The 45,912-nt window shown below is 39.1% G+C and carries 43 protein-coding genes, 1 tRNA gene and 1 pseudogene; 27 read left to right on the top strand and 18 right to left on the bottom strand.

The genetic code is table 11. The features are described from left to right. Positions 1-296 precede the first annotated feature (296 nt). The 5 genes from I6F53_RS15635 to alr all read left to right on the top strand — a co-directional run bounded on the left by I6F53_RS15635 (position 297) and on the right by alr (position 4,834). The gene (locus tag I6F53_RS15635) at positions 297-845 is read left to right on the top strand and encodes an RNA polymerase sigma factor (protein ID WP_197240193.1); all 549 of its coding nucleotides are present in this window, start codon (positions 297-299) and stop codon (positions 843-845) included. Then, positions 832-1,314, top strand: coding sequence for a hypothetical protein (locus tag I6F53_RS15630; protein WP_197240192.1), 483 nt, complete (start codon positions 832-834; stop codon positions 1,312-1,314). Before I6F53_RS15635 ends, I6F53_RS15630 begins: the two co-directional genes overlap by 14 nt. Positions 1,315-1,323: 9 nt before the next feature. Beyond that, complete coding sequence (locus I6F53_RS15625) at positions 1,324-2,262, top strand: DUF4097 family beta strand repeat-containing protein (RefSeq protein ID WP_197240191.1); 939 nt, start codon at positions 1,324-1,326, stop codon at positions 2,260-2,262. Positions 2,263-2,375: 113 nt separating this feature from the next. After that, entirely contained in the window at positions 2,376-3,755 is a 1,380-nt protein-coding gene (gene dnaB, locus I6F53_RS15620; RefSeq protein WP_007587308.1) for a replicative DNA helicase, read from the top strand. Then, entirely contained in the window at positions 3,755-4,834 is a 1,080-nt protein-coding gene (alr, locus tag I6F53_RS15615) for an alanine racemase (protein WP_197240190.1), read from the top strand. Before dnaB ends, alr begins: the two co-directional genes overlap by 1 nt. Positions 4,835-4,858: 24 nt before the next feature. On the opposite strand, the gene I6F53_RS15610 is transcribed toward alr, so the two are convergent. Further along, positions 4,859-5,098, bottom strand: a complete 240-nt coding sequence (locus I6F53_RS15610) for a DUF2960 domain-containing protein (RefSeq protein WP_077537056.1) — start codon at positions 5,096-5,098, stop codon at positions 4,859-4,861. Positions 5,099-5,205: 107 nt separating this feature from the next. Between I6F53_RS15610 and I6F53_RS15605 the strand changes: the two genes are divergently transcribed. The 3 genes from I6F53_RS15605 (at position 5,206) to I6F53_RS15595 (ending at position 7,086) form a co-directional block, all read left to right on the top strand. Beyond that, positions 5,206-5,457 (top strand): hypothetical protein, encoded by a 252-nt coding sequence (locus I6F53_RS15605; protein WP_197180991.1) that lies wholly within the window; start codon positions 5,206-5,208, stop codon positions 5,455-5,457. Positions 5,458-5,658: 201 nt separating this feature from the next. Beyond that, entirely contained in the window at positions 5,659-6,276 is a 618-nt protein-coding gene (pnuC, locus tag I6F53_RS15600) for a nicotinamide riboside transporter PnuC (RefSeq protein ID WP_197240189.1), read from the top strand. Positions 6,277-6,279: 3 nt separating this feature from the next. After that, the gene (locus I6F53_RS15595) at positions 6,280-7,086 is read left to right on the top strand and encodes a phosphotransferase (RefSeq protein WP_197240188.1); all 807 of its coding nucleotides are present in this window, start codon (positions 6,280-6,282) and stop codon (positions 7,084-7,086) included. Between the two features lie 3 nt (positions 7,087-7,089). Here I6F53_RS15595 and I6F53_RS15590 read toward each other — a convergent pair whose 3' ends face one another. Next, positions 7,090-7,272, bottom strand: a complete 183-nt coding sequence (locus I6F53_RS15590) for a helix-turn-helix domain-containing protein (protein WP_149594005.1) — start codon at positions 7,270-7,272, stop codon at positions 7,090-7,092. 246 nt (positions 7,273-7,518) lie between these two features. Between I6F53_RS15590 and I6F53_RS15585 the strand changes: the two genes are divergently transcribed. The 3 genes from I6F53_RS15585 to I6F53_RS15575 all read left to right on the top strand — a co-directional run bounded on the left by I6F53_RS15585 (position 7,519) and on the right by I6F53_RS15575 (position 9,046). Further along, positions 7,519-7,593: transfer RNA gene (locus I6F53_RS15585), tRNA-Arg, on the top strand. Positions 7,594-7,806: 213 nt separating this feature from the next. Beyond that, positions 7,807-8,340 carry a DinB family protein gene (locus I6F53_RS15580; RefSeq protein WP_197240186.1) on the top strand — a complete coding sequence of 178 codons (534 nt, stop codon included), beginning with the start codon at positions 7,807-7,809 and terminating at the stop codon, positions 8,338-8,340. A 1-nt stretch (position 8,341) separates the two neighbouring features. Further along, positions 8,342-9,046 (top strand): NRDE family protein, encoded by a 705-nt coding sequence (locus I6F53_RS15575; protein ID WP_197240184.1) that lies wholly within the window; start codon positions 8,342-8,344, stop codon positions 9,044-9,046. Between the two features lie 108 nt (positions 9,047-9,154). On the opposite strand, the gene I6F53_RS15570 is transcribed toward I6F53_RS15575, so the two are convergent. Continuing rightward, positions 9,155-10,918 (bottom strand): lysophospholipid acyltransferase family protein, encoded by a 1,764-nt coding sequence (locus tag I6F53_RS15570; protein ID WP_197240181.1) that lies wholly within the window; start codon positions 10,916-10,918, stop codon positions 9,155-9,157. 348 nt (positions 10,919-11,266) lie between these two features. On the opposite strand from I6F53_RS15570, the gene I6F53_RS15565 reads away from it, so the two are divergent. Beyond that, positions 11,267-12,481: an HD-GYP domain-containing protein gene (locus tag I6F53_RS15565; RefSeq protein WP_197180979.1), complete on the top strand. Its 1,215-nt coding sequence runs from the start codon at positions 11,267-11,269 to the stop codon at positions 12,479-12,481. On the opposite strand, the gene I6F53_RS20655 is transcribed toward I6F53_RS15565, so the two are convergent. Further along, positions 12,441-12,764 (bottom strand): hypothetical protein, encoded by a 324-nt coding sequence (locus tag I6F53_RS20655; protein WP_166419289.1) that lies wholly within the window; start codon positions 12,762-12,764, stop codon positions 12,441-12,443. The genes I6F53_RS15565 and I6F53_RS20655 overlap by 41 nt on opposite strands. Before the next feature lie 283 nt (positions 12,765-13,047). On the opposite strand from I6F53_RS20655, the gene I6F53_RS15560 reads away from it, so the two are divergent. Next, a complete protein-coding gene (locus tag I6F53_RS15560) occupies positions 13,048-14,274 on the top strand; it encodes an outer membrane protein transport protein (RefSeq protein WP_166419288.1) in 1,227 nt (408 codons plus the stop codon). Positions 14,275-14,389: 115 nt separating this feature from the next. Here I6F53_RS15560 and I6F53_RS15555 read toward each other — a convergent pair whose 3' ends face one another. The 3 genes from I6F53_RS15555 to pepA form a co-directional block, all read right to left on the bottom strand. Continuing rightward, the gene (locus tag I6F53_RS15555) at positions 14,390-17,245 is read right to left on the bottom strand and encodes a valine--tRNA ligase (protein ID WP_197240179.1); all 2,856 of its coding nucleotides are present in this window, start codon (positions 17,243-17,245) and stop codon (positions 14,390-14,392) included. Between the two features lie 53 nt (positions 17,246-17,298). Further along, a complete protein-coding gene (locus I6F53_RS15550) occupies positions 17,299-17,745 on the bottom strand; it encodes a DNA polymerase III subunit chi (protein WP_002962020.1) in 447 nt (148 codons plus the stop codon). Between the two features lie 158 nt (positions 17,746-17,903). After that, positions 17,904-19,415 (bottom strand): leucyl aminopeptidase, encoded by a 1,512-nt coding sequence (gene pepA, locus I6F53_RS15545; RefSeq protein WP_024604878.1) that lies wholly within the window; start codon positions 19,413-19,415, stop codon positions 17,904-17,906. A gap of 308 nt (positions 19,416-19,723) precedes the next feature. On the opposite strand from pepA, the gene lptF reads away from it, so the two are divergent. Both lptF and lptG read left to right on the top strand, forming a co-directional pair. Continuing rightward, on the top strand, positions 19,724-20,836 hold the full coding sequence (gene lptF, locus I6F53_RS15540) for an LPS export ABC transporter permease LptF (RefSeq protein WP_197240173.1): 1,113 nt from the start codon (positions 19,724-19,726) through the stop codon (positions 20,834-20,836). Continuing rightward, the gene (gene lptG, locus I6F53_RS15535) at positions 20,833-21,900 is read left to right on the top strand and encodes an LPS export ABC transporter permease LptG (RefSeq protein WP_197240171.1); all 1,068 of its coding nucleotides are present in this window, start codon (positions 20,833-20,835) and stop codon (positions 21,898-21,900) included. Before lptF ends, lptG begins: the two co-directional genes overlap by 4 nt. A gap of 113 nt (positions 21,901-22,013) precedes the next feature. Here lptG and I6F53_RS15530 read toward each other — a convergent pair whose 3' ends face one another. The 4 genes from I6F53_RS15530 to I6F53_RS15515 all read right to left on the bottom strand — a co-directional run bounded on the left by I6F53_RS15530 (position 22,014) and on the right by I6F53_RS15515 (position 25,729). Next, positions 22,014-22,514 carry an RDD family protein gene (locus tag I6F53_RS15530; protein ID WP_007587274.1) on the bottom strand — a complete coding sequence of 167 codons (501 nt, stop codon included), beginning with the start codon at positions 22,512-22,514 and terminating at the stop codon, positions 22,014-22,016. A gap of 171 nt (positions 22,515-22,685) precedes the next feature. Then, entirely contained in the window at positions 22,686-23,450 is a 765-nt protein-coding gene (locus I6F53_RS15525; RefSeq protein WP_197240169.1) for a DUF6515 family protein, read from the bottom strand. 495 nt (positions 23,451-23,945) lie between these two features. Next, positions 23,946-24,203: a hypothetical protein gene (locus I6F53_RS15520; protein ID WP_197240168.1), complete on the bottom strand. Its 258-nt coding sequence runs from the start codon at positions 24,201-24,203 to the stop codon at positions 23,946-23,948. Positions 24,204-24,589: 386 nt separating this feature from the next. Further along, complete coding sequence (locus tag I6F53_RS15515; protein WP_197240167.1) at positions 24,590-25,729, bottom strand: alkene reductase; 1,140 nt, start codon at positions 25,727-25,729, stop codon at positions 24,590-24,592. A gap of 80 nt (positions 25,730-25,809) precedes the next feature. Between I6F53_RS15515 and I6F53_RS15510 the strand changes: the two genes are divergently transcribed. The 8 genes and pseudogenes from I6F53_RS15510 (at position 25,810) to I6F53_RS15475 (ending at position 35,909) form a co-directional block, all read left to right on the top strand. Further along, on the top strand, positions 25,810-26,727 hold the full coding sequence (locus I6F53_RS15510; protein ID WP_197152594.1) for a LysR family transcriptional regulator: 918 nt from the start codon (positions 25,810-25,812) through the stop codon (positions 26,725-26,727). A gap of 133 nt (positions 26,728-26,860) precedes the next feature. Beyond that, on the top strand, positions 26,861-28,222 hold the full coding sequence (locus I6F53_RS15505; RefSeq protein WP_197240165.1) for a TolC family protein: 1,362 nt from the start codon (positions 26,861-26,863) through the stop codon (positions 28,220-28,222). After that, positions 28,219-29,364 (top strand): efflux RND transporter periplasmic adaptor subunit, encoded by a 1,146-nt coding sequence (locus I6F53_RS15500; RefSeq protein ID WP_166419280.1) that lies wholly within the window; start codon positions 28,219-28,221, stop codon positions 29,362-29,364. Before I6F53_RS15505 ends, I6F53_RS15500 begins: the two co-directional genes overlap by 4 nt. Then, positions 29,364-32,551 (top strand): annotated as a pseudogene (locus tag I6F53_RS15495) (efflux RND transporter permease subunit). Before I6F53_RS15500 ends, I6F53_RS15495 begins: the two are co-directional and overlap by 1 nt. Beyond that, positions 32,551-33,234 (top strand): response regulator transcription factor, encoded by a 684-nt coding sequence (locus tag I6F53_RS15490; RefSeq protein WP_166419278.1) that lies wholly within the window; start codon positions 32,551-32,553, stop codon positions 33,232-33,234. Before I6F53_RS15495 ends, I6F53_RS15490 begins: the two are co-directional and overlap by 1 nt. Then, positions 33,231-34,523 (top strand): sensor histidine kinase, encoded by a 1,293-nt coding sequence (locus I6F53_RS15485; RefSeq protein WP_197240163.1) that lies wholly within the window; start codon positions 33,231-33,233, stop codon positions 34,521-34,523. The genes I6F53_RS15490 and I6F53_RS15485 overlap by 4 nt, the downstream gene beginning before the upstream one ends. Positions 34,524-34,708: 185 nt before the next feature. Then, positions 34,709-35,452 carry a TIR domain-containing protein gene (locus tag I6F53_RS15480; RefSeq protein ID WP_225305743.1) on the top strand — a complete coding sequence of 248 codons (744 nt, stop codon included), beginning with the start codon at positions 34,709-34,711 and terminating at the stop codon, positions 35,450-35,452. 112 nt (positions 35,453-35,564) lie between these two features. After that, positions 35,565-35,909: a PDZ domain-containing protein gene (locus I6F53_RS15475; protein WP_197240162.1), complete on the top strand. Its 345-nt coding sequence runs from the start codon at positions 35,565-35,567 to the stop codon at positions 35,907-35,909. A 270-nt stretch (positions 35,910-36,179) separates the two neighbouring features. Here I6F53_RS15475 and I6F53_RS15470 read toward each other — a convergent pair whose 3' ends face one another. Beyond that, positions 36,180-37,037, bottom strand: coding sequence for an MBL fold metallo-hydrolase (locus tag I6F53_RS15470; protein WP_166419275.1), 858 nt, complete (start codon positions 37,035-37,037; stop codon positions 36,180-36,182). A gap of 208 nt (positions 37,038-37,245) precedes the next feature. After that, positions 37,246-39,129, bottom strand: a complete 1,884-nt coding sequence (locus I6F53_RS15465) for a propionyl-CoA synthetase (RefSeq protein ID WP_197240157.1) — start codon at positions 39,127-39,129, stop codon at positions 37,246-37,248. Between the two features lie 186 nt (positions 39,130-39,315). Here I6F53_RS15465 and I6F53_RS15460 point away from each other — a divergent pair, with 186 nt between their 5' ends. After that, positions 39,316-39,717 (top strand): nucleotide triphosphate diphosphatase NUDT15, encoded by a 402-nt coding sequence (locus tag I6F53_RS15460; protein WP_197240156.1) that lies wholly within the window; start codon positions 39,316-39,318, stop codon positions 39,715-39,717. 4 nt (positions 39,718-39,721) lie between these two features. On the opposite strand, the gene I6F53_RS15455 is transcribed toward I6F53_RS15460, so the two are convergent. The 3 genes from I6F53_RS15455 to I6F53_RS15445 all read right to left on the bottom strand — a co-directional run bounded on the left by I6F53_RS15455 (position 39,722) and on the right by I6F53_RS15445 (position 43,058). Then, a complete protein-coding gene (locus tag I6F53_RS15455; RefSeq protein ID WP_197240155.1) occupies positions 39,722-40,819 on the bottom strand; it encodes a polysaccharide lyase family 7 protein in 1,098 nt (365 codons plus the stop codon). 359 nt (positions 40,820-41,178) lie between these two features. Next, a complete protein-coding gene (locus I6F53_RS15450) occupies positions 41,179-41,952 on the bottom strand; it encodes a substrate-binding periplasmic protein (protein WP_197240154.1) in 774 nt (257 codons plus the stop codon). A 92-nt stretch (positions 41,953-42,044) separates the two neighbouring features. Then, the gene (locus I6F53_RS15445) at positions 42,045-43,058 is read right to left on the bottom strand and encodes an AraC family transcriptional regulator (protein ID WP_197180943.1); all 1,014 of its coding nucleotides are present in this window, start codon (positions 43,056-43,058) and stop codon (positions 42,045-42,047) included. Positions 43,059-43,155: 97 nt separating this feature from the next. Here I6F53_RS15445 and I6F53_RS15440 point away from each other — a divergent pair, with 97 nt between their 5' ends. Both I6F53_RS15440 and I6F53_RS15435 read left to right on the top strand, forming a co-directional pair. Then, positions 43,156-43,602, top strand: a complete 447-nt coding sequence (locus I6F53_RS15440; protein WP_121955073.1) for an SRPBCC family protein — start codon at positions 43,156-43,158, stop codon at positions 43,600-43,602. After that, positions 43,599-44,420, top strand: coding sequence for a sterol desaturase family protein (locus I6F53_RS15435; protein ID WP_197240153.1), 822 nt, complete (start codon positions 43,599-43,601; stop codon positions 44,418-44,420). Before I6F53_RS15440 ends, I6F53_RS15435 begins: the two co-directional genes overlap by 4 nt. Position 44,421: 1 nt before the next feature. On the opposite strand, the gene I6F53_RS15430 is transcribed toward I6F53_RS15435, so the two are convergent. Beyond that, positions 44,422-44,802, bottom strand: a complete 381-nt coding sequence (locus tag I6F53_RS15430; protein WP_166419267.1) for a hypothetical protein — start codon at positions 44,800-44,802, stop codon at positions 44,422-44,424. Then, positions 44,799-45,104, bottom strand: coding sequence for a hypothetical protein (locus I6F53_RS15425; RefSeq protein WP_002962854.1), 306 nt, complete (start codon positions 45,102-45,104; stop codon positions 44,799-44,801). The genes I6F53_RS15430 and I6F53_RS15425 overlap by 4 nt, the downstream gene beginning before the upstream one ends. 273 nt (positions 45,105-45,377) lie before the next feature. Between I6F53_RS15425 and I6F53_RS15420 the strand changes: the two genes are divergently transcribed. Beyond that, positions 45,378-45,797 carry a VOC family protein gene (locus tag I6F53_RS15420; protein WP_002962853.1) on the top strand — a complete coding sequence of 140 codons (420 nt, stop codon included), beginning with the start codon at positions 45,378-45,380 and terminating at the stop codon, positions 45,795-45,797. Positions 45,798-45,912 lie beyond the last annotated feature (115 nt).

Here is a 45,912-nt window from a genome sequence, read left to right as displayed (position 1 = left end):
CAAAAGATGATAAGGGTATTGTGAAGCAACCAAAAGATCGGTCAACCGATCAAAAATACCTTAACTGATCGGTGTTAGTGCTATTAGCGCGGCTTTTTTGTGTCTGTAATTTGACTAATTTATTTATTCGTCGCTATTACTTGGGAACACAGTTAATTAAGCCCCCTTAAGATCATTTCGTTTTTCTTCAATTATTTTTTCATTTCGTTTAAACCTTTTCGAACTGTTATTACGTCTAACTTATCAATACACTTAAATAGCAATTTACTAATAATAATTAAAAGGCGACATCACGGATGTTAAACGTTAAACCCGAACAAACGCCTTTATGCGAAACTACACTCATTGAGCGTGTTCAATCGGGTGATCAAACTGCTTACGGCAAGCTTTATGAGCTGCATATAAAACGGGTATACGGCTTATGTTTACGTTTATTAGCGGACCAAGCACACGCCGAAGATGCAGCCCAAGAAGTGTTTGTACAGGTATGGCATAAAATAGCGCAATTTGACGGTCGCTCACAGTTTTCTACTTGGCTTTACAGCGTTGCCAGTAATGTGGCGATTAACTACTTACGTAAGCAAAAAAATTGGCTGCAAAAAGTGGTGAGCATTGAACACAGCGGTATGGATGAGCAATCAGCTAACGACTGTGATGGTTTAAATGGCCTTGATAAATTAATAGTAAGGCTTCCTGAACGCGCACGTATGGTATTTGTGTTGTTTGCAATTGAAGGTTACAGGCACGAGGAAATAGCCGAGCAATTAGGTATGGCTGTGGGGTCGAGTAAATCGCAATATCATCGTGCTAGGCAGTTATTACAAGAGTGGTATGAAAATGAGTAAACCAAATTTTGACGACTACTTAAACGAGTCATTAAATACACTAAATAAAGAGATACCACCAAAAAAAGGCTTGTGGACAGGGGTTGAGCGAGCGATTACTAATAACAAACCTGCATCAAAGAATGCTGTAATTTGGCCAAAGCTAACGGCAATAGCAGCATGCACAGTGGCTGGTTTAATCGCTATAAACACATTTGTTATAACGCCTGAACCACAGCCAGTAGTGGCAATAAGTGACTATTTTTCGGCCAAAAAAAACAGTTTGTTAGTTGAATATAAAAATGAAGAAGCACTGACTACTAACTGGCAAATGCAGTTGCAAGAACTTGAAGAAGCTGAACAAGCGATAAAGCAAGTTCTTGAAAATGAGCCACAAAACCAAGCGCTGCTGACAATGCTAGCGCAAATATATCAACAGCAACTCGATTTAATTAACAAGGTGCATGCGCCACGTTGGCAGCACATTTAGGAGTACGACATGAAAGCTATTTTATTAGGACTGAGCTTATTTCCATTAGCGGTATTTGCGGGGGAAAAAATAGATAAGCAAATAGACGTACCAAATGGCGGCACTATTTTTATTGAAAACCAGCGCGGTGATATACACATTGAAGGTTGGGATAAGAACGAATTTAAAGTATCTGGCGAGCTTGACGACAAAGCAGAAGGTTATGAGCTTAAAACGAATGGCGATAAAACACAGTTTATTGTAAAAATGCCACGTAAATCAAATTGGGGTAATAATGGCGATGGCTCAAGCCTAACTATATTTATGCCAAAAAGCAGTAGCTTAGAGTTTGCTGGTGTAAACGTATCGGTAACAGCAAAAGAGCTTAAAAACGGCGCTGAAGTTGACGTGGTTAACGGCGAAATTACGGTAGATGATATTACTGGCAACATTAAGCTTACCACCGTAAATGGTGATGTGAACGCTGAGAACTTAAACGGTAATATTCAGTTTGAAACCGTAAATGGTGAAATTAACGATAGAGAGTCAAGTGGTGAGCTGCGTTTTAGTGCTGTAAATGGCGATATTAAATCAACTTCAAGTGCTAATGATGTGCGCCTTGAAAACGTAAATGGCGATATAGATTTTACGTTATCGGCTATTAAAAACCTACGTATTAACACGGTAAATGGCGAAGCCGAAGTACACATTAAAGAGCTTTTAAAAGGCGGTGATGTGCGCTTTGAATCGGTAAGTGGCGATGCTGATTTTTACTTCCCACAAAGTGTATCAGCAAAGTTTGAAATTAAAGCCCACGCTAATGGCAAAATCATTAATAAAGTGACTAGCGATAAAGTCAGTAAAGCTAAATACGGCCCAGCCAGTGATTTAAAATTTAGCATTAATGGCGGTAATGCTAATGTTGAAATGGATACGATTAGCGGTCGCATAGAGCTTCGTACTAAATAAGGCTCATTCACCTTCACGATTACAAAAAGCAGGAAAAGATTTCCTGCTTTTCTATTTGCACAGCCCCTGCAAGTCGATAGAATAGAGCCATTCAATTTTAGTACTGTGAAGTTATGGCCAAACCAGATAAGCAAGTCGATACTCTTAAAGTTCCTCCCCATTCAATAGAAGCTGAACAATCTGTTTTAGGTGGCTTAATGCTTGATAATCAAGCTTTTGACCGCGTAGCTGAACTTGTTGTATCACAGGATTTTTATACCCGCACGCACAAGTTAATTTTTGAGGCGATGACGGCACTTGCTGAGATTGGCGATCCGATAGATTTAATCACTATTTCTGAAAGTTTAGAAAAAAATAATAAACTTGCAGGAATTGGTGGCTTTGCTTATTTAGCCGAAATAGCTAAAAACACGCCAAGTGCTGCTAACATTGACGCTTACGCAAGTATTGTACGCGAACGTGCTGTTGTACGTGAAATGATTGGCGTAGCGAACGAAATTGCAGAAGCGGGTTTTAATACCGAAGGACGTACCAGTCACGACTTACTCGATTTTGCCGAAAGCAAAGTGTTTAAAATAGCTGAGCAACGTACAAAAAATAATGAAGGCCCGCAAAGCATTCATAGCATCCTTGAAAAAACCGTTGATAAAATAGAAGAGCTTTATCAATCGCCACAAGATGGTGTTACGGGTGTAAGTACAGGTTATGCCGATCTTGATAAAATGACGACGGGCTTACAGCCTTCTGACTTAATTATTGTTGCAGCACGTCCTTCAATGGGTAAAACGACCTTTGCGATGAACCTTGCAGAACATGCTGCAATGACTCAAGACAAGCCTGTGCTAATTTACTCGCTAGAGATGCCTTCAGAACAAATTATGATGAGGATGTTAGCGTCTCTTGGTCGTATTAACCAAACTAAGGTACGTACTGGCCAGTTAGATGATGACGATTGGGCACGACTTTCATCAACAATGGGCTTGTTGATGGAAAAAGGTAAAATGTACGTTGATGATGCATCGGGCTTAACACCTACCGATGTGCGTTCACGTGCAAGGCGTATAGCCCGCGACCACGGTGGCATTAGTATGATCATGGTCGATTACTTGCAGTTAATGCGTGTACCAAGTTTAGCTGATAACCGAACGCTCGAAATTGCTGAAATTTCACGTTCACTTAAAGCACTAGCAAAAGAGCTAAAATGTCCGGTTGTTGCGCTTTCGCAGCTTAACCGTACGCTAGAGCAACGTGCCGATAAACGCCCAATTAACTCAGATTTACGTGAGTCAGGGTCGATAGAGCAGGATGCCGATTTAATCATGTTTATTTACCGTGATGAAGTTTATAACGAAGACAGTACCGACAAAGGTATTGCCGAAATTATCATAGGTAAACAACGTAACGGCCCAATTGGTAAAGTGCGTTTAACATTCCAAGGTCAATTTTCTCGCTTTGATAATTACGCGGGACCAGCGGTAGATGACGATTACTAATGCGCTTAGCCACTGCTGAAATTAATTTAGCTGCACTTGCGCATAATTTAGCGCAAGTTAAGTGTTTTGCTCCTAACAGCAAAGTAATGGCGGTGCTAAAAGCAAATGCTTACGGGCATGGCTTAGTAACGATTGCGCAGCATTTGAATGATGCTGACGCATTTGCTGTGGCGCGCATTGATGAAGCTTTAGCGCTTCGCGCAGGGGGCTTAACCAAGCCAATAGTTTTACTCGAAGGCTTTTTTAATAAAGCCGATATACCTATTTTACTTGCTAATAACTTTCAAACTGTTATTCACGATGAATACCAATTAGCCGCGCTTGAAAAAGCAAAGCTCGATGCGCCAATAACCTGCTGGTTAAAAGTAAATACAGGTATGCATCGATTAGGTATTGCGCCAGAGCAGTTTGAAGCGTTTTATAACCGCTTACAAAAAACACCTAATGCTAAAAATACCGTTAATTTAATGACTCATTTTTCGTGTGCTGATGATGTTGGAAATGCTAAAACGGTTCAACAAATTACGTTATTTGATAACTTAGTGAATGGCATAGACCAAGCGCATTGCTTATCAAATTCAGCGGGTATTATCGCGTGGCCAAATGGCCATGGTGATTGGGTACGGCCAGGGCTTATGCTGTATGGCGTATCGCCTATGGCAAATAGCATTGGGCAGCAACACAAATTAAAACCAGTTATGCGCTTAACTACACGTGTAATTGCAGTGCGTAATGTGCCAGCCAATGAAGCGGTCGGGTATGGCGGTCGTTGGAAAAGTGATAAACCAACCAAGTTAGCCGTTGTTGCTATGGGCTATGGTGATGGCTACCCTCGGCACGCTAAAGAGGGGACGCCCGTTATAATAGGCGAGCAGCGTTATGGTATTGTCGGTAGTGTAGCTATGGATATGATTAGCGTTGATATAGGCGCTAACGAGCACAATATTAAAGTAGGCGACAGGGTTACTATGTGGGGCCCTGAACTACCCGTTGAAGAAATAGCACTATGCGCTGATACCATTCCTTACGAGCTGTTGTGTAATATTACACCACGTGTAAGTTATGAATATCAGCGTTAATATAAATTAACTATAAAGCAGCGCTTACTCTTTTATAAAGTAAATGTCGCTAAAGCCCATACGGGCAAATTCTTGATCGCGAAAGTTACGAACAGAAGCAGACCCTTTTGAGGTCATTTCTATTTGCTGTACCATGCTTAAGTAACTCGTTAAATCAATACCTTCGGCAGCAGCAATTGCTTCATACATGTCATGGTATTTATCTTTGGCGAAATTAATCTCGCGTGGTTCGTTTTTAAATTTGTAGGTTATTCTACGTGCCATATTAAGCTCATTTCAATTGAGTGTTGCAGTGATTTTACACTGTATTTAATAACGGCTCTAGCATTGAATGACTTGTTGTAATTGGTAATTAAAATAAAGAGTCAAAAATGAAATTATCTGTAGAGATCAGTAAATATCCACTTCACCAAGATTACATCCCGTTTATTCAGGGCTTTATTGACAGATTAAACGAATACAATGATTTAAAAGTGATTACTAATACGTTATCAACGCAAATATTTGGTGACTACGATTTAGTAATGCAGGTGCTAAGTACCGAAATTAAGCGTTCATATGAAGAATTTGGTAAAGCTATTTTTGTATGTAAGTTTCTCTCTGGCGACTTATCGCCTGAATAACCTATAATACCAACCTGCATAAATCTTTGATCAATTTAACGAATTAAATTGCACTATAACGTCGTTAAAAATTTTTTATTTAGAACAACTAGATACAAAAGTTTTTGCCTAGTTCTAGCGTAATTTTCTTAACGTTAAATAGACCCCGTATATAAGCAGATTGGTATAACAATCGGCACAACTAAACGGTAACTGCATAATATGGACTTTTTAACACAAACCCTAAGTGGTTTTACAGCAATGTCGCATTGGGAATATATTGCGGTAGGGTTGTCGATGGCATATTTATTATTAGCAATAAAAGAAAGCTTATGGTGTTGGCCTGCAGCATTTTTTAGCACCCTTATTTATACAATAATGTATTGGAATGGCGCATTACTTATGGAGTCATTACTTAATTTTTATTATATGTATATGGCTGTATTTGGGTGGGTTGTATGGCGAAAAGGCAAAGCTGCAAATTTAAATATTACGTCGTGGTCGATGAATCGCCATGCTGTTTTAATTAGTTTAACAACCGTAGCGGCAATAGCTATTGGTTACGTTATGAAAAACTATACTCATGCCGATTTTGCTTATCTTGACAGCTTTACAACGTGTTTTGCCGTAGTAACTACTTACTTAGTTGCTAAAAAAGTCCTTGAAAACTGGCTGTACTGGATTGTAATAGATGCAGCTTCTATGTACTTATATTACGAAAAAGGCTATTACCCAACGCTAGCGCTCTTTATATTTTATACCATTATGGCAGCGTGGGGCTTTAAAACCTGGTACGAAGAGTACGAGCAAAGCCAAGCTAAGCCTCTAGCACAGCTTTAATTAATGATTGAGCATACTGAGTTAGTAAAAATATGCAGTGCGTTTGTAGAGCCTACAAGCATTGTTTCAAGCGAACGATTACTTAATGGCTTTAGTAACGATAATTTTTTGATACGTACCGAGCAACAAGGGTATTTATTAAAGTGTTATAAAAGCCATTGGCCAAATGCCGGCCTTGAAGCGCAGCACTTTTTAAGTGACTTTAATATATGCCCAGCGCCTATTTGGCTTGATAAAGAAAACGGTCGTGCAGTATTTAATTATATTGAAGGCAAGAGCGCGCAATCGGATATAACGCTCAGCTTTATTAATAAACTTGCTCAAGTGCATAAGTACGCGGTGCCTACCGCTACAATGGATATAGCTAAAGAGCTGCTATTTTATCAACGTACAGATGTATATATCCAATATAAACCTCAAATAGAGCAGGCTCTCAAAGCAGTTGCAACAATGCAATTTAATGAAGGCTTTTGTCATAACGATTTAGTAAAAGACAATATTATTGTGAATGCTTCAGGCATGTATTTAATTGATTTTGAATACGCACAAACTAACGATGTGTATTTTGATTTAGCGGCGCTTGCAGTGAGCTTTAATCTTAATGAGCACAGTAAAACAGCGTTGTTAAATAGCTATAAAAATAGCGTTGATAAAACAAAAACGTTTAACCTTTCAATGGATAAGCTGAATTACTATAAGCTGTTTTTTTTGGTGTTATGTATTGGTTGGTATGAGGAGCGCAGCATAACTAATGAATCTGTAATGTTACGCGCGCAGCTAACTAAACTCGTTAATAGTACTTTTTTATAAAAGCTAAAGGCCGCCAAAGCGTTCAGCAAGTTCTTTGTATTTTGTTACTTCGGCTGTATCAAATTGTGGTTCGCCATTTTCATCTTCTGATTTAGCAATTAATAAACTTTCTCTAGCTAGGCGTTTTACACGCTCTGCTTTTACACCTAAAAACTCAGCAACTTGCTCAGTAGACATTAAACTCATCATTACTTCCTCGTATTAAATCCATTTCCACAGCGACAATCATAGTTTCAATGTTGCCAAACCGTTACTGTTTCTTATTCAATAAGAATAAATAGCCTGTTTTTAAGACATTGTGAAGTGTTTTATTTAAAAGAGTTTAATTAATAAGCATATAAGCTGATGTTACTGGTATTTATTAAAATATATCTTTATCATTGCCGGTGCTAAAGCACTGATATCGCGAGTTGGTGTGGCGGCAACAAATGTGCTCTCGTGGTGAAATGGATATCACGTGGCCCTCCGGAGGCTGAGTTGTAGGTTCGATCCCTACCGAGAGCGCCATTTGCTTTTACATTTATTAATTATCCCCTTCTACATTATCTAGCTTCTCATTAATTACTTTTGTATTTAAAAATGCACTTACCGCATAAACTTTGAAAGTTAATTTTAAAAACCGCTTTCTAGTTATTTATACACTGCAAAACGAGCGAATTAAAAATTCACTTTGTACTTTTTGCATACGTGATTTAGTAATAAATAAGGAAAACCGATTCAATGTTAAATAGTCAATTAGAGATACTAGCTCAAGGACATGCTTATCTTGAAGGTGTAACTAAAGAGGACTATTCACAAGTCGTTACTCCTAACTTCATTAGCTCTGCAGGAGCCCATATGCGCCATATTATCGATCATTATCAATCGTTAATGCTCGGTCTTAGTTCGCAAGAAATAGATTATGATTGCCGCTTAAGAGGAGGCGATATTGAAAGCTCTCCAAAAGCTGCAATAAACAAAATTGCTGAAATAGCATCCTGGATTGAACAACTCAGTAGTGATGACTTTAATACCCCGTTATTACTTTCAAGCGAAGTGTCGATTAAAAGTAAAAATGTACAAACAGTAACAACCTCACTTGCGCGAGAGCTTATTTTTGTAGGCAGCCATGCTGTACATCATTATGCGATGATTTCGCAAATTAGCTTTGCGCAAAAGTCGCAGCTCGATCAGAGCTTTGGTTTAGCACCAAGTACAGCTACTTTTTTAAGAGAAAATAGCCAACAAGTACAACCAAAGTCGATGCAAAATTAGAATGTGTACGCTAAGTTACTTTTTAACTGATGATGGCTACGAGTTATTTTTTAATCGTGATGAGCAAAAAATACGACAAACGGCAATCGCTCCAAGTAAACACAAAGGTAAAGCAATTTATCCCATTGATCCGCAAGGAGGAGGTACTTGGCTTGGTGTCTCGCATTGGGGGCAAACATTAGCTTTATTAAACGATTACCAAAGTGTATTTGACACAACTGCGGTAAAGCATAGTAGAGGCCTTTTAATACCGCATTTACTGAGTAATAAAACTCCTGTGTTGGCTCAGTTACAAAATATGGATTTATCGGGCTATGCGCCTTTTAAATTGTGTATTTTTCCGGATGAGTTATCGCTAAATAACAATAATGTGTTTTTTGTTCGGTGGGACACAAAACAATTAATCGATTGCCAAGTTGAATCGCTTGCAACGTCATCTGGTGTTGAGCTAGAAACGGTGACACAAAAGCGTAAACAACAGTTTAAGCAACTGATTGATTTAAGACATCCTGCAAGTGAGCAGTTTTTAGCATTTCATTACAGCAAAGCCGAGCAAGGCCAATATGGTGTAAATATGCAAAGAGAAGACGCAATGACGGTCAGCATTAGCCATATTAAGGTAGGCAATACTATTCGCTTTAATTATTTTGATAAGCAGTCTCAGCTCATTAGCAGCATTAGTTGTTTAAAAGTGGCTGCAGCTTAACTAAATATTTTTATAGCTGTTACATAACTAAAAAAGTCGACGCAATTAATTGCGTCGACTTTTTTGTTGCTCTATTTTCATCTGCAGTATTAATACAGCAGATAAAAATTATAAGTGATTTATATAACCATCTTTTTTATCGCCAAGATAGAGCTTAAGTAGCTTTTCAGGCGCACTTGGCAAATGCACACTTAATAGTAGCCCTGGCGTGTGATTAAAATTGCTATCAATCCCCATACAATGAAATTGGGCGCCTAGCTTGTGATATTGTTTTAATAAAATCGGTATGTCTTTTTTATCTTCTTCGATTCCCATAACCAACGCTGATACATGATCTATGTTTAACGTGTGATCACTAATAAAGTCTTCAAACTCTGGATGAATTTTATTATTAAAAGGCGTATTGGCGCTAACACCTTGTTTATTATTAACCATGATATGGTCAATAATTGCGACAGAACGAGGGTCATAAAGCTTACTTAGTGAAACCGTACCATACAAGGTTCTATAACGTGGGTTTTGCGCCATAAACGCACCAATCCCTTTAAATAGCAGTAATAAGCCATGGTAACTGCCTTGATGTTTTTGAACTATAAACGAGCGACCCATTTCTAGGCAGGGTTGTTGCTGATTAATAAACGAGGGTTCAAAGTTAAACATCTGCGACAAATAAAGGGCGTTTACGTCGCTATTTTTTTGTAATAAGTCAGTTTGCCCAATGCGATAAGCCCCAATGAACTCTTCATTTTTATGATCAAAAATAAATAAATGCATATAAGTTGCGTCAAACTTATCGGTATCGCATGGCTCGCCGCTTCCTTCGTTTAGTGTACGAAAGGTTATTTCTCTAAGGCGTGTTATTTCAGCAACGCAATCAGGTATTTGTTCTTGATAACCGTAATAAACGGAGTAACTTTTAAAGTCGAGCAAGTGCTGCTCGCTTGGTAAGCTGGCAAGCTCATTTATCATTTTTGTTTTATCAACGCCTTGCATAATAGCTTTGAGCTGTGTTGATTGGTTATCCTCTTGCCAAGGCACTATAAAGCGCTCATCGTTTAAATAACACTGCAGGCGTGCAATATCGTTAACATCGTCAGTATTTTCAAACTTATTTAATAGTTTGGGTGTAAGTAAATTACCAGCACTTAAGTTAATAGATCTTTTTTGAACTTTTAGTAATTCGCGTATTAGCATTAATAATCTAAATCGGTAGTAAATACGTCCCAAACGGTAAAATATAGAGCTATTTTGACCACTAATAAATACAGGTAATAGAGGTGCTTTTGTTTTTAAAGCTAGTTGAGCTGCTAAGCGATTCCATTCTCCGTCGGTTACACGTTGCTTTTCTGATTGAAAAAATGACACTCTGCCCGCAGGAAAAACCACAAGTAGGCCATCATTTTTAACATGACTAAAACACTGTTTAATTGCGCTGGTATTAATGGCTGCTTTTGGTTTTAGTGGATTAGCAAAAATAAAATAATCTTTAATTTCTTTAAATATTTTTAAGCCAACGTTAGCCATTACTTTTGTATCACTGCGATAGTGAGTGAGTAATTTTGCAATTATTACACCCTCAACCATGCCATAAGGGTGGTTACATACCACTATACAAGGGCCTTGCTTTGGTATTTTGTTAATAACACCTTGTGCACCAAGTACGTTAATACCTAATACATTTAAAAGCTTTTCACTAAATTCTTGTTTATCCAAACCCGATAAATTATTAGATAGATAAATATCACGCAGTTTATTTATGCCCAATAGACTATCGAGCAGTGGAGCAGCTACTTTTAATATATGACTCAAAGGCGAAACGGTGCTTATTGCCGCCACACTTAGGTTTGATACGGGTTGGTTTTGTTTTGTCATATATTAGTACTCTTAAGTATTTAAAGCAGTTGTTATTAAGTGCTGTATATATTGAGACCGAGACAAAACAATATTGTGTTCAATGAAGGTTAACAAAGTTCGCTTTTTTATAATGATTAGATAATCCTGTTAACTAAACCGTCTGCTCTTAGCGATAAATACTCAAGCGTAGCTGAGGTGAAGGTGTTTAATTATTAATAAGCCAAATAACTTAAAGTAACAATTGGCATGGCTGTAAATAATACTTTTAGTTATATATAACTACTTACAACTCAAAAACTAGACTTTTAAGCTTAATTAATGCTATTTAAGGTACATATTCCTTTATTGTAAAAAATCCTACTTTTTATGCTTATTACTTTACCTGTGTCTGAGCTTACTCCTGGTATGTACGTTGATAGCGTTACTAAACAACATGAAGGGATTAACAGCATAAAAATTAAGACCAGTGGCTTGGTACGAGATAACTCTATTATTAAGCGCTTAGTCTCTGAAGGTGTATTAGAGCTACTTATAGATTTTACTAAAGGCGATGCGGCTATTCCTGCTAAATATAAGCCGCAAAGCACACCTAAAACATCTAATAGCCAACAAAAAGTAAAAAAAACACCTATAGCAATTTCAATTGAACAAGAATTTGCTAAAGCGACTGTAAATTACGATCAGCACGGCCGAAAGCTACAATCGTTATATGGCGATTTAACATCTGGTCTGAGTGTTAATATAAAAGTGCTTGATGAAATAGCCTGCGAGATAGTTAGCTCTGTTTTTCGCAACGCTAACGCCATGACTATTCTTACTCGTATAAAAGATAAACACAGCTATAACTGGCGTCATATGATCAACTGCGCCATTTTTGCCGCTGTATTTGCTAAATATTTGGGGTATGAGCAGGCTGTTGTACAAGAGCTTGCTATGGGGGCATTACTTCATGATTTAGGCCAAGCAAAGTTACCTCAAGGTATATTTTCAAAGCCAACCAAGGTTACTAATAATGAGCTGGCTGCGATTAAAAAGCATGTAGCGCAGGGATTAGGTTTAGTTAAAGGTGAAAAGGGCATAACACCGCTCATGCTCGATATGATAGTAAATCATCATGAACGCTTAGATGGCTCGGGTTATCCGCGAGGTCTGCAGGCTGAAAAGTTAAGTCGCCCGGCGCGTATAATGGCAATTGTAGATGTGTACGATGCAATGACTGCCGATAGAATGCATCAAGATGGTGATGAACCTATAAATGCATTGCGTTATTTATTAGCCAATAAACACTTGTTTGATGGTGAGTTAGTGCAGCGGTTTATAAAATGCTTAGGGGTTCATCCGGTAGGAACTATTGTAAAATTAACGAATGAGCGTTTAGCGCTAGTGCTTGAGGGGAATGTACTTAATCCTATTAAACCTAAAATTAAGCTATTTTATAACGCTAAGCATAACCATCATGTTACACCTAAAGACATAGACTTAAGCGATCATACTCAAGAGCTTAAAATACTAGCAAGTGTTAAGCCCTTAGATTATCAGATTAATTTGTCTCGCCTGCTAAAAGAGCATTTGTTGAATTAGTTTTACTACATTGTCTTTTTTTAGTTTGCTTTGCAGAAATAAACGCCCCTAGAAAGCAATTTCCCATCAGTGTTAGCCATAACAAAGTACCTAGCTCTACGTGCAATGCAAAACAACACAGCGCTAAAGAGATCAACGCATTTAACATTGCCCCTAGCCAATAATGGTTTACGGGGTTATCGCATTGTCCTGCTTGAGTACATGCACAGTAATTTGCTTTGTAAAAGCAAAATACACTCGCCCCACAAAATATTAACCCTGTAATAATAAATAAAATGATCACAGTTTTACTTCCTTTGCGATTTTATAATGAGTGTAAGTGGCTACTAACTCCAAGTCAATCTAAATGATAATTAATTACATTTAGAGTGTTTACTCTAATACCACACTTCTCATCCGATGAGTTTTAAATAGTTGTTAAAATGTCGTTAAAAAACATGTTTTTTACCATTTTTTGACGCATTCATAGGGTTTTTTACAAAAAATTAAGGTAGTGTAACCACGCTTTAAATCCTAATAACAACACACATAGTACCCAAACAGTCAGTTTGGTTAAGGACTCAACAATGAAATTTTCTAAAACTCTTATTGCAGCTTCGCTTGCATTTGTTTCGGCTGATAGTTTTGCAGCCGCGTTTCAATTATCAGAGCAAAATGCATCGGGTTTAGGCCGTGCATACGCTGGTGAGGCTTCTATCGCAGACGACGCGTCTGTAGTTGCACGTAACCCAGCACTAATGACTTTATTTAAAGATAAGCAGTTAAGTGTTGCTGCTATTGGCGTAATTCCAGATGTAAGCTTAGAAGGTGAAAGTGCCCCAGCAGGTATTGATGAGTCATCATTAGATGACGATAGCATTGCACCAAGTGCAGTGGTTCCAGCAGCTTACTTTACTATGCCTTACAGCGATAAAATCTCACTTGGTTTTGGTGCATTTTCTAACTTTGGTTTATCAACAGACTTTGATGATGACTATGCAGCAGGACAGATTGCAGGTAAAACAGAAATATTTACTGTTAACCTAAATGCAAGCGTTGCTTATAAAGTTACTGAAAAGTTTAGCTATGGTATTGGCTTGAATGTGGTTTATGCAGAGGCCGAAATTGTTCGACATTTAGGTGAGACTCCATTACCTTACCCGGCCCAAACTGAAGTTGTAAATCTTGAAGGTGATGACACTGGATACGCTTTAAATGTTGGCCTAATGTATCAATTAGACGAAAACAGTCGTTTTGGTTTTAATTATCGTACAGAAACAGATATAACGTTTGAAGGTACTTACTCAAGTACTGCACGTGGTATTGCTGAGCGCTCAGGCTCTGTTGATATAACTTTACCTGCTATGGCTGAGTTTTCTGGCTCACACCAGTTAGATGAAAAGTTAGGTTTACATTACAGCGTAGCATGGACAGGTTGGAGCAGCTTTGACAAATTAGAAGCTGAAGTTGGTTTGACTCCAGAGCAAGGTTTTGAAAAAACAGAAGATTTCTCAGATTCTTTCCGCTATTCAGTAGGCACTGATTACCAATATAGCGAAGACTTATTACTTCGTGCTGGTGTAGCATTTGATCAGTCTCCAGTATCACAAAATCACCTGTCGATCTCTATCCCAGATACAGATCGTTTTTGGTTCTCATTTGGCGGTAACTACGCAATTGACCAGCAATCAAATGTTGATTTAGGTGTAAGTATTATCCGTGGTAAAACTCAGAACTTTGAAGAAGATGGATTTGAGTTTGAGTCAGAAGGTAATGCAGTACTTATTGGCGCTCAATACAACTACAAATTCTAATATTTGTATAAATGCTTAGAGCTTATGCTCTGGGCACAAAAAAGCCGCTCACTTATTAAAGTGAGCGGCTTTTTTAATGCCTATTAAATGATGTTAATAGGCATTTTATGAAAGCTTATAAGCTTTCTATTTTAGTTTTTTGCTCAAGTAACTTAGTTTTAGCATCGCTAAACTCAGCTAGTTTTGCATTTTCTTTAGCAAGTACGGCTTCAGGCGCATTATTAACAAACTTTTCGTTAGCGAGTTTGTTTTGCACTTGTGCTAAGCCTTTTTCAGCTTTTTCGAGTTGCTTATTAATACGTGAAAGCTCAGCTTCTACGTCAATTAAGCCTGCCATTGGGATCATGATCTCAAGGTTTCCAACATAAGACGTTGCACATGCTGGTGCGTCATCTTTGTTTTCAAGCATTGTAAACTCTTCAATTTTTGCAAGTGATGCTAAAAATGATTTATTTTCTTCAATGCGGCGCATGTCGTCGCTCGATGCATTAGCAAGTAACACGCTAAGCGGTTTACTTGGACTAATATCCATTTCGCCACGAATATTACGAATAGCTAAAATGAATTGTTTAACCCACTCTAAATCTTCCATTGCTTTAGCGTCAACGCTTGCCTCGTTGTATACAGGGAACGGCTGAACCATAATACTGGTGTTCTCTGTTTCAAGGCCTGCAAGTGGTGCAACACGTTGCCAAATAGTTTCAGTGATGTATGGCATCATTGGGTGCATTAAACGCAGTAAACTTTCAAGTACCGTTATTAGCGTATGGCGTGTACCACGTTGCTGCGCTTCATTACCTTTAAACAGTACTGGTTTAGTTAGCTCTAAGTACCAATCACAAAATTGGTTCCATGTGAATTCGTAAAGCGTGTTAGCAGCTAAGTCAAAGCGGTAGTTATCTAGGTGTTCTGTGTAGGTTTTAACGGTAGCTTCATATTGACCTAAAATCCAACGGTCAGCTAATGAGAACTCTTTATCAGCACCGCTTGCAAAACCACAATCTAGCTCTTCTGTGTTCATTAGTACGTAACGGCTCGCGTTCCATAATTTATTACAGAAGTTACGGTAACCTTCAAGGCGGTTCATATCCCAGTTTATATCACGACCGGTTGATGCCATTGCAGCAAGGGTAAAGCGAAGGGCGTCGGTGCCGTGTGCTTCAATACCGCCGGCAAATACTTTACGCGTATCTTTTTCGATTTTAGCGGCAAGTTTTGGCTGCATCATATTACCAGTACGTTTTTGTACTAGGTCTTCAAGTTCAATGCCGTCAATCATGTCTAGTGGGTCAAGTACGTTACCTTTTGACTTAGACATTTTATCGCCGTTGTCATCACGTATTAAGCCAGTTACATACACGGTTTTAAACGGAACTTGTGGTTTGCCATTTTCGTCTTTTACAAAGTGCAACGTCATCATAATCATGCGTGCAACCCAGAAGAAAATAATATCAAAACCAGTTACCAGCACGTCAGACGGGTGGAAGGTTTTTAAATCATCAGTATTTTCTGGCCAACCTTGTGTAGAGAACGTCCAAAGCGCTGATGAGAACCATGTATCAAGTACGTCTTCGTCTTGGCTTAGCGTTACGCTGTCTGCAATGTTGTTTTCACGACGTACTTCAGCTTCGTCGCGACCAACAAATACGTTGCCTTCATTGTCGTACCAAGCTGGGATGCGGTGACCCCACCAAAGCTGGCGTGAAATACACCAATCTTGTACATCGTTCATCCACGAGAAGTACATGTTTTCGTATTGCTTAGGTACAAATTGAATGTCGCCGTTTTTAACAGCGTCTTTTGCAGGTTCTGCAAGGGGTGCAACACGTACATACCATTGGTCGGTAAGTAGTGGCTCAATTACCACACCAGAGCGGTCGCCGTAAGGAACGGTTAAACCATGGTCTTCAATTTTTTCAAGTAGGCCTAGTTCTTCAAATTCTGCCACAATTGCTTTACGCGCAGCAAAACGATCAAGCCCGTGTAGGCGCTCAGGAATTGGCGCGTCAAACTCAAGCTCTTTACCGTCAAAGGTGTATGTTTCACCTTGCGTTAAAATAGCGGCGTCTTTATCGAAAATGTTGATCATCGGCATTTGATGACGCTTGCCCACTTCGTTATCGTTAAAGTCGTGCGCTGGGGTTATTTTTACACAGCCCGTGCCTTTATCTTTATCGGCATGTTCGTCAGCAACGATTTTAATACGACGATTAACGATAGGTAATAAAATCTCTTTACCGATTAAATCTATGTAGCGTTCGTCATCAGGGTTTACTGCAACACCTGAGTCGCCAAGCATGGTTTCTGGACGGGTTGTAGCGACTACTATGTAGTCTTTTCCGTCTTGTGTTGTTACGCCATCAGCCAGTGGGTAACGTAAGTTCCACATGTGGCCTTTTTTGTCTTTGTTTTCAACTTCAAGATCAGAAATAGCAGTGTGTAATTTAGGATCCCAGTTTACTAGGCGTTTGCCACGGTAAATTAGGTTTTCTTTATGAAGGCGTACAAACACTTCTTTAACGGCTTCAGATAAACCATCGTCCATTGTGAAACGTTCACGATCCCAATCAACCGATGCGCCAAGGCGACGAAGCTGCTTGGTAATAGTGCCGCCAGATTCTTTTTTCCATTCCCAGATTTTATTAATAAAATCTTCGCGGCCTAAATCGTGGCGTGTTTTGCCTTCTTCGGCATGCAGTTTACGCTCAACCAACATTTGCGTTGCAATACCTGCGTGGTCAGTACCTACTTGCCATAATGTGTTGTTACCTTGCATACGTTTAAAACGCGTTAGGGTATCCATTATTGTATCTTGGAAGGCGTGGCCCATGTGTAAGCTACCAGTGACATTTGGCGGCGGGATCATAATTGAATACGGTACGCCTTGGCCAGATGGCTTAAAGTAGCCTTTTTGTTCCCAGTCTTGATATAGAGACTGTTCAATATCTTGCGGATTGTAGGTTTTATCCATTACACAGAACCTTAAATAAGTACTTAAATTAGTTGGTTAGTTTGCCTGATTGGCTAGCTATTTATATCTTGCGTGGTGAGATTGGCACCGAGTTGGCGTAGCTTTTTAAAGCGCTCGCGGGCTGCTTGTTTAGCAGCAGGTTCTACGGGTACAAAATCAAAAACTTGGTTAAACCGACGAATGTAATCCGGTAACTGAGTAGCCAAGTTAATTAAAACTTTACGATTGCCAACAGGTGGCGTAATGCCAATTTCTACCGGTGCGCCGCCTTTAGGGCCTTCACCTTGTAAATTATGTGGCACAAAACTATCTGGATCGAATGCCCAAATTATTTCATCAATGGCACAGGCTGCTTCGTTATCGTTAACACAAATAAACACACGCTGCCCATTTCGATACTGATCGGCCGCAATTTGAGCAGCCAAAGCAAAATGATCGTCAGCTTTAGCTTTAGACTCATCTTGTTGCTTTAGAACGAAAAATTTAGCGTTCATGTTCATTGTATCGGGGTTTCCCATGACATTGAATGCATACCAAATTGATATACATAAATTAAGAGGCAGATTTTGCCATATAACGGGGTTTGCTTCAATTAATACACAAATAAATAAGGCGCCAAACGGCGCCTTATAAACAGATATTAATTTAAACTAAACGTTTAATCTTGAGCGGCTTCACTTACACCAGCTCTATTTAGTAAATACTGAGTAAGCATAGGAACAGGACGACCCGTTGCGCCTTTTTTAGCGCCACTGCGCCAAGCTGTACCGGCAACATCTAAATGTGCCCAATTATACTTTTTAGTAAATTTAGATAAGAAACATGCTGCAGTAATAGTACCCGCAGAGCGCCCGCCTAAGTTTGTAAAGTCAGCAAATGGACTGTCTAGTTGATCTTGATAGTCATCCCATAATGGTAACTGCCATGCGCGGTCACCACTTTGCTCAGACGCTTTTAATAAATCGTGTGCAAGTGGGTTATGGTTTGATAGTAAACCAGTCGCATGCGCGCCAAGGGCTACAATACACGCGCCAGTCAGTGTTGCTACATCAATCACGGTATCAGGGTTAAAGCGTTCAACGTACGTTAGTGCGTCGCACAATACTAAACGACCTTCAGCGTCGGTGTTTAACACTTCAACTGTTTGCCCCGACATTGTTGTTAAAATATCACCCGGGCGATACGCATTTGAGCCAGGCATGTTTTCACAACCAGCTAAAACACCAATAACGTTAATCGGCAATTGCATTTGTGCAAGTGCACGCATTGCGCCAATAACACCTGCAGCACCGCCCATGTCGTATTTCATTTCGTCCATGCCTTCGCCTGGTTTTAATGAAATACCGCCTGAGTCAAACGTTAAGCCTTTACCAACAAGTACAATAGGGGCTTGGTCGTCAGCGGCGCCTTTGTAGTTAATAATCGACATAATTGATTCGTTATCACTACCTCGGCCAACAGCTAGGTAAGAATTCATACCTAGTTCTGCCATTTGCTTTTCGCCAATAATATCAACAGTGATGTTGTCAAAATTAGTCGCCAACTCTTGTGCTTGCTCGCCTAAGTACACTGGGTTACAAATATTAGGTGGCATATTAGCTACGTCTTTACATAGCTTACTACCTGCAGCAATGGCTAAACCATGCTCAATAGCGCTTTCGCCAATCGTTAGTTCGCGTCGTGTTGGTACGTTAAACACCATTTTACGAAGTGGACGACGAGGGTCTACTTTTTTACTTTTTAATTGGTTAAACGTATATAAGCAATCTTGCGTTGTTTCTACTGCTTGGCGTACTTTCCAGTAGGTGTCGCGACCTTTAACGTGTTGTTCTGTTAAAAAGCAAACAGCTTCCATAGAGCCTGTTTCGTTTAAGGTATTAATAGTTTTAGAAATAATTTGCTTATATTGCTTATCATCAAGTTCGCGCTCTTTACCGCAACCTACAAGTAATATGCGCTCGCTTAATACGTTTGGTACATGATGCAATAATAAAACTTGGCCTGGCTTACCTTCTAAATCGCCACGGCGAAGTAAATTAGAGATATAACCATCGCTAATTTTATCGAGTTGTTCACCAATGGGGGATAACCTACGTGGCTCGTAAACGCCAACAACAATACATGCGCTGCGCTGTTTTTCTGGGCTACCACTTTTTACGTTAAATTCCATTGTCACTCCTGGTTTTGAGTCATTTAAGTTATAAATTGGGGCTAAAAAATTATTTTCTAGTCTAAATTACGTAACTTATGTGCAGATAATTTTAATTTTAGCTGACTTTACTAGACTCTTACTGTGTAATTGAACTTTATATGCTTAAGGGCTACTAATGCAACATTATATCGTGCACTTAGGTAGGATAATTAATTTTGATGGCTTATAATAATAGCCTATTTGCCAGTATTAATTAGGCAAAATAGCTATTTGACTATTCTATTCTCACTATTGTAGTGATATTCCATGTTTAACAGGGGCGAGCATTGCTAATTTTTCGTTATTTGACCGCTGAGGTTTTAAAATCGCAGGTCGCCGTATTTTTAACTTTAATGACGATATTTTTGTCACAAAAGTTAGTTGGTATTTTAGGCGATGCCTCTGAGGGCAGTATTCCTGCTAAATTAGTGCTATCGATGATTGCGCTAAAACTTCCACAACTAGCCTCGCTAATACTTCCACTGAGTATATTTTTAGGCATTATTTTGGCTTACAGCCGTATTTACGCCGACAGCGAAATGACCGTGCTTAAAGCCTGTGGCGTAAGTGAATGGTATGTTGTGCGCGTAACGCTTATATCAAGCGTTGGACTTGCCATATTAGCTGCTGCACTAACTATGTATATAGCGCCGTGGGCAAGCGAGCAAGAATATCAATTAAAAGAACAAGCCAAAGCTGATGCTGGGTTATCGGCACTTCGGGCTGGGCGGTTCCAAGAAACCGGTAACGAAAAAGCCGTGGTGTTTATTCATAATATTGAAAAGGGCGGCAAAGAGCTCAATAAGGTATTTGTTGCGCAGTTACCCGATAGCGAAAAAGGTAACCTAGCGCGCTTGGTATATGCAGAGCAGGGTGTTGTGGTTGAAGCCGTAAATGGTGAACAACAACTAGTGCTTACTGACGGAAAACGCTACGAGACTGACGGCACAACTCCTGCACTTAATTTAACAGAATTTGATGGTTATAGCGTACAAATACGAGAGCAAGAAATAGAGCACCAGCGTCGTAAGTTAGAGGCTGTGCCAACCAATCAATTACTCGCAATTAATACGTCAGAATCTATAGCGCAGTGGCAGTGGCGATTAGCTATCCCGCTTTCTATCCCGTTACTTACTTTATTGGCAGTGCCGCTAAGTGTGGTTAATCCTCGCCAAGGTAAATTTGCAAAACTAGTGCCTGCTATTAGCTTGTACTTAGGCTACTTTATTTTATTAAATGCCGCTAAATTTGCCGTAGAAGATGGCAAAATCCCGCCTTCAATCGGCTTGTGGTGGATTCATCTTAGCGCCTTATTTATTGGTGGGTTATTAATTATAAAAGGGCGACCACTGGGCGCTTGGCTTAAAGCCGTTATAACTAAGCGGGAGTTAGGCGTATGATGAAAACACTTGATTGGTATTTAGGCCGCAGTGTTTTACAAACAACAGGCTTTGCGTTGCTAGTGCTTGTTGGCATTAGCACCTTAATTAAATTTATCGACCAGTTAAAGTCGGTAGGGCGCGGCAGTTACGATTTAATGACTGCAATGCTTTATACGCTTTATACAATTCCTGGCGATTTAGTAGTGTTTTTCCCGATGGCTGCGCTAATAGGTGGCTTAACAGGTTTAGGGGCGCTTGCCTCAAACAGTGAGCTTGTAGTGATGCAAGCCGCTGGTATGTCGCGCTTACAAATAATTGGCTCTGTGATGAAAACGGCCATATTTATGGCTATCTGTATGATGGCATTGGGCGAATGGGGCGCACCTGAAGCACAATTACACGCTAAAGAAATGCGTAACCAAGCAATACATGGCGGCGATGTGTTTAATACACAAAAAGGTGTATGGGCTAAAGACGGCAACAACTTTATTAATATTGAAGACGTTGATGAAAACGGCAGGCTTAACGGGGTGCATATGTACCACTTTGATAAATCGTTAGAGCTTACCCAAATTACTAAAGCAAGGGATGCACTGAGCCGAAAAGATGGCTGGTTACTTCGTGACGTTAACAAAGTTATTATTACTAGCGAAAAAACGACAACAGAGCAACTGCCTGAAGAGTTTTATCCTTCGCAACTCACAGCTGAAAAGTTAGGGGTTGTTTCGGTAAAACCAGAGTCGCTTTCGTTCACTGGGCTTTGGTCGTATTTAAGTTACCTAGAGCAAAACGAGCAAGACACAAGTACCTACGAGCTTGCTCTATGGCGTAAGTTGATGCAGCCTGTATCTGTTGCGGTAATGCTGCTGGTGGCGCTGTCGTTTATATTTGGCCCACTACGTACTGTTACCATGGGCGCACGTATTATTATGGGCGTTGTAACGGGGATTGTGTTTCACTTAACTAATGAAATATTTGGCCCTGTAGTTATGGTTTACCAAATACCTGCCATTATAGGTGCGGTATTGCCCAGTATTATATTTATAGGCTTTGCGACCTATTTGATGAATAAACGGGTATAAATTTACTTATTCGAAGTACGAAAAAGGGTGACCACTGGTCACCCTTTTTGCTTTTTAATTACTTCTTAACTATCGCTTAACTACCGCTTAACTCACGATTTGAAAAGTTAGTATTAATCAAGCTCACTATAAATACGTCTGTTTTCTTCTTTAGTAAGCGCAATAACTTCTGTTTTAGAGATGTAATCTTGTAGTGCTTTTTTGTTTTTAAAATCGACTAACACCACCAAATTACCTAAACCGAGTAATGCGCTAACGCTACGTATAATTGATTGCGGCCAGCTAATTAAATTACCCTCAAGAGTTTGTACTTTTAAACGCCATGCACGCATGCCAATGGTTTGCCCGCTTTTAGTCCAAAAGTAGCCAAAAAATACTAAGGTAACAATAATTAAAAGAGCGGTACGAATACCCGAAAGAAGATTTGAATTTTGAATAAAGGCAGATACATCCTCTGCGCCATTTAAACTAATTACATCGAGAGAAATAAGCCCTTGTACTGCAAATAAATACAGCACTACAGTTAACATCGCAAACGCAATAATGGCTAACGTATCGTAAACTAACGACGCAAAACGGCGCCAAAAACCAGCACGTGGAAACTCACCCGACATAAATACACTCTCACTATTAATATGCGAGCTAGTTTAGCAAAAAAGCTTACAAATACTAAGACATGTTAATGCTTAGAGAGGGAATTGATTTTATTGCTTTAAGTTATTACCTACAGGGGAAATGAAAAAGACCCTGCTATTGGTAGCAAGGCCTTTTAATTTATAGCGGATTTAACCTAGCTTTATAGCAAGGTATTTTATGTCGTCACCACTTATTTGCGGTAAAAAATAAATATCGCCGTATTTAAAATACTGCTGCGAGTTAATTATTACGGCCTGCGCTGCTTGAGGCAATGAATCGTAAGTTTGGCCCAAGCTATAATCATTCACATTCCCCACTTTTATTGCCTGATTAAGACGGGTTGGTGGCTCATCAACCACTGTATAACCGTCATTATTTGCGACGTAATACACGTTTTGATATGTGTAGTAGGTGGTATTGTGATGCTTAAAATGCCTGTAATTTTTTGGTAGCGTATTTATACGCAGGCCTCTAGGTGGCGTAACTACATGGTAGCCTCTTTTAGCTTTACGGTAGTAAAGGCCGTCGTTAAACGTAAACGAAATACCATTAAATCTAATCGATGCGCTATTGCGTGGTAAATGGTTTATAAATCGATTTTGTCTGTAAGCGACTGAATTATTATGGTTTGTTAAGTAGTTATATTTGCGCTGGTTGTAGCGGTATTGTTCACGCTTTTCCTGCTTGTACTTAGCAAGTTTACGTTTTTCTTGCTTACGGTCTTCTCGTTTTTCTTTTTTATGCTCAATACGCTGCTTTTTTTCATGGCGGCGTTCATCGCGTTTATATTCAACACGTTTGTCGTGGTCACGTTTAAAGCTTTTATCATTCTCTCGCTCGTTTTGTGCTCCAAGCGCAGAGCCTGATACTGCGCCAATGGCGAGCAGTGCAGGTAGTAAAAAAGTAAGTTTCATAGTATTGCCTCGTTTATGTTTTTACATAACTGTGCTCAATACTAGCGCCTCAAACTGAATGTTAACTGATATGTGCTAGTTTCAGAGACAGACCTTACAGCTTTTTACATTTTACTGACAGTTATTGACATAGTTAGTTTTTTTTTGCGATTTTAAAGGTTCTATAAGCCGACTTGTTTGAGGCGTGATTTAATAATATTGCTATTAAATTATGTGGTTGTGTTCTTAGTTATATTCTTTAATTTTTGTTTAGTGCGAAGCGTCATCTTAAAGATAGCGTGCATTTAAAACGCAAGCATGAGGTTTACGATATATGTTTATTATTGTACGTATAGCCTAAAATTTAAAACATAATCAGTCTTCTATGATTACTTGGATTTATGTAAGTGTAAACCAGCAGGAAATGCTTTCTGCTGGTTTATAGGTTGTATACTGAGATTAAATTGCTCCTTGATAGAACACACTTTAATTCGTGGGTTCAACTATTTTTGTATTTTATCTCTTAACAAATTTAATAGCTGGCTGATAAGTTACAAGTTTAACTTTAACTAATGGCGTATTTTTTACGCTTTTTTTAACCGCTTTAGCAGGCACATATTTAATTACTTTAACTTGTTTGGCTTTTTTCAGCTTCTGCTTTAACTGAACTTTTTTATATTCTTGCACGACATATACATTAGATGACGCTGCAAATGCTGAACCAGATAAAGTGCCGATAACTAATAGCGCAGGTAGTATAAATTTAAGTTTCATAATATTGCCTCGTTTGTGGTTAACATGTTCGATATTAACGTCTGAAACTGAATGTTAACTGACATATAAAAGCAATAGCGGAAGCTTTACACCCTTTTACTTATCTTTACTATTCTTGACGCTAATACCATTGCGCGGTAACACTTAATCAATTTTAGAGGTTAAATCTAGCGTTAACTCTATTAAAAAGTGACTGCTATACGACTGCATAAATGCAGAAGGTAGAGCAATGCAAGAGCAATTGTTGAGAACAACTAATAACAAAATTTCAGCAGTGTTATCAACACCGTTTTCTTACCTCAAAACAGGTAGCTTAATTAAGCGAATTGGTATAAAAACATATCGGTTCTATACCAATCCCATATATCGTTTAGAGTTTAGGTTGGCTACTTTTGATAAAAAGGATAATCGCTATAACCCACTTCGGTGCCACCATACATGGTCGCTGCATCGGCTTCGTTAAACGTCCAATTATTCGCTATACGCTCTGGTAAATCAGGGTTAGCTATAAATGGGCGACCAAATGCAAATAAGTCACCGTAACCTTCACCTAAAATACGTACCGCTTTTTCTACTGTGTATTTACCAGCATAAATAATAAGGCCAGAAAACTCAGATCGTACTGCTTTATAAAACTCTTGTGGTAGGTCAGGAGCATTTTCCCAATCAGCTTCAGCAATCGATAAGTAAGCAATGCCAGCTTGCTCAAGTACTTTTACCGCTTCTATATAAGTGTGGTGAGGGTTTGATTCAACCAGTCCTAAGTAAACACGGTCTTCGTCTGTACTTTCAAATAAAGGGGCAAAACGTACACCTAAACGGTTTGCACCTACAACGTCACTTACCGCTTCAACAATCTCTTTTAAAAAACGTAGGCGATTACTAAGCGTTCCACCGTATTGATCGTCACGGTTATTAGTATGCTCAGAAATAAACTGATTAACTAAATACCCGTTAGCACAATGAAGCTCTACGCCATCAAAGCCTGCTTCTAAAGCATTGCGTGCAGCTTGCGCATACATGTTTACCAGCTCGCCAACCTCAGTAGTACTTAGTGCACGGGGGGCACTTGGGTCAGCCAATGCGCCTTCACCTGGTGCGGTTTCAATAAATACTTTTACGTTGTCAGCCACAATATCTGAAGGGCCAACTGGTTTACCTGAATTTGGTTGCAGTGTGGTGTGCGATACGCGCCCTACATGCCAAAGCTGAGCAAAAATAACACCGCCTTTGGCGTGTACTGCGTGTGTTACTTTTTTCCAGCCTTCAATTTGTGCTTGCGAGTGAATACCAGGTGTCCAAGCGTAGCCTTGGCCACGAGGTTCTATTTGCGTGCCTTCGGTAACCATAAAGCCAGCCGATGCGCGCTGCGCATAATACTCAGCCATTAATTCATTAGGAATATTGCCAGGCTGAGTGCTGCGAGAGCGAGTAAGAGGTGGCATCACAATACGGTTTTTAAGAGTAAAAGGGCCAAGCTCAATTGATGAGAATAAAGGGGCGGTATTAACTGATTCTGATTTCATTTTAAATTCTATTATAAAGCAAATAAAGGCTTAAATAGTGGTTAAGCAACGTTGGCAGCATAGAGATTTAAAGATACAATTTGAAACAACACTTTTTTGTACAGCATACAATTATGAATGGTATTAGTCGGCTCGATATAAAACAGTTAAGAGTGCTCAGTAGCTTGTTAGAGCTGCAAAATCTGTCGCAAGTAGCTAAAAAAATGGGGTTAACGCAACAAGCCATTAGTGAGCAACTACGAAAGCTACGAGATTTATTTGACGATCGCTTGTTTATTCGCCAAGGCAATAACATGGTTGCTACTCCTAAAGCGCAAGGACTTAAGGCGCCTGTTAATCATATTTTAAAGCAATTAGAATCGTTACTAGAGCCCGAGCTGTTTAGTCCGCAAACCTATAAAGGCGTGTTTACCATAAGCGCAACCGACTACGCCACGCAGGCTTTACTACCGCAATTATTTAATATTACCCGTCGCGAAGCCCCCGGTTTAAAGCTGATAGTGCGCGACTTTGCATCCGATAACGTTAATCAACTTATAACGGCAGGCGAGCTTGATTTATTGATTAGCTTTCCAGAATTTATACCTGACAATCTTTCTTATATTACTTTGTTTGAAGAGCAGCATTTGTGTATTACCGGTATAGGTAACACTACTTACACTGAGCCTTTGAGTTTGGCGCAATTTGCAAAGCATTCACAGCTAGTGGTATCGCCATCGCGCGCTAATTTGCGTGGTTCGCACGATCAATGGTTTGAAAGCCAAGGGCTAAAACGTAATATTGTTATGTCGGTACCGAGTTTTTCAGCCGTGCCCGACATTTTACATACAACCGATATGTTAGCGTTTTACCCATCAAGATTATTACCAAATAGCAAAGTTAAGCAACTAAAAATAGAAGCTCTGCCTCCTACATTTAAAGTAATAGCTGCATGGCATCCACGTACTAACAACAGCCCAATTCATAAGTGGTTGATAGAGCAGCTGCAAAATTTATAACGATGTAAAACATCTAAAGTGATTACTTTTTACTGTTAAATTAGCAACCCAATATTTAGATTAAATCATTTAACCTCTCCTTAACCCTCGACCGAATAAGCTATGTGCAATGGTATGAATTAGGCATAGTTAAATGGTTTATTTTAAAAAGCACTCAACCGGTTTGTTACTTGCACTTAGTTGCACGCTTGCTGCATGCAGTAGTCAGCCAAGCTATCAAGGTAATAGTACTGAGCAGTCGCTAAAGCAACATGCAAACTGGCAGTACACACAAAGTAACGCACAGCAAGTAAATTACATTACCGATTTGGTGGATATTGAAGGGCTTGATTCGCTTATTGAGCAAGCTGTTACTAATAATCCATCATTTAATCAAGTGCATGTTGCATTAAAACTAGCTTATGCGCAGCGTGATGTAACCGCTGCAAGTCAGTGGTTTAGTGTAGATGCAGGATTTGACGCGCAGCGCAGTGAGACCGAAGGCACGCAATATAGCTCATCAGTAGGTATAAGTTGGGAAGCCGATATATGGCAAAAAATTGCTGACAACGTAGCCGCGCAAGATATGACTATTGCCAGTAACCAAGCTACTTATCAAGGTGCTAAAGACACATTAGTAGCGAGTGTTATTCGTACTTATTTAAATATTATTTTGCAGCAAAATTTACTCGATATAGAGCAACAACGTTTAGTTGTTTTACAAAATAATGAGCAAAGTATTGTAGAGCGCTACCAATATGGGTTAGGTGATTTAGAAGCGCTTGATACCGCCCGTACTAGCACGGCATCTACTCGCGCAACCATTGCTAACTATCAAGAACAAATAGCAAAAGCAAAACGTGCTTTAATGCTAATTGTTGGTACAAATAAACTTGAGTATCTGCCAGATACCTTAACACTACCAAACGTTATTGAGCCACTAAGCACCTTACCAGCGCAAGACCTAGCAAGGCGACCTGACTTGCAAAGTGCTTATTACGATATTCAGGCAAAGCATTACTTAGTTGATGTATCGTATAAAGAATTACTGCCTAGCATTTCGCTTTCAGCGTCATTAAGTGATTTAGCAAGCACCCCAAGCCAAGCATTATTAGCCAGCCCAGTGTGGAGTTTATTGGGGAGCTTAAGTGCGCCTTTATTTGAAGGCGGTGCATTACGGGCGCAAGTTGATATAGCAAAACTTAATGCTGAACAAGCATTTTGGCAGTACCAAGACACTCTATTAAATGCGGTAAACGAGGTAGAAAATGCCCTCGGACAGGAGCAGTCATTAACCGAGCAACGACTACAAATAAGCAATGCGCTTGCCAGCGCTAAAAGCAGTTTTAGTAACTATCAAAGTAAATATCAACAAGGCTTGGTTGATATTTTAGATTTGCTAACAGTGCAACAAAAAGTATACGACCTGCAAGCTCAACTTAGTCAAATAAACTACACCCTTTTAACTAACCGCATAGATTTAGGCCTTGCTTTGGGCCTTGGAGTATCGTCATGAGAATTTCGCCAACACCTGTTGTTGTAACCCTTGTTGCAATTATTAGTATAGGGCTTGCTGTTGCGTATAACGCTAAAAAAATGGATGAACAAGCTAATAGCTCAAAATCTGCCACAGTTAGAACTATTGCACCAAATGTATCGGTAATTAATGCTGTTGCGGGTACTTACCAAGCTTATGTGAACGGACATGGTCAAGCAAAGGCGCATTGGACACTGACCTTAAAAGCACAAGTTAAAGGCGAAGTGACTAATATGAGTGAGCAGTTTGCAACCGGAAACTTTGTATCTAAAGGGCAGGTGTTTGCAAAAATAGATAATACTGAATACTTACAAGCCCTCGCAAATGCCAAAGCCACACTCGCTGATGCGAAACTCGCACTGCAAGAAGAGCAAGATCTAGGGGAACAAGCAAAACGTGAATGGGAACGCTCAGGTGTTACGCAAGCGCCAAGCTCACCACTGGTATTTAGAACCTTGCAGCTAGAAGCCGCGCAAGCCACGCTTGATGACGCTCAATATGCACTTAAAACAGCACAGCGTGATGTAAATAATACCCAGCTAAGTGCTCCATTTGATGGCGTTATTTTATCGCGAGATATTGATTTAGGTACTTATGTTGGTATTGGCGATACGCTTGCCACATTAAACAGCACTGACAAAGTAGAAATAACCGTGCCGCTTTCATTGAATCAGTGGCAAAATCTGGCAAATAATAAGTCAAATGAGGTGATTTTAAGTGATGTAGCTACTAATACCAAATGGACTGGCTACATTGAGCGTTTTGAACAACACCTAGACGAAAGCTCTCGCCAGCGCAGCGTTATAGTTGCTCTTGATAAACCGTTTGAGCAAGCGACACCATTATTACCAGGTACATTTTTAGCGGTTGAAATTGCTGGTAAACAATTAAGTAACGTAATTGAACTGCCTGCTTCAGCGGTATCGCAAGATGGCTTAATTTGGTACGTGAATGATAAAAACAACTTAGTAAGCACACAAGCCAATAAAGTATTTGAGCGTGGAGATTACGTATACATTTCACCAATAGAGGGTGTTAGTAATTTAAAAGTAGTTGTGCGTCCACTTGTTAGTTATTTAAACGACATGAGGGTAAATCCAATTGTTGAGGGGGTACAATAATGAGCCCTCATCAACCACCTCAAGTACCTAGCAGTAATAATCCGTGCACGGTATTATTAACTGGTTTGCAAATAACTCTGTTGCCGCTAATTTATTGTTAATAAGCGTGATTGTAATGGGGATTATGTCGCTTTCTACTTTGCGTAAAGAAGCTTTTCCGAGTTTGGAGCCTGATACTGTTTCGGTATCAGTTGTTTATGACAGTGGTGATGCATTACAAGCTGAAGAGGGGATTGCGCTCAAAATAGAAGAAGCTCTTGAAACAGTACAAGGTATAAAGCGCATTACCTCTACATCTGATGCAAGCGGCAGCCATGTTAGCATTGAAAAAGAAACAGATTATTCACTCGATGAGCTACTCTTTGATGTAAAAAATCAAGTTGATGCAATTAACAACTTCCCTGTTGATGCTGAGCAACCTGTTATTGATAAAGCGCGCAGGCAAGATCATGCACTAACACTACAGCTTTTTGGGGATGCAGATCGCCATACATTACAAAACCTAGGTGAAAAACTCAAAGCCGATTTATTAGCGCAATCAGGTATTACTGATGTAACTCAGTCGGGTGTTCTCGATCCGATGATGTCAGTAGAAATCGATGAAGGTAAATTACAAGCCTATGGATTAACCATTAGTGACATAAGTGAGGTGATTAATAACGAGTCATCAAGCCCACTATCAACTAGTTTACGCGATAGCAGTAAAATTATACGTCTGAAAGCGGCTGACCAAGCTTACTGGCAGCGCGACTTTGCCAATATCGTTTTACTCACTACCGCATCTGGCGCGCAAATCAAATTAGGTGATGTTGCTATTGTTAGCGACAGTTTTTCTGAAGATAACAACTCACTAAGTCGTTATAACCAACAAAATGCAGTCGGCGTTGAAATTCTAATGGGTGATACCAGCGACATAATCACCATTGTTGAGCAGGCTAATAATGTAATAAAAACGTGGCACGAAAGTGGTCTATTACCTCAAAATGTAGAGCTAGAAAGCTGGAATGACAAAAGCACCATGATCACCGAACGTTTATCGCTACTGACTAAAAACGCGGTGACCGGTATTATTATGGTGTTTGTAATACTAGCCATATTTTTAAATGTACGTGTGGCTCTATGGGTTGCTGGTGGCTTGCCATTTGTATTTTTTGGCACGCTGTATTTTATGACCGATGGCTACACCGCACTGACCATAAACGAAATGACTACCTTCGGCTTTATTATGGCGCTGGGCATAGTAGTAGACGATGCCGTTGTTGTCGGCGAGAGTATTTACACTACACGTAAAAAACATGGCGATACAATAAACAACACGGTTTTGGGTACAATGAAAGTAGCTGTACCGACAATATTTGGGGTATTGACCACTGTTGCTGCATTTATGGCACTGTCGAATGTATCTGGTAATCTAGGTAAAATTTACTCTCAATTTGCCACTGTAGTGACCATCTGTTTACTGCTTTCGCTTGTTGAATCAAAGCTTATATTACCCTCGCATTTAGCCCATGTAAGTACCAAGCGCCAAATTAAAAAAGGGTTAAGTGGGGTATGGTCCAAAATACAACATGGCGCCGATAGCGGTCTAAATTGGTTTAGCAAAAACATTTATTGTAAGGTTATTGAACTCTCATTGCGCTTTAGATATGCAGTCGTTGCTGGGTTTATTGCTTTTTTTATACTCGTCATAGGTATGCCAATGACAGGCGTAGTAAAAGTAGGTTTTTTCCCAAGCATTCTGGGCGATACCGTATCCGCCAACTTGGTTATGCAAACTGATGCTGCTTATGGTCAAACAAACAAAAACTTACTAATGCTTGAGCAAAGTGCAATACAAGCTGAGCAAAACTTAATGACTAAGTTTAATTCAGATAAAAGTGAAATAACCAGTTTACAAGTAATTAGTAGCAGCGATACAAGTGGTACGGTAAGCGTTGAGCTATTAGATGATGGCGCTTTCACTGCAAGTGAATTTGCTCAAGAATGGCAGCGCTTAGCCGCAAGTCCTGAGGGCAGTAAAAAGCTACAAATATTAGCTACGCGTAAAATGGTTGATAATTTTAAAGTTGAGCTTAAAGCATGGGACGACGAAACCGTAATGGCAGCGGGCGCACTATTTAAAGAGCACTTACAAAATACGGCAGGGGTTAACGGAATAGACGACAATTTAAATCCCGGTCAACCGCAGTTAAAATTTACACTAAGCGCGCAAGGTCGCGCCCTAGGTATGGATACCGCGAGCTTATCAAAGCAAATACTGCAAGCCTTTGGCGGCGCAATTGTACAGCGTTATCAACGTAATAAAGACGAAATAAAAGTACGTGTACGTTATCCAGAGAACGCCCGTCAAACACCTGCCGATATTATGCAATCGCGTATCCGATTGCCTGATGGCACCGTTGTACCGCTTGTAAACGTAGCGACAATTAACAGTGAATACCAACACGATGAAATAACGCGTATTGATGGACTTCGTGCAATTTATTTAAGTGCGCAAGTAGATAAAGATGTGATTGCTCCAAACGAATTAGTGGCTGATTTACAACGCGACTTAATACCAGAATTAACTCAGCAATTTCCTACTTTGAATATTCATTTTGCGGGTGAAGCTGAAGAGCAAGACGAAACAACAGGGTCAATGTACGGCATGTTTGTAGCTGCTTTATTAGTTATATATGTACTGTTGGCTATTCCGCTTAAATCGTATGTTCAACCTATGTTGATCATGGTAGCAATTCCGTTTGGTGTAGTTGGTGCAATACTTGGGCATTGGTGGAACGACTTAACCATTAGCATATTGTCATTAAACGGTATATTGGCGCTCAGTGGTGTGGTGGTAAACGACAGCCTATTACTTGTTTCGCGTTTTAACGAACTAACAAAAGAAGAGGATATGAATACGCATGATGCCATAGTTGAGTCGTGTACGAGTCGTCTGCGTGCTGTTTTACTAACCTCAATTACAACTTACGCAGGCTTGGTGCCGCTTCTTAGTGAAACCTCAATTCAGGCACAATTTTTAATCCCTGCGGCTGCATCACTTGGTTACGGTATTTTGTTTGCCACAGTTATTACCTTAATACTTATACCTGCATTATTGATGATTCAAACCGACGCTAAACGCGGTATTGATGCTGTGCTAAAATCGCTAGGTGCTAAAAATAAAACGCAGGAAACAGCCTCTTAATGATAAACGTACTACTGGTTGAAGACGACATCGACTTGGCAACCACCATTGTTGATTATCTCGAAATTGAGTCAATAGAGTGTGACCATGCAAGTAATGGCGTAATGGGCTTAAATTTAATAGAACGTAATCAATATCAAATGATTATATTAGATGTAAACATGCCAAAAATGGATGGTTTAACCATGTGCAAAACATTACGTGAGCGAGGCATTGATACACCAGTATTAATGCTGACAGCGCGTGATAGCCTCGACAATAAGCTTGAGGGATTTGCAGCCGGTAGTGACGATTATCTCGTAAAACCATTTGCTATGAAAGAGTTGGTAGCGCGCGTTAAAGTATTAGCAAAACGCAAAAGTGGTGAGGTAAAGCGCCTTACACTTGCTAATTTAACGCTTAATTTAACCGCGCATACGGCAACTGTTGCGGCGCACAATTTAAAGTTATCACCCATTACTTTTAAGTTATTAGAATTACTTATTAGGGAGCAACAAAAGCCAGTTACCCGACACGCAATTATGCAAGCCATTTGGGGAGACGAGCAGCCCGACAGTAACAGCCTAAAAGTACATATTTACCATTTACGAAAACAGTTAGAGCAAGCTAATTGCCAAGCGGTACTTGAGACAATTCCCAGTGTAGGGTTTGTATTAAAACTAAAAAATGAGACACATGCATGAAAATAAGACCTAGTTTAAGGTTGTACTTTTTTGTCAGCATGATGCTTTTAAGTTCGTTAATGGCTATTGGTTTTTCGTTTTTAAGTGTTAACTATTTTACCGATGGTTTAGACAAAGGCTTGAATGGCGTAATGCATGTACTTTCGCAATCGGCTGAGGTTAAAAACGGGCAACCGAAAGAAATGATTGGTTTTAAAATAGCGAGTCGTTGGGAGGATGTGCCAAATGAGATTAAGAAACGTTTTATAAAGCCTACAGAGCGAGGTATATTGCAAAAAAGCCAAGAAAAAACAGCGTTTTTTTCTATGCCAAAAGACTTATATTTTGTTGTGTATTTTGAAAACCCTGCTGGTGAAGCTCGTTATGTATCACGTATTATGCTTGAGGAAAACCGCCTTCCAAAAAAAGGAAAACCCGAAAAACCAATACAAAGGTTATTATGGATAGCGTTAACGGGGATAACGGCAATAGCGCTGTTTACCTTCTTTTTGTTTATGGTAATGAAAAAGATAGCAAAACCGGTAGAGTCCCTGCGGGGTTGGGCTAAATCGTTAAATCAAACAAATTTACAACAGGCGCCACCTGACTTTACTTACAATGAGTTAAATACGTTGGCAACCTTAGTGCGCAGCAGTTTACTTTCGGCTCATGATAGCCTTGAGCGAGAGCAGCGCTTTTTAAGTTATGCAAGCCACGAGTTACGTACGCCAATTTCGGTTATTCGCAGCAACGTTGAGTTACTGAACCGCTTAAGCGAAAAAGCCCCTTTAAGCGACAAACAGCAACTTACACTGCAGCGAATAGAGCGAGCCGGTTTAACTATGAGCGATTTAACCGAGACGTTATTGTGGCTTAGCAGAAATGACGACCAGCAAGGTTCACCAGGGCCTGTAAACTTAGCCGAAAAAATAACGACCTTAGGTAACGAACTCGATTATTTACTCAATTCAAAACAAGTTGATGTACTTATAAATACCGACAATCAAAGTGCGACTATTAATACCGAAGCCACTGCATGCCACATTGTGCTTACTAACTTAATTCGTAATGCGTATCAGCATACGCAACAAGGGCAAGTGCGTATTACTCAACAAGGTAGCCGCGTGATTATAGTAAATAGCAGCGCACAAACTGATACGTCACACGTTACTAATAGCGCAAATAAGCCTACCAATATTGGCTACGGTTTAGGATTAGAGTTAAGCGAAAAAATAATAAAACGACATGGTTGGGTATATGAAGTAAACGACATGCCAGGGCGTTATGAAGTGGTGGTCGATTTTAGTTAATACGCTTTTTTTACATTCAAAAATATTTAATTTAACGCTGAGAATATAAAAAACTTAGTGATAGTAATGTGTTAAGTAATTTGCTAAAACTATAAGTAAGAAAATATGTGAGCGTAACGCGAGTAGAAATGCGTGTGGATCGACCACTATCAAATAATTATGTGATTAAAAAGCAAGGAGGCGATATGCCATTTGGTGATTTACTTAAAGATAAAGTTAGAATTATGCGGTCTAGTGGCGAAGAGCATGATGATATTGCTGCTAGCGTGCAGAAAAATAAAATTTTCATTCATAGATCTGATGTATTAATTGAAGCTGGTGATTTTATTGAACGTACTATGTCAAATGGTGGCGTTGAACTTTATGAAGTTGTCGATCCTGGTTTTCATGAAAAAATGGGTGGGCTTCCTTCTGGCTATCAAATAGATGTAAAAAAGATGAATAAAAATTTTTCTCCTAAATCTCATTATCCATCAGTTTCCAATGAAACGAATAAGAAAATATTTATAGTTCATGGGCAAGATGAATTAGCAAAAGTTACCTTAGCAAGGTTCATAGAAAAAATTGGTTTAACACCAATTATTTTGCATGAGCAGGCTAGTTCAAGCCAGACGATTATTGAAAAAATTGAATCTTACGGCGATGTTGGTTATGCAATAGTGCTTTACACTCCATGTGATGTAGGAGCTAAAAGCGGTGACGATTGCAAACCAAGGGCTCGCCAAAATGTAGTTTTTGAACATGGCTATTTTATTGGACGATTGGGACGAAGAAAAGTTACTGCGTTGGTTAAGGGAAATATAGAAACTCCAAATGACATTAGTGGAGTCGTTTATAATGATTTTGATGATCGTGGCGCATGGAAAATGGACGTTATCAAAGAGCTACAGCATTCAGGATATGAAGTTGATTTAGCTCGTGCGTTATAAATCACATAACAAGCATAAAACAGAAAAATGACAGTTGACTATTTCTAATTAGATCAAAATTTTGGTGAATTATTATTCACCATCTATAGACTTACATGGAGTGTTAATTCATATGTTCAAATTCATAATTATTTTAATCTCAATTACTTCTTTCAATGCCTTGGCTGCAGAGAAGGTTAAACTTGGAGTTGTGGGGAACGTTGGCGCTGATGGTTTTTTTAGCCCGACGGTAACATCATTTGTTATTGAAAAAGTAGAGCCTAATTCACCCGCTGAAAAAGCAGGGATTGTTGCTGGGCAGAAAATAATTTCTATAGAAAATTGTAAAATTCCAGGCTGCCCTGCCAGTGAAGCAAAAGAATTAATGCGCAAGGAGTCTGGAGAGATTTTACAATTACTTTTAGAGAATGAAGATGGTAGCAAGGTACCTTTAAAAATCCCTATGAATGCTTGGTAAACCTAAGACGTTTTTAAAATACCTAAATATACCCAGCCTATAAAGCATGTTTATTCCCAAAGCGTGGGTTTGTGTAAATGAACTAGGCGCAGTAAATGTTGGCAATGTTAGCGAGCTTTTGGAGTACTACTTACTCGGTTTATATGTAGGTTACTGCTTAAAGTAATTGGGATAGATTAAAAAGGTTTGATCAGTAATAACCTTATTTAATTAATGAATACATTGGTATTGCGTTAAATACGGCAATACCAATGATTATTAGACTAAAGCTTACAAATCGCTGCGCCAACCCATACCAGACTCTTCCATTAAACGCTCGTACACGCCTTCTATGTTAAGCGGTAACCATGCATCAAACTGCTTAAAGTCACTAAATTGGTCTAACTTTACATTTTGTTTAATTTTGTCAAGTGTATTACCAGCTAAAACGCCTGCGGTTACTTGGCTATATAAAAGCTCTAAGTAACTTAAGTAACGCGCTACATCAGCCTTGCTGCCAATATCGGCATGTCCACCTACAAAAGTATTAAAGTCGTATTTGAGTACCGCTTGGGTTGAGTTAATCATGCCTTGAATATCGTAACTCCACAGTTTTTGCCACGGCATTCTGCCAATAACAATCCAATCAACAACAAACAATGTTTTTTGCTTTTCGAATAATACACTAACCGAACCACGACCATCGTTTGGACCATGATAGTTAAGCTTTACTGTTGAATCACCAAGGGTAAGCAGTAGCTCGTTATCAAAGGTAAGGTTGGGTGTTACGGTTTTCATTTGTGTGTTTTTAATATCTTGCGCAGCGAGTTTATGCGCTACAAAAGTGGTGTGCGGGCTTTTAAATACCTCGGCGCCGTAAATATGATCGCTGTGATTATGGCTATAAATTACATACTTTACCGGTACGTTGTAGCGAGTTTTAATTTGCTCTTTTAACCAGGTGGCGGCTTTTTTATTAAGTGGGTCGGTAACAACTGCGCCCTCAGGAGTGATTAAAAATACGGAGCGGTGTCTGTCGTCTATAAAGCGGTGGAGGCCGTCCCCTAAGTCTTCTATTTCATAGGCTTGTGTGGCAAAGCCTATAAATAATAGGGCTGTAGTTAATAGTTTTTGTAGCAAGCGGGGCATACACCATTCCTTTTAAAATTGATTAAATTAATAACGCTATTAAAAGAAGAAAGCGCAAAGTCGCAAAAAATTTCAGTAATTGGTTTAATTAAAGCTTAAAACTTAAAACTTAAAACTTAAAACTAAACCTAAACTTAAGTAAAAGGATCAAATATAAGGATGAAATAAAAAGCCATTATAAAAATGGCTTTAGATAGGTTGGTTGGGTTTATCTTTGTGTTAGTTGTTGGTTTATTTCTTCAAAGATACTCGCGTCATCTATGGTTGAAGGTATTTGTAGCTCTTCGCCATCAACTAGTTGACGTAAATTTTTACGCAGTATTTTACCCGAGCGTGTTTTGGGCAACCTATCTACACTGACTATATTTTTAAGGCACGCAATAGCGCCAATCTGATTACGAACACTTAAAACAAGCGCTTGTTCTACGTCGGTACTTGAGCCCATAAAATCATTTTTAAGCACGATCATTCCCATAGGAAGCTGCCCTTTTAGAGGATCGTTCACACCAAAAACAGCGCATTCGGCAACAGCAGGGTGCGCGGCTACTATCTCTTCCATTTCGCCGGTAGAAAGCCTATGTCCTGCTACATTTATAACGTCGTCGGTTCTGCCCATAATAAATAGGTAGCCGTCTTCATCAATATAACCGCCATCTCCAGATAAATAATAACCCTCGTATTCATTTAGGTAGCTTGCTTTAAAGCGCGGGGTATCTTGCCAAATTGTTGGTAGGCAACCCGGTGGAAGTGGCAGCTTAATTACCACGGCGCCTTGCTCGTTAGCTGCGCATTCATTGCCATCCATATCTAATATTCGCACGTCAAAACCTGGAGTAGGCACGGTAGAGCTGCCAGGTTTTGTTGCTAAGTACTCAAGCCCTACAGGGTTACAAGCAATAGCCCAGCCAGTTTCGGTTTGCCACCAATGATCGAGCACTGGCAGTTTGGTTTTTTCTTTAAGCCACTCGTAAGTGGGAGGGTCTAACCGCTCGCCGGCTAAAAACAAACGTTTTAAGCTAGAGGTATCGTATTGATTAAAACCATCGGCATTTGGGTCTTCTTTTTTAATTGCTCTAAAGGCGGTGGGGGCACTAAATAATGCATTTACTTTATACTCTTCAACCACGCGCCAAAATGCACTGGCGTCGGGTGTTTTAACCGGTTTACCTTCATATAATACGGTCGCGCAGCGATACATTAGCGGTGCGTAAACTATATAAGAGTGCCCAACTACCCAGCCAATGTCAGACGCTGCCCAAAATACGTCGCCGGGCTTCATACCATAAACGGTTTCCATGCTGTATTGCATTGCCACTGCGTGACCGCCATTTTCGCGCACTACGCCTTTGGGTGTGCCTGTAGTGCCTGAGGTATATAAAATATAAAGCGGATCGTTACCATTTACAGGCACCGGATCTGCGCTTGCAGCCGTTTGCATTGCCTGAGTCCAATCTATGTCTCGCTTAGGCTTAAGAGTGGCGGTGACTTGTGGACGTTGATAAATAACGCAGTGTTCTACTTTGTGCGCAGCTAAGTCTATTGCGTTATCAATAAGTGGTTTGTATTCAATAACGCTGTTTACTTCAACACCGCATGAGGCGCTAAGTATAAGCTTAGGTTTGGCATCATCAATACGTACAGCCAGCTCGTGTGCAGCAAACCCACCAAATACCACCGAATGAATAGCACCAAGGCGAGCGCACGCCAACATTCCAATAACCGCTTGTGGGATCATTGGCATATAAATAACAACGCGGTCGCCTTTTTTAACACCTAACGATTGTATTACGCCTGCAAATTTAGCCACTTCTTGTTGTAGTTGTGAGTAGCTATAAGTTTGTTTTGTATTGGTAACAGGGGAGTCGTAAATTAGTGCCGTTTGCTCGCCAAATCCGGCAATAACATGCTGGTCGAGCGCTAAAAAACTGGTGTTTAATTGCCCGTCGCTAAACCAATGGTAAAGCCCGTCGCCGTCTTGTGTGTATGCTTGCTTTGGTGTTTTATACCATGGAATGTTTTTACTTTTTTTAAGCCAAAACTCGGCTGGATTTTGCTTGAATTCATTATATTGCTGTTGATATTCGCCTGACATGTAAGGCTCCTAAAACTAAATTTGTGTGTGAGAGACCTTACAAAATGTAGGCTTTTTTTAAAGAACAGGCTATTCGACCTTGGTCGGTTAAAAGTTAATCAGTACACTGGTTTTAAAAATACAAAATTGACAATACAAAGCGTGTGGTTCAGCATGGCGGGCAGTGAAAATAAGAGAAAACAATTTATGAGTAACACAGTACGAGTAGGCGTAGCGGTTATTATTATGCGCCAAAACACTATTTTATTAGGTGAGCGTATTGGCGCGCATGGCGCTAATACATGGGCAACACCTGGTGGGCATTTAGAGTTTGGTGAAAGTGTTGAGCAATGTGCAATACGAGAAGTGTTTGAAGAAACAGGTTTAAAGGTAAGTAAAATTACTAAGCTTGATTTTACCAATGATATTTTCACAGCAGAGAACAAACACTATATTACGTTGTATGTAAAAGCTGATTTTGAAGGCGGGGAGCCTGAGCTTAAAGAACCTAATAAATGTTTAAAGTGGCGCTGGTGCGATATTAATAATCTACCAACGCCACTGTTTACATCACTAAAAAATTACTTAGCTGAAGCAGTATTAGGCTAAGGCGTTATTTTGTTGACGGTGTCGCTGGGCTTAACGCTAGTTTACTAAAGCTTACTTGAGCGTAATCGCCATTTAGCTTATCCGTAGCCCAATCACCAGTACCTAAACAACCTGGGTACCAAATACCTTTCGCACTTTTAGTACTACATTGGTTATAAGCACCGGCTTTAAAGTAATGCCAATCTGCTGCGTAGCCATGTGGATGATCTTTTTCGTCCACTTTGCCATAAGCATCTACGTTATTACCTAAGTTAATAGAGTAGTTAACGTCTTCTTTGCCTTCTGCGCTAAATGTAAGGTGCATAACGTTTTTATACACATTTACCGTGTAGCTAAATTCTTCACCTAGTGCAATACCGGCACGGCCTGGTTCGTTAGGGTTTTCCCATGTATTACCCCAAACAGGGTAAGTAATGTCTGTACGGTCAGGATTCGTTTTAGGTAAGTTACGTTCGTAGTTCCAAAAAACTGAGCCCGTTTTATGTCCTGGCCATTTTTTGTAATAAATTTTAAGCGGCTCATTGCCCCAGCCATAACCAAGCTTGGTATCAATAAGTGCCTGATCTTTACCAGCGTGAATTTGCCCTACAACCACTGAGAATGCAGCTTTCTTGCTAGGGTCAGTAGCACGTAGCGCAACGTGATCTACTTTTAATGTTGCTTCCATTTTACCGCCAACAGAACCAAATCGGTCAGATAACGGATGCACAGCTAAAGCGAAGTTATTTTTAGAATGTTTAGTTTTAATTTTAGTATTTGATCCACGGATCATTTGTCTAAGTTCGCTACGGGTATTAGTAGAGTTAGCACTTGTAAGTGCCTTATTTGGAGAGGTAAATACCATGTAGCCTTTATCATCAAGATAAAAAAAATCAGGATGCGAGTAGGTTTGAATTTCTTCAACGTCAATGGTGTCAATTTTACCGTCGTTGTTTAAATCAACGGGTACATTTATTTTCCATTGCGATAAATCAAATTTGCTAGCAGGTACTGGTGCATCGCTTTGCTGGTTATTGCTTTGCGTGCTTGTACAAGCGGTAAAAAGTAAAGGGGTGATAACGGCTAAAGCCATAAGTTTAAATGTGGATGTATTTTTTATCATTATTGTCTCTGTGTGATGAAGTAAAAATTGTGCGGTACAGGCATCGCTTAATCTCAATCTAGCATACCAATTTAACAATTAAAACTTACCAATTAGTAAAATTAAATATTTTTTAAATGATTTTTTGTTATACCAATTTGGTTTGGGTGTTTTTTAACGGCTTTTATGGAAGTGTTTGCGGTATGTATTTTTTATGTGCTTGGCTATTCATTTAGTGATGTATAACGTAGATTTTGGCGCTAAGGCGCAGTCTATTTTTTGGGGGGAGAGGAGATTTTTAACTTTGTAGTTTGCTTTGCAGCGTTTAGCAAATAACTAAATAACCACTGCCAATAACTAATGTCGGGCTTTAACTATAGTTAGTGCTGCATGTTAGTCGTGTTTGGTAATAAAAGTTGCCACTTGTTTAAAATGGCATGATATTCACCATTTTCTTTAATACTATTTAATGCGTCAGAGAGTGCTTTAGCTGTTTTAGGATTAAGTTTATTACTTGCTGCAAAATTAAGTGAAGAGGGTAGATCGCTTAAATGAATTCGTTTTGTTATTAGGCTAGGATCGAGTCCTAAACTTTTTAGCTCGTTATCAATAGTTAGTGTATTAGTCACTACAAAGTCGATTCGGTTTTTATAAAGCATTTGCCAAAGTTGATTATAGTAACTGACCAGTATTAAATTTTTGTTTTCGGTAAAGCCTTTTTGTTTTAAGTAGGCTTCGCTTAGGTAGCCACGAATGGTTGCTACTTTATATTCTTTTGCAAAATTTAAGTGAACGACTTCATCTATATGGCTTTTTAAACTAACTAAATAGGCGTCTGCAACGTACACCTCACCTAACCACGTATATTTATCAATCCGCTTTGGGGTTTTTAACAAAGACAACATTATGGCGTTGGTATTTGTTTGATGCTCCTTAAAAACGCGAGCCATGGGCATTATTTCAAAGTTAGCGGTTAATTTTGTTTGCTTTACAACGGCTTTGGCAATGTCGACTAAAGCGCCAGTTACTTCACCTTGCTGATTTTTAAAGTGATAAGGAGGAAGGTCTTCAGCTATAAAAGTAACCGAATCGGCGTTACACAGGGGGCTATATAAAATAAATACAAAAGCACTTAATAAAACACGCAAAAACATAAAAAATCTTTTAAAGCAATAATACACCTAGTGTAGAGAGTATTAACTAAAACATATATATATTATGTTTATATAACGTAAATAATTTGCACTTACTTGGCTGTTCTTGCTGTTTTGTATTTTATAAATTGTAATGGCGAGCATTTATGCCAGCGTAAAAAAGCTCGATTAAAAGAGCTTTGATCTTTAAATCCTAAAATATTAGATAAATCAGCAAGTGGCATGCTGGCTATTAATGTATCTGCACGTTTTTTACGTTCTTTTTCAAGTAGCTGAGCAAAGGTTAAGTCTTGTTGTTTTAAGCGTCGTTGTAGCGTTCGGGGTGTTAAATTAAGCGCATCAGCTATGCCTATTAGGTTGCAGTTTTGCAAGGTAGTTTTAGCTGTAAGTAACTGATTAACTTTATCGTCAATACACTGCTGGCTTTTAAAGTTAGAGAGTTGCTGCTCTGACAATTGCTTAAAAGTAGAATTAATAATGGCGTTATCGGTTTTAAAGGGCAGCGTTAAATAATGACTCGGAAAGCTAACTTGATTATATTCAGCACTGCTTTTTACAGGGCATTTAAACCATGATTCAAGGGCGCGCCTTTGCGATGGCAACCAATTATAAGTGAAACTAATACTACTTGGCGAAAGCGTTAAATTTATTAACTGGCGAATTACACTTACCCACGCGGTCATGTTTCGTAAAACAACATGCTCATTACAACTTTGGTGAGCAATCCAACGAATAGTTGCTGTATCAGTATTTAGTTCAAACTTGGCTTTACCAATATCAGCCACCAAGCTGTCGTAGCTTAACAATGCTTTAATGGCACTGCTTAAGTTATCGCTTGATTCAATTAAGTAACCTAAAACGCCGTAGTCAGCAGTGCGAATTTGCTGACCTAGGGTAAAACCAAAAAGAGGATCGTTAAGTGTTTTCTTGCCATAAACTAATAAAGCATTGTAACTATTTAAACTAATACGCGGCGCTAATTGATGGGTACGTTGATTACTAAATTCGTCAAAGCTAATAGCGTGCAAAGCCGTTTTAGTACTAATGCCTTGCGCTTGTAAGTAATCAAGAATACTTGAAAAGTAATGATCAGCCAATGTGTGCATTTGTCATCTAAAGCTAAAAAATAGTCGTGTATTAGCAAGTTTGCCACGTTAAATTTTTATATGCTAGTTGAATGCCTAATAACCTCTTGCTGTAAAAATGATACTTATAACAATAAAACAAACGCTTAATGCACAGCCAAAACAAATAATAAGCACACTATTGGATCATCAACAGTTGCATCGATTTTTTAATGCCAAATTTACGCTGCTACAAGCACAAGACGAAGGGCAAATAGAAGGCGGAAAAGGATCTGTTAGGCAAGTGAAAATAGGTAAAATAACTTTTTCAGAGCAAATAATTAGTGCAGATCAAAATCAGATCAGTTACCAAATAGTAGGCGATAAACCAGTAGCTAATCATCGAGGCGACATATACCTCAGTGCAAATAAAGACATCAATACTTTAGTTACCGAACTTAACTATTGCATAAGCTGCTCAGCTCCATGGTGGATGCCAAATGCATTACTTAAATATGTTATTACAAAAGATATAACCCAAGCGTTAAACAATTTAAATAATTATTTTTTGGCGGGTAAAGTATGAACTCAGAAATTATTTTACTCGCTCTGAGCCCGTTATTTTTGATATTTGTTTGCTGTGAGTTTATTAAGTTTAAGTGCTATTACGACATAAAAGATAGCCTAGCAAATACAGTGTTAGCGCTATTACACCAAGGCGCAGATGCTATTGCGTTACTACTATTAATGCCTTTATTTAATTGGTTATATGACTATAGATTGTTTGATATTGAAGTGAGTGTATTAAGTATTGCATTTGCATTTTTACTGCAAGATTTTTTGTATTATTGGTTTCATAAAGCATCGCATCATATTCATTGGTTGTGGGCTGCACATGTGGTGCACCATAGCTCAACTAAAATGAATTTCACCACTGCATTCAGGCAAAGTTTAATGTACCCCATAGCTGGTATGTGGGTGTTTTGGCTACCTATGATTTTAATTGGATTTGAACCGCTTACGGTATTTAGCGTGGTTGCATTAAATTTGGCATATCAATTTTTTGTACATACTGAAATAGTGGGTAAGTTAGGCTGGTTTGAAAAAGTATTTAATACGCCTTCGCATCATCGAGTTCATCACGCAATAAATGCAGGTTACCTTGATAAAAACTTTGCCGGTGTACTTATTATTTGGGATAAGCTATTTGGCACCTTTGTAGAAGAAGATAAATCAAAGCCTTGTAAATACGGCATTATAGGGCAGCTTAATAGTAATAACCCATTCGTTATTACGTTTCATCAGTGGGAGCACTTATTTAAAAGTGTTTATAAGGCATCGGGAATAAAAGCTAAATGTAGAGTACTATTTGGCTACCCTACAACTAGTATTAAACGTAAGTAAGTTATTGTGGCTTTTTGCTTCTAGGCGCACCTAATAAAATGCAAGTATGGCAAATGCATACAGATAAAAATGCACTAATACCTAATGCACCGCCATAGCCGTCAAGCTTTGGTACAAGGTACTCAAATAATATTGAAAACAAGATCGACGAGCTTGCTACGGTATAAATACCAAAGCGATGTGGGGCGCTCATACCTATAAATGTACCGCCAAAAAATACAATTGCGTATAAATCGGGGTTTAAATTTAAGGCGCTAAAAATTAAATAAGCAATAATAGACAGTGAAGATGACGCTCTTACACCATCAAAGCGGCTATGTTTAGCCAAATAAAATGTTAAAAAAGCACCAAGCAGTACCAGTAAAGGGTATTCAATACTCATAATACAATTCCTTTGGCTAATACAAAAAGTGCCACACTAGCAAAGGCAACACTGCCAAGCTTACCGCCAAAGCCAGTAAACATATTCATAGTAAGCACATACAAACTTGAGCCAATAAGCGAAATAATAGCAATTTCCCAGTAACTGGTAATTAAGTGGGTTGAGCACATACCGGCAAAACTGCCAGCATAAATTGCAGCATAAGGATGGTTTTTATAACGCGCAGGAAAAGGAATAAACGAGCCAATAAGCCCCGTTAGCGCAGCAGAAATCACTAAAGGCAAGGCAAAAGTAGTGTGCATTGCAAAGCAAGCTACAAAGCCTAAAAAGAAAGTGATAAATTTTAAAAGTAGGAATTTAATCATAGCGGCGCATTTTAAACTAATCCTTTAGCGCTTTCTAATACTCTCTAACAAATAAATGTTATAAGTAATTACAAACCTAAAAAGAGTGTTTTTCAAACAAATTTTAGGTATTAAATATGCTTAATAGTATCGTTGTTAATGTTCTATAAATCACAAGTTATGTATAATAGCGATAATTTAATGTATTAAAGAGTTAACCAAGGGTAATTTATGTCTAACTGTTTGCATCTGGCTATTCCAGCTGGCGATTTAAAAGTGGCTAAAGCGTTTTATTGTGACGTACTTGGCTGTAAAACGGGTAACAGTGAAGAAGGTCGCTGGGTAGATATAGATTTTTGGGGTAATGAACTTACCTTGCACCAAAGCGTTGAGCGCTTACCGACAGTTCGCCACGACGTAGATATGGGCGCAGTAGCAGTACCTCACTTTGGGATTCACTTATCTGAAGATGAATTTAATGGATTAAAAAAACGTATTGAAGATGCGGGTATTGAATACCTAGATAAACCATACCGTCGTTTTATTGGTGATGAGTTTGAGCAAGAAACGTTTTTTATTGAAGATCCAAATGGCAATGTGCTTGAAATGAAAACCATGGTAAACCCAGAGGTTTTATTTAAAAAAGTATAAATGCAGTTGTATTAGTAAAGCTTATAGCCACTTTAATTAGCTGTCTCTTGATCACAAGTCTGGCTCAAGAGATTTTGCTAAATCGTAGCCTTCCAGGATGGCTTGTAACTTAAGC

The sequence above is a fragment of the Pseudoalteromonas sp. SWN29 genome (genome assembly GCF_015864465.1).
Taxonomy (GTDB): domain Bacteria; phylum Pseudomonadota; class Gammaproteobacteria; order Enterobacterales; family Alteromonadaceae; genus Pseudoalteromonas.
This window is presented reverse-complemented; position numbering and strand designations above follow the sequence as displayed.

What these genes read in the sequence shown, in the direction of transcription:
- I6F53_RS15575 (WP_197240184.1), top strand. Translation starts at nt 8,342, where the DNA reads ATGTGTACGCTAAGTTACTTTTTAACTGATGATGGCTACGAGTTATTT.
- I6F53_RS15520 (WP_197240168.1), bottom strand. Translation starts at nt 24,203, where the DNA reads ATGAAACTTAAATTTATACTACCTGCGCTATTAGTTATCGGCACTTTA.
- I6F53_RS15530 (WP_007587274.1), bottom strand. Translation starts at nt 22,514, where the DNA reads ATGTCGGGTGAGTTTCCACGTGCTGGTTTTTGGCGCCGTTTTGCGTCG.
- I6F53_RS15630 (WP_197240192.1), top strand. Translation starts at nt 832, where the DNA reads ATGAAAATGAGTAAACCAAATTTTGACGACTACTTAAACGAGTCATTA.
- I6F53_RS15610 (WP_077537056.1), bottom strand. Translation starts at nt 5,098, where the DNA reads ATGGCACGTAGAATAACCTACAAATTTAAAAACGAACCACGCGAGATT.
- I6F53_RS15470 (WP_166419275.1), bottom strand. Translation starts at nt 37,037, where the DNA reads ATGCCCCGCTTGCTACAAAAACTATTAACTACAGCCCTATTATTTATA.
- pnuC (WP_197240189.1), top strand. Translation starts at nt 5,659, where the DNA reads ATGGACTTTTTAACACAAACCCTAAGTGGTTTTACAGCAATGTCGCAT.
- I6F53_RS15435 (WP_197240153.1), top strand. Translation starts at nt 43,599, where the DNA reads ATGAACTCAGAAATTATTTTACTCGCTCTGAGCCCGTTATTTTTGATA.
- I6F53_RS15550 (WP_002962020.1), bottom strand. Translation starts at nt 17,745, where the DNA reads ATGAACATGAACGCTAAATTTTTCGTTCTAAAGCAACAAGATGAGTCT.
- I6F53_RS15500 (WP_166419280.1), top strand. Translation starts at nt 28,219, where the DNA reads ATGAGAATTTCGCCAACACCTGTTGTTGTAACCCTTGTTGCAATTATT.
- alr (WP_197240190.1), top strand. Translation starts at nt 3,755, where the DNA reads ATGCGCTTAGCCACTGCTGAAATTAATTTAGCTGCACTTGCGCATAAT.
- I6F53_RS15465 (WP_197240157.1), bottom strand. Translation starts at nt 39,129, where the DNA reads ATGTCAGGCGAATATCAACAGCAATATAATGAATTCAAGCAAAATCCA.
- I6F53_RS15570 (WP_197240181.1), bottom strand. Translation starts at nt 10,918, where the DNA reads ATGACAAAACAAAACCAACCCGTATCAAACCTAAGTGTGGCGGCAATA.
- I6F53_RS15425 (WP_002962854.1), bottom strand. Translation starts at nt 45,104, where the DNA reads ATGCACACTACTTTTGCCTTGCCTTTAGTGATTTCTGCTGCGCTAACG.
- I6F53_RS15455 (WP_197240155.1), bottom strand. Translation starts at nt 40,819, where the DNA reads ATGATAAAAAATACATCCACATTTAAACTTATGGCTTTAGCCGTTATC.
- I6F53_RS15430 (WP_166419267.1), bottom strand. Translation starts at nt 44,802, where the DNA reads ATGAGTATTGAATACCCTTTACTGGTACTGCTTGGTGCTTTTTTAACA.
- I6F53_RS15625 (WP_197240191.1), top strand. Translation starts at nt 1,324, where the DNA reads ATGAAAGCTATTTTATTAGGACTGAGCTTATTTCCATTAGCGGTATTT.
- I6F53_RS15505 (WP_197240165.1), top strand. Translation starts at nt 26,861, where the DNA reads ATGGTTTATTTTAAAAAGCACTCAACCGGTTTGTTACTTGCACTTAGT.
- I6F53_RS15515 (WP_197240167.1), bottom strand. Translation starts at nt 25,729, where the DNA reads ATGAAATCAGAATCAGTTAATACCGCCCCTTTATTCTCATCAATTGAG.
- I6F53_RS15565 (WP_197180979.1), top strand. Translation starts at nt 11,267, where the DNA reads ATGCTTATTACTTTACCTGTGTCTGAGCTTACTCCTGGTATGTACGTT.
- I6F53_RS15635 (WP_197240193.1), top strand. Translation starts at nt 297, where the DNA reads ATGTTAAACGTTAAACCCGAACAAACGCCTTTATGCGAAACTACACTC.
- I6F53_RS15440 (WP_121955073.1), top strand. Translation starts at nt 43,156, where the DNA reads ATGATACTTATAACAATAAAACAAACGCTTAATGCACAGCCAAAACAA.
- lptG (WP_197240171.1), top strand. Translation starts at nt 20,833, where the DNA reads ATGATGAAAACACTTGATTGGTATTTAGGCCGCAGTGTTTTACAAACA.
- I6F53_RS15460 (WP_197240156.1), top strand. Translation starts at nt 39,316, where the DNA reads ATGAGTAACACAGTACGAGTAGGCGTAGCGGTTATTATTATGCGCCAA.
- I6F53_RS15450 (WP_197240154.1), bottom strand. Translation starts at nt 41,952, where the DNA reads ATGTTTTTGCGTGTTTTATTAAGTGCTTTTGTATTTATTTTATATAGC.
- dnaB (WP_007587308.1), top strand. Translation starts at nt 2,376, where the DNA reads ATGGCCAAACCAGATAAGCAAGTCGATACTCTTAAAGTTCCTCCCCAT.
- I6F53_RS15420 (WP_002962853.1), top strand. Translation starts at nt 45,378, where the DNA reads ATGTCTAACTGTTTGCATCTGGCTATTCCAGCTGGCGATTTAAAAGTG.
- I6F53_RS15485 (WP_197240163.1), top strand. Translation starts at nt 33,231, where the DNA reads ATGAAAATAAGACCTAGTTTAAGGTTGTACTTTTTTGTCAGCATGATG.
- pepA (WP_024604878.1), bottom strand. Translation starts at nt 19,415, where the DNA reads ATGGAATTTAACGTAAAAAGTGGTAGCCCAGAAAAACAGCGCAGCGCA.
- I6F53_RS15555 (WP_197240179.1), bottom strand. Translation starts at nt 17,245, where the DNA reads ATGGATAAAACCTACAATCCGCAAGATATTGAACAGTCTCTATATCAA.
- I6F53_RS15580 (WP_197240186.1), top strand. Translation starts at nt 7,807, where the DNA reads ATGTTAAATAGTCAATTAGAGATACTAGCTCAAGGACATGCTTATCTT.
- I6F53_RS15590 (WP_149594005.1), bottom strand. Translation starts at nt 7,272, where the DNA reads ATGAGTTTAATGTCTACTGAGCAAGTTGCTGAGTTTTTAGGTGTAAAA.
- I6F53_RS15525 (WP_197240169.1), bottom strand. Translation starts at nt 23,450, where the DNA reads ATGAAACTTACTTTTTTACTACCTGCACTGCTCGCCATTGGCGCAGTA.
- I6F53_RS15480 (WP_225305743.1), top strand. Translation starts at nt 34,709, where the DNA reads ATGCCATTTGGTGATTTACTTAAAGATAAAGTTAGAATTATGCGGTCT.
- I6F53_RS15560 (WP_166419288.1), top strand. Translation starts at nt 13,048, where the DNA reads ATGAAATTTTCTAAAACTCTTATTGCAGCTTCGCTTGCATTTGTTTCG.
- I6F53_RS15595 (WP_197240188.1), top strand. Translation starts at nt 6,280, where the DNA reads ATGATTGAGCATACTGAGTTAGTAAAAATATGCAGTGCGTTTGTAGAG.
- I6F53_RS15605 (WP_197180991.1), top strand. Translation starts at nt 5,206, where the DNA reads ATGAAATTATCTGTAGAGATCAGTAAATATCCACTTCACCAAGATTAC.
- I6F53_RS15490 (WP_166419278.1), top strand. Translation starts at nt 32,551, where the DNA reads ATGATAAACGTACTACTGGTTGAAGACGACATCGACTTGGCAACCACC.
- I6F53_RS15445 (WP_197180943.1), bottom strand. Translation starts at nt 43,058, where the DNA reads ATGCACACATTGGCTGATCATTACTTTTCAAGTATTCTTGATTACTTA.
- I6F53_RS15475 (WP_197240162.1), top strand. Translation starts at nt 35,565, where the DNA reads ATGTTCAAATTCATAATTATTTTAATCTCAATTACTTCTTTCAATGCC.